This window comes from Streptomyces broussonetiae, assembly GCF_009796285.1.
GTDB classification, from domain to species: Bacteria; Actinomycetota; Actinomycetes; order Streptomycetales; family Streptomycetaceae; genus Streptomyces; species Streptomyces broussonetiae.
Genome location: NZ_CP047020.1, coordinates 6020767 through 6078437, shown reverse-complemented (window position 1 = coordinate 6078437; position 57671 = coordinate 6020767). Strand labels below are relative to the sequence as shown.

General features: G+C 69.8%; 42 protein-coding genes and 1 pseudogene (2 of these 43 only partly in view). 17 read left to right on the top strand and 26 right to left on the bottom strand.

The window, feature by feature from the left end:
- From GQF42_RS28140 to GQF42_RS28125, 4 genes are all read right to left on the bottom strand, one after another.
- Window positions 1-443 carry the 5' portion of an ABC transporter ATP-binding protein gene (locus tag GQF42_RS28140; RefSeq protein WP_158924405.1) on the bottom strand. The gene continues 541 nt to the left of window position 1, outside the view, so the window shows 443 of its 984 coding nt (coding positions 1-443); it begins with the start codon at window positions 441-443; the stop codon falls past the left edge of the window.
- A 215-nt stretch (window positions 444-658) separates the two neighbouring features.
- Entirely contained in the window at window positions 659-1642 is a 984-nt protein-coding gene (locus tag GQF42_RS28135) for an ABC transporter permease (protein ID WP_158924403.1), read from the bottom strand.
- Entirely contained in the window at window positions 1635-2558 is a 924-nt protein-coding gene (locus tag GQF42_RS28130; protein ID WP_158924401.1) for an ABC transporter permease, read from the bottom strand. The genes GQF42_RS28135 and GQF42_RS28130 overlap by 8 nt, the downstream gene beginning before the upstream one ends.
- Before the next feature lie 5 nt (window positions 2559-2563).
- A complete protein-coding gene (locus GQF42_RS28125; RefSeq protein ID WP_158924399.1) occupies window positions 2564-4183 on the bottom strand; it encodes a peptide ABC transporter substrate-binding protein in 1620 nt (539 codons plus the stop codon).
- A 488-nt stretch (window positions 4184-4671) separates the two neighbouring features.
- On the opposite strand from GQF42_RS28125, the gene GQF42_RS28120 reads away from it, so the two are divergent.
- The 9 genes from GQF42_RS28120 to sigJ all read left to right on the top strand — a co-directional run bounded on the left by GQF42_RS28120 (window position 4672) and on the right by sigJ (window position 14074).
- On the top strand, window positions 4672-5700 hold the full coding sequence (locus tag GQF42_RS28120; protein WP_158924397.1) for an ABC transporter permease: 1029 nt from the start codon (window positions 4672-4674) through the stop codon (window positions 5698-5700).
- 76 nt (window positions 5701-5776) lie between these two features.
- On the top strand, window positions 5777-7561 hold the full coding sequence (locus GQF42_RS28115) for an ABC transporter substrate-binding protein (protein WP_158924395.1): 1785 nt from the start codon (window positions 5777-5779) through the stop codon (window positions 7559-7561).
- Between the two features lie 82 nt (window positions 7562-7643).
- A complete protein-coding gene (locus tag GQF42_RS28110) occupies window positions 7644-8624 on the top strand; it encodes an ABC transporter permease (RefSeq protein WP_158924393.1) in 981 nt (326 codons plus the stop codon).
- 11 nt (window positions 8625-8635) lie between these two features.
- The gene (locus tag GQF42_RS28105) at window positions 8636-9661 is read left to right on the top strand and encodes an ABC transporter ATP-binding protein (RefSeq protein WP_158924391.1); all 1026 of its coding nucleotides are present in this window, start codon (window positions 8636-8638) and stop codon (window positions 9659-9661) included.
- A 26-nt stretch (window positions 9662-9687) separates the two neighbouring features.
- Window positions 9688-10746: an ABC transporter ATP-binding protein gene (locus GQF42_RS28100; protein WP_158924389.1), complete on the top strand. Its 1059-nt coding sequence runs from the start codon at window positions 9688-9690 to the stop codon at window positions 10744-10746.
- A gap of 234 nt (window positions 10747-10980) precedes the next feature.
- Window positions 10981-11736, top strand: a complete 756-nt coding sequence (locus tag GQF42_RS28095; RefSeq protein WP_158924387.1) for a class I SAM-dependent methyltransferase — start codon at window positions 10981-10983, stop codon at window positions 11734-11736.
- 136 nt (window positions 11737-11872) lie between these two features.
- Window positions 11873-12277 (top strand): hypothetical protein, encoded by a 405-nt coding sequence (locus GQF42_RS28090; RefSeq protein WP_233273493.1) that lies wholly within the window; start codon window positions 11873-11875, stop codon window positions 12275-12277.
- 12 nt (window positions 12278-12289) lie between these two features.
- Window positions 12290-13036 carry an SDR family oxidoreductase gene (locus GQF42_RS28085; protein ID WP_158924383.1) on the top strand — a complete coding sequence of 249 codons (747 nt, stop codon included), beginning with the start codon at window positions 12290-12292 and terminating at the stop codon, window positions 13034-13036.
- Window positions 13037-13087: 51 nt separating this feature from the next.
- A complete protein-coding gene (sigJ, locus tag GQF42_RS28080) occupies window positions 13088-14074 on the top strand; it encodes an RNA polymerase sigma factor SigJ (protein ID WP_158924381.1) in 987 nt (328 codons plus the stop codon).
- Window positions 14075-14252: 178 nt separating this feature from the next.
- On the opposite strand, the gene GQF42_RS28075 is transcribed toward sigJ, so the two are convergent.
- The 7 genes from GQF42_RS28075 to GQF42_RS28045 form a co-directional block, all read right to left on the bottom strand.
- Window positions 14253-15374, bottom strand: a complete 1122-nt coding sequence (locus GQF42_RS28075; RefSeq protein WP_158924379.1) for an ABC transporter ATP-binding protein — start codon at window positions 15372-15374, stop codon at window positions 14253-14255.
- Between the two features lie 43 nt (window positions 15375-15417).
- On the bottom strand, window positions 15418-16440 hold the full coding sequence (locus GQF42_RS28070) for an ABC transporter ATP-binding protein (protein ID WP_158924377.1): 1023 nt from the start codon (window positions 16438-16440) through the stop codon (window positions 15418-15420).
- A 22-nt stretch (window positions 16441-16462) separates the two neighbouring features.
- The gene (locus GQF42_RS28065; protein WP_158924375.1) at window positions 16463-17443 is read right to left on the bottom strand and encodes an ABC transporter permease; all 981 of its coding nucleotides are present in this window, start codon (window positions 17441-17443) and stop codon (window positions 16463-16465) included.
- 87 nt (window positions 17444-17530) lie between these two features.
- Window positions 17531-19336 (bottom strand): ABC transporter substrate-binding protein, encoded by a 1806-nt coding sequence (locus GQF42_RS28060; protein WP_158924373.1) that lies wholly within the window; start codon window positions 19334-19336, stop codon window positions 17531-17533.
- 70 nt (window positions 19337-19406) lie between these two features.
- Complete coding sequence (locus tag GQF42_RS28055) at window positions 19407-20441, bottom strand: ABC transporter permease (RefSeq protein ID WP_158924371.1); 1035 nt, start codon at window positions 20439-20441, stop codon at window positions 19407-19409.
- A 404-nt stretch (window positions 20442-20845) separates the two neighbouring features.
- Window positions 20846-22753: a translational GTPase TypA gene (gene typA / locus GQF42_RS28050; RefSeq protein ID WP_158924369.1), complete on the bottom strand. Its 1908-nt coding sequence runs from the start codon at window positions 22751-22753 to the stop codon at window positions 20846-20848.
- 163 nt (window positions 22754-22916) lie between these two features.
- Window positions 22917-25109 carry an ABC transporter family substrate-binding protein gene (locus GQF42_RS28045; protein ID WP_158924367.1) on the bottom strand — a complete coding sequence of 731 codons (2193 nt, stop codon included), beginning with the start codon at window positions 25107-25109 and terminating at the stop codon, window positions 22917-22919.
- A gap of 288 nt (window positions 25110-25397) precedes the next feature.
- Between GQF42_RS28045 and GQF42_RS28040 the strand changes: the two genes are divergently transcribed.
- The 4 genes from GQF42_RS28040 to GQF42_RS28025 are packed head-to-tail and all read left to right on the top strand — an operon-like array spanning window position 25398 to window position 29257.
- Window positions 25398-25688 carry a hypothetical protein gene (locus tag GQF42_RS28040; RefSeq protein WP_158924365.1) on the top strand — a complete coding sequence of 97 codons (291 nt, stop codon included), beginning with the start codon at window positions 25398-25400 and terminating at the stop codon, window positions 25686-25688.
- A gap of 24 nt (window positions 25689-25712) precedes the next feature.
- Window positions 25713-26534: a hypothetical protein gene (locus GQF42_RS28035; protein ID WP_158924363.1), complete on the top strand. Its 822-nt coding sequence runs from the start codon at window positions 25713-25715 to the stop codon at window positions 26532-26534.
- Window positions 26535-26552: 18 nt separating this feature from the next.
- The gene (locus tag GQF42_RS28030) at window positions 26553-28490 is read left to right on the top strand and encodes a fumarate reductase/succinate dehydrogenase flavoprotein subunit (protein ID WP_158924361.1); all 1938 of its coding nucleotides are present in this window, start codon (window positions 26553-26555) and stop codon (window positions 28488-28490) included.
- On the top strand, window positions 28487-29257 hold the full coding sequence (locus tag GQF42_RS28025; protein ID WP_158924359.1) for a succinate dehydrogenase/fumarate reductase iron-sulfur subunit: 771 nt from the start codon (window positions 28487-28489) through the stop codon (window positions 29255-29257). Before GQF42_RS28030 ends, GQF42_RS28025 begins: the two co-directional genes overlap by 4 nt.
- Before the next feature lie 245 nt (window positions 29258-29502).
- Here the strand turns inward: GQF42_RS28025 and GQF42_RS28020 are convergent, their stop codons facing one another.
- Window positions 29503-30657, bottom strand: a complete 1155-nt coding sequence (locus GQF42_RS28020) for a glycoside hydrolase family 18 protein (RefSeq protein WP_407699501.1) — start codon at window positions 30655-30657, stop codon at window positions 29503-29505.
- Between the two features lie 419 nt (window positions 30658-31076).
- Here GQF42_RS28020 and GQF42_RS28015 point away from each other — a divergent pair, with 419 nt between their 5' ends.
- Window positions 31077-32648 (top strand): serine/threonine-protein kinase, encoded by a 1572-nt coding sequence (locus GQF42_RS28015; RefSeq protein ID WP_158924357.1) that lies wholly within the window; start codon window positions 31077-31079, stop codon window positions 32646-32648.
- Window positions 32649-32680: 32 nt separating this feature from the next.
- Here the strand turns inward: GQF42_RS28015 and GQF42_RS28010 are convergent, their stop codons facing one another.
- The 5 genes from GQF42_RS28010 to GQF42_RS27990 all read right to left on the bottom strand — a co-directional run bounded on the left by GQF42_RS28010 (window position 32681) and on the right by GQF42_RS27990 (window position 37971).
- A complete protein-coding gene (locus tag GQF42_RS28010; protein WP_158924355.1) occupies window positions 32681-35269 on the bottom strand; it encodes a SpoIIE family protein phosphatase in 2589 nt (862 codons plus the stop codon).
- A 305-nt stretch (window positions 35270-35574) separates the two neighbouring features.
- Window positions 35575-35973, bottom strand: coding sequence for an ATP-binding protein (locus GQF42_RS28005; RefSeq protein ID WP_158924353.1), 399 nt, complete (start codon window positions 35971-35973; stop codon window positions 35575-35577).
- Between the two features lie 182 nt (window positions 35974-36155).
- The gene (locus GQF42_RS28000) at window positions 36156-36590 is read right to left on the bottom strand and encodes a (deoxy)nucleoside triphosphate pyrophosphohydrolase (protein ID WP_325100356.1); all 435 of its coding nucleotides are present in this window, start codon (window positions 36588-36590) and stop codon (window positions 36156-36158) included.
- A 30-nt stretch (window positions 36591-36620) separates the two neighbouring features.
- Window positions 36621-36812 carry an SPOR domain-containing protein gene (locus GQF42_RS27995; protein ID WP_055709733.1) on the bottom strand — a complete coding sequence of 64 codons (192 nt, stop codon included), beginning with the start codon at window positions 36810-36812 and terminating at the stop codon, window positions 36621-36623.
- A gap of 406 nt (window positions 36813-37218) precedes the next feature.
- Window positions 37219-37971 carry a GntR family transcriptional regulator gene (locus GQF42_RS27990; RefSeq protein ID WP_158924351.1) on the bottom strand — a complete coding sequence of 251 codons (753 nt, stop codon included), beginning with the start codon at window positions 37969-37971 and terminating at the stop codon, window positions 37219-37221.
- A 252-nt stretch (window positions 37972-38223) separates the two neighbouring features.
- Here GQF42_RS27990 and GQF42_RS27985 point away from each other — a divergent pair, with 252 nt between their 5' ends.
- Both GQF42_RS27985 and GQF42_RS27980 read left to right on the top strand, forming a co-directional pair.
- Window positions 38224-38631 carry a hypothetical protein gene (locus GQF42_RS27985; protein ID WP_158924349.1) on the top strand — a complete coding sequence of 136 codons (408 nt, stop codon included), beginning with the start codon at window positions 38224-38226 and terminating at the stop codon, window positions 38629-38631.
- Complete coding sequence (locus tag GQF42_RS27980) at window positions 38628-39854, top strand: serpin family protein (RefSeq protein ID WP_233273492.1); 1227 nt, start codon at window positions 38628-38630, stop codon at window positions 39852-39854. The genes GQF42_RS27985 and GQF42_RS27980 overlap by 4 nt, the downstream gene beginning before the upstream one ends.
- Here GQF42_RS27980 and GQF42_RS27975 read toward each other — a convergent pair.
- Window positions 39817-40266: a MarR family winged helix-turn-helix transcriptional regulator gene (locus tag GQF42_RS27975; RefSeq protein ID WP_233273491.1), complete on the bottom strand. Its 450-nt coding sequence runs from the start codon at window positions 40264-40266 to the stop codon at window positions 39817-39819. The two genes, GQF42_RS27980 and GQF42_RS27975, sit on opposite strands and share 38 nt — an antisense overlap.
- A gap of 145 nt (window positions 40267-40411) precedes the next feature.
- Between GQF42_RS27975 and GQF42_RS27970 the strand changes: the two genes are divergently transcribed.
- Window positions 40412-41395, top strand: a complete 984-nt coding sequence (locus tag GQF42_RS27970; protein WP_158924345.1) for an SMP-30/gluconolactonase/LRE family protein — start codon at window positions 40412-40414, stop codon at window positions 41393-41395.
- A 15-nt stretch (window positions 41396-41410) separates the two neighbouring features.
- Here GQF42_RS27970 and GQF42_RS47315 read toward each other — a convergent pair whose 3' ends face one another.
- The 8 genes and pseudogenes from GQF42_RS47315 to GQF42_RS27935 form a co-directional block, all read right to left on the bottom strand.
- Entirely contained in the window at window positions 41411-41884 is a 474-nt protein-coding gene (locus GQF42_RS47315) for a hypothetical protein (RefSeq protein WP_158924343.1), read from the bottom strand.
- Between the two features lie 11 nt (window positions 41885-41895).
- Complete coding sequence (locus GQF42_RS27960; protein ID WP_233273490.1) at window positions 41896-42669, bottom strand: thioesterase II family protein; 774 nt, start codon at window positions 42667-42669, stop codon at window positions 41896-41898.
- A gap of 52 nt (window positions 42670-42721) precedes the next feature.
- Entirely contained in the window at window positions 42722-44371 is a 1650-nt protein-coding gene (serA, locus tag GQF42_RS27955) for a phosphoglycerate dehydrogenase (protein WP_158924341.1), read from the bottom strand.
- 59 nt (window positions 44372-44430) lie between these two features.
- Window positions 44431-44643 (bottom strand): annotated as a pseudogene (locus GQF42_RS46120) (2,3-diaminopropionate biosynthesis protein SbnB); the annotation flags it as partial.
- Window positions 44644-44651: 8 nt separating this feature from the next.
- On the bottom strand, window positions 44652-45656 hold the full coding sequence (locus GQF42_RS27950; protein ID WP_158924338.1) for a TauD/TfdA family dioxygenase: 1005 nt from the start codon (window positions 45654-45656) through the stop codon (window positions 44652-44654).
- Between the two features lie 61 nt (window positions 45657-45717).
- Window positions 45718-48168 (bottom strand): non-ribosomal peptide synthetase, encoded by a 2451-nt coding sequence (locus GQF42_RS27945; protein ID WP_158924336.1) that lies wholly within the window; start codon window positions 48166-48168, stop codon window positions 45718-45720.
- Window positions 48169-48759: 591 nt separating this feature from the next.
- Window positions 48760-50847, bottom strand: coding sequence for an ABC1 kinase family protein (locus GQF42_RS27940; RefSeq protein WP_158924334.1), 2088 nt, complete (start codon window positions 50845-50847; stop codon window positions 48760-48762).
- A gap of 291 nt (window positions 50848-51138) precedes the next feature.
- Window positions 51139-57671, bottom strand: the 3' portion of a protein-coding gene (locus GQF42_RS27935) for a non-ribosomal peptide synthetase (RefSeq protein ID WP_158924332.1). Its footprint extends 5458 nt past the window's final position; only the last 6533 of its 11991 coding nucleotides appear in the window; the start codon falls outside the window, past its right edge; its stop codon occupies window positions 51139-51141.

Here is a 57671-nt window from a genome sequence, read left to right as displayed (position 1 = left end):
TGTACCCGCTGGGCGGCGGCCGGGATCCGGACCCGGTCCATCAGCTCGACGGCCCTGGCCCGGGCGTCCCTCCGCGACATCCCGCGGTGCACGACGAACATCTCGCCCAGCTGGTCCCCCACACAGATCACGGGGTTGAGGGCCGACAGCGCGTCCTGGAAGATCATGGCCATCCCGGCCCCCCTGATCTTCCGCCGCTCCTCTTCTTTCAGCCCCAGCAGATCCTGCCCCTGGAAGAGGATCCGCCCCCCGCTGATCCGCCCCGGCGGCATGTCGAGAATCCCCATGACGGCCTGGGCGGTCACCGACTTCCCCGAGCCCGACTCCCCGAGCACGGCGAGGGTCTGCCCGGCGTCGACCTCGTAACTCACCCCGTTGACGGCCCTGGCGATCCCGTCCCGGGTCCGGAACTCCACCTGCAGGTCACGCACTTCGAGCAGCACGACGCGATCACCTCGGCTTGGGATCGAGGGCGTCGCGGACCGCGTCGCCCAGCTTGACGAAGCCGGGGGCAGTGATCGCCGGAAGGACGGCAGGGCCGCACGAGGGCGCGCCCCCGCCCCGGGCTCTCCCACCCCCTCCACCGCCGCTCGCCACCCGGCCCCGCCCCGGGCACGGACCTCCACGCGCTCCCTGCTCTTCAAGGACCGTCACATCCTCACCTCAGCTTGGGATCGAGGGCGTCGCGGACCGCGTCGCCCAGCATGATGAAGGCCAGGACCGTGACGGCGAGGGCCCCGGAGGGCCACAGGAGGGCGTGGGGGGCGTTGCGGACGTAGGGGGAGGCGGCGGAGATGTCGATGCCCCAGGAGACGCTGGGCGGTTTGAGGCCCACGCCGAGGTACGACAGGGTTGCCTCCAGGGCGATGTAGGTGCCGAGCGCGATCGTCGCCACGACGATGACGGGGGCCACGGCGTTGGGCGCGATGTGGCGCAGCAGGATGCGGCTGTCGGAGGCGCCGAGGGCACGGGCGGCCTGGACGTAGTCGTTCTGCTTGGCGGTGATGACCGAGCCGCGGGCGATCCGGGAGATCTGCGGCCATCCGAGCAGCACCATGAATCCGATCACCGGCCAGACCGTGTTGCTCGTCACCACGGACAGGAGGACGAGACCGCCCAGGACCACCGGGATCGCGAAGAAGATGTCGGTGATCCGGGACAGGATCGCGTCCCACGCCCCGCCGAAATAGCCCGCCAGACCGCCCAGCACCGAGCCCAGGACCGCCACCCCCAGCGTGGCCAGCACGCCGACCGTGACGGACGTACGGGCGCCGTAGACGGTGCGTGTGTAGACGTTGCAGCCCTGGCCGTCGTACCCGAAGGGGGCGCCCGGTCCCGAGCCGTCCTGGGCCCTGGCCAGGTCGCAGGTCAGCGGGGAGCCGGAGGCGATCGCCGAGGGCCACAGGGAGATGACGACCAGGAAGACGATGACCAGCGCGGAGAGCAGGAAGACCGGGTTGCGGCGCAGGTCCCGCCAGGCGTCGGACCACAGGGAGCGCGGCTTGGCCGCGGGCCCGGTGCCCTCGGGACCTCCGGGGGTCTTCTCGAGCGTCGTCGCCTCGCTCGCCGCGAGGTCCATCGCGCCGCCCATGCCGGTACCGGCGATCACGCCCTCGGGTTCGTACGGCGGCTGCTCAGGCATAGCGGATCCTCGGGTCGAGTACGGCGTACAGGAGGTCGACGAGGAGGTTGGCGACCAGGAAGACCAGCACGAGGACCGTCACGAAACCGACGACCGTCTGGGTGTTCTGGCGCAGGATGCCCTGGTAGAGCTGGTAGCCGACGCCGTGGATGTTGAAGATGCGCTCGGTGACGATCGCGCCGCCCATCAGCGCGCCGATGTCGGTGCCGATGAAGGTGACCACGGGGATGAGCGAGTTGCGCAGCAGGTGGCGTACGACGACCCGGTGTCTGGGCAGGCCCTTGGCGATGGCCGTACGGACGTAGTCGGACCGCTTGTTCTCGGCGATCGAGGTGCGGGTGAGCCGGGTGACGTAGGCCAGCGAGACCGAGGCGAGCACCAGCCCCGGCACGATCAGCTCGTCGAACGCCGCGGCCGGCGAGACGGACGGCCTGACCCAGCCCCACTCCACGCCGAGCAGCAGCTGCAGCAGCAGACCGGTGACGAAGGTGGGCACGGAGATGACCACCAGGGTGCCGAGCAGGACACCGGTGTCGACGGGCCGGCCGCGGCGCAGGCCCGTCACCACGCCCAGCGCGATCCCGACGACGATCTCGAAGAGGATGGCCACGACGGTCAGCCGGATCGTGACGGGGAACGCCGACGACATCAGCTCGGTGACCTTCTGCCCGTTGAACGCCGTACCGAAGTCGCCGGTGAAGACGTTGCCCATGTAGGTCGCGTACTGCTGCCAGACCGGCTTGTCCAAGCCGAACTCCCGCTTGAGCTGGGCGGCCGTCGCCGGATCGCACGCCCGCTCGCCGCACAGGCCCGCGATGGGATCGCCCATCACGTTGACCATCAGGAAGATCAGCAGCGTCGAGCCGATGAACACCGGGATCATCTGCAGCAGCCGCCGCACGACATAGCGCCCCATGCGGCTCAGCCGACCTTGATCTCGTTGTAGACCGGCACGCTGAAGGGATTGAGCGCCACATGGGACAGCCGCGAGGCGTAGCCGGCGCTGCCGTTCTGGTACCAGAGCGGGATGGCTGCCATGTGGTCGCGGACGACCTTCTCGGCCTGCTGGAAGAGCGCCACGGCCCGGGACCGGTCGGTCTCGGCGTTGGCCCGGTCCACGAGCCGGTCGAACTCCTGGTTCGACCACTTGCCGTCGTTGGACGAGGCGTTCGTGTAGTACAGCGGCTGCAGGAAGTTCTGGATCAACGGGTAGTCCATCTGCCAGCCGGCCCGGAAGGGACCGGTCATCTTGTGCTGCCCGATCTGGTTGCGGAAGTCGGCGAAGGTGCCGACCGGGTTGCCCACGCAGGCCGTGTCGTTGCCGAGGGCGTTGTTGATGGAGTTGCACACGGCGTCCACCCACTGCTTGTGCGAGCCCGTGTCCGCGTTGTAGGTGATCTTCAGTCGGCCGCCGGGGATGCCGCCGCCCTCCTGGATGAGCTTCTTGGCCTGCACCGGGTCGTAGTCGCAGGCGTGGCCGCACAGTCCGGCCTGGAAGCCGCCGGCCGTACCGAGGACCGGGGAGGTCCAGTCGGTGGCCGGGGTGCGGGTGCGGCGGAAGATGGTCTCGGTGATCTGCTTGCGGTTGATCGCCATGGACAGGCCCGTACGGACCTTCTGTGCCCCGCTCGTGTTCCACCCGGGGTCGTAATAGGGGAAGGCCAGGGTCTGCAGGATGCCGGCCGGGGTGTTGATGTAACGGCCGTTCAGGTCGGTCTCGACGTTCTTGAGCTGGGTGGCGGGTACGTCGTCGACCAGGTCGAGGTTGCCGGCCAGCACATCGGTGTACGCGGTGTTGCTGTCGGTGTACACAAGGAGGGTCACCCCGACGTTGCGGGCCGGGTCGGGCCCGGGATAGCCGTCCCATTTCTTCAGGGTCATGGCCGAGCCCTTGGTGTACGAGTCGATCTCGTAGGGCCCGTTGCCGACCGGCTTGCTCAGCCAGGCCGCGTGGTCGGTGAAGAAGGCGCGCGGGAGCGGGGCGTAGGCGACGTAGCCGAGGGTGTCGGGAAAGCTGGAGAACTTCTGGCCCAGCCGGACGGTGAAGGTCCTCGGGCCGGTGACCCTGAGGCCGGACAGGGTGTCGGCGCGCTGGAGGCCGCTGTCGGGGTGGACCTGGTCGTAGCCCTCGATGTAGCCGAAGAAGTAGGCGTTCTTCTGGTTGTTCTTCAGGCTCGCCCCGTAGTTCCAGGCGTCCACGAAGGACCTGGCGGTCACCGGCTCGCCGTTGCTGAACCTCCAGCCGTTCTTGACGGTGATCGTGAAGTTCCGCGAGTCCGGGGTGTCGATGCGCTCGGCGAGCATGTTCTCGGCCTTGCCGGTCCTCGGGTCGTACTTCTTCAGGCCCCGGAAGATCATGTCGAGGACCTTGCCGCCCTGCACCTCGTTGGTGTTGGTGGGCTCCAGCGGGTTCTGCGGATCGCCCCAGGAGGAGGTCAGCACCCCGGCTCCGCCGTATCCGCCGCCGCCCCCGCAACCGGCGGCCAGCACCCCCGCGGCGATCGCGCAGCCGGCCCACCGGACGCGCGTGACTCCACGCATGGCGTGCCTCCTCCGCGGTCGCTGACGCGATACCGGCCGGATAGCGGTCGGATAACGGCAACTATCGGTCGATGCACCGCATATCGCACGCCCGCCGCCGGATTGAAGGGCCTTTAGAGGGACACGTCATCCGATTGCAGGCAGCCATCCGGGAGCGGTCGGACGATCTTGCGGACGAACGCAACAGATCTCTACGCAACGATGCTGAAACGTTGGATTGCGACGTGTCGATGTACGCATGTCGACACACGACCGTCCGCATATCGAACTTGTTGACCGATTCGCGCAGTTGGTCCGATGTGAAGCACGGATTGGTTACAGCGCACTACCCGCGTAGCTACGGAATGGTCAAGCTGGAGTAAAGAAGGTAAATAGGCAACCAAGGCGACCGAGAATTTATTGACCTTGAATGAATTGCGTTGAAAAAGTCCGGCGTAGCCCGTAGGGAGCGCCCTTGCGGAGCCTTGACCCACAAGGCACGGAGCATCATGACCACCCCCTCCCCTTCCCCGGCCGCCCCACTCGAGGTGACCGACGAAGACAGCGCCGCATCGGCGAAGCCCGGCACCCCCAAGGGCTCCGAGAGCCGCTCCCCGGGGCGCCTGGCCTGGATCCGCTTCAGGCGGGACCGGACGGGCGTCATATCTGCCTTTGTGGTGATCTTCTTCTTTGTCGTGGGCATCGGCGCACCGCTGATCGCCAAGCTGTACGGCAAGGACCCGTACACGACGTACGGCATGAACATCCCGGGACTGCTCAACCAGTTCAACTACCCGGTCAAGCCCAACGGCGGCATCAGCTCCGACTTCTGGTTCGGCATCGAGCCGCAGCTCGGGCGGGACGTCTTCACGTTCCTGCTCTACGGCATCCGCAACTCGCTGATGATCGCGACGGCCGCCGCTCTGCTGACGACCGTCCTCGGCGTCGTCATCGGTATCACCGCCGGCTACCTGGGCGGCAAGACGGACTACTTCGTCGGCCGCGTGATCGACATCCTGCTGGCGTTCCCGCAGACCCTGTTCTTCATCGCCTTCTGGCCGGTGGCCATCGCGATCTTCGTCTCTCCCGACGAGAACACCCCGACGTGGCTGACCGTCGTCAGCCTCATCGTGGTGATGACGGTCTTCGGCTGGGCCTCCATCGCCCGACTTCTGCGCGGTGAGGTACTCGCCCTGCGCGAGCGGGAGTTCGTGGAGGCGGCCAAGGTCACCGGCGCCTCCCCGGCCCGCATCATCTTCAAGGAACTGCTGCCCAACCTGTGGACCCCGATCCTCATCCAGGCAACGCTGCTCCTTCCGACCTACGTCACCACGGAAGCGGCTCTCGCCTTCCTCGGCGTCGGGCTCTCGGACCCGACCCCCGACTGGGGCGTGATGATCCAGAACGGCGCCAAGGTCTACCAGGACGACATCACCTTCATGCTCTTCCCGGGTGTGGCGATGGTGCTCTTCGTCGTCGCGTTCAACCTTCTCGGCGACTCGGTCCGTGACGCACTGGACCCGAAGACCAAGCGCTGAGTTCCACTCCGGCCGGGCGACGGGGCCCGGCCGGGGTCAAGCACCTCTTGTCATCCACTAAGAAAACGGGTCAGCCATGTCTCTCTCCCGCAGAAACTTTGTCATCGCCACCTCTGTCGCGGCCGCGGGCTCGACGCTGCTGTCCGCGTGCAGCAGCGGCGGCGGGGGCGGCACCGGCAACACCCCCACCGACGGGGCCACCTCGTACACCGGTGCCAAGGTCGCCATCGGCACCAAGGCCGACTCGACCGGCCCGGCCCCGGAGATCCCCGGTGCGAAGAAGGGCGGCACGATCTACGGTCTGGCGCCGCAGGACTTCTCCCACCTGGACCCGCAGCGCATCTACTTCGCGTACAACTCCTCGGCCGCGCTGCTCCTGCACCGCTGCCTGACCGGCTACAAGGTCGACGCCTCGGGTCACGAGACCCTCGTCGGCGACCTCGCCACCGACACCGGCACGGTCTCCAAGGACAACAAGACCTGGACCTTCACGCTGAAGGAGGGTCTGAAGTGGGAGGACGGCAGCGAGCTGACCGTCGACGACGTCCGCCACGGCATCGAGCGCCTGTGGGCCCCGTTCATCACGGAGAGCGCCACCTACGTCCAGATGGCGCTGACGGGCAAGGGCGCCAAGTGGCGTGACGCGTACGAGGGCCCGTACAAGGGCAAGCACCTCGACTCGATCGTCACCGACAAGGCGAAGCGGACCATCACCTTCCAGCTCGCCGAGCCCAAGCCGGACTTCAACTTCACGCTGGGGATGCACTCCTACGCCGCCACCTCGGTGAAGCTGGACACCAAGGAGAAGTACGACAAGCAGCCGGCCGCCTGCGGTCCGTACAAGATCAAGGCCCACACGACCGACAAGTCGATGGTCCTGGTCCGCAACAAGTACTGGGACCCGGCGACCGACTCGATCCGCAACGCGTACCCGGACGGCTTCGAGTTCACCTTCGGCATCGAGGCCCTGGACTCCACCGACCGCTTCATCGCGGACCAGGGCAACGACCAGTACGCCGTGTCGATCTACAAGGGCGTCCCGGCCGAGCGCATCCAGAAGGTCCTCACCGACCCGGCGCTGAAGGCCCGCAGCTTCAACGGCCTCACCCCGGGCATCTACTACTACGCGATCAACACCAAGCGCGTCACCGACCTGAAGGTCCGCCAGGCCCTGAACTACGCCTGGCCGCTGCAGCAGATCCGGCAGATCTACGGCGGCCCGTCCGCCGGTGACTTCGCCACCTCGATCCTCAGCCCCGACATCATCGGGTACGAGAAGTACGACCTCTACGGCAAGCTCACCAAGCCGCAGGGCGACCCGGAGAAGTCCAAGGCGCTCCTCAAGGAGGCCGGCAAGCTGGGCATGAAGATCGTCTACGCGTACCCGAAGGACCCGACCTACGACAAGACCAAGGTCGTCATCGAGAACGCGCTGAAGGCGGCCGGCTTCACTCCGGTCATCAAGCCGGTCGACAACACCACGTACTACGACCAGATCCAGCAGATCAACAACAGCTACGACGTGACGTGGTTCGGTTGGTCCTCGGACTGGCCGACCGCCTACACCATGATCCAGCCGCTGTTCGACGGCGCTGCCATCGGCAACGGCCAGAACAACATCTCGCAGACCAACATCAGCTGGATCAACGACGGGATCAAGAAGAACGCGGTGATCGCCGACCAGCAGGAGGCGGGCAAGGCCTGGGCCGCGCTGGACAAGCGGATCATGCAGGAGGTCGCGCCGATCATCCCCGAGACCTTCCAGCGCCGCTACTTCCTGTTCGGCTCGAAGGTCGGCGGCGCCCAGTTCGACCCGCAGTTCTCCGCGACCCTGCTGTACAAGACCTTCGTGAAGGCCTGACGTACGACCCCCGGCGGGGCGGCCACCACACCGCCCCGCCGCCTCACCCCCTACGGCATCCCGTCAGGAAAACCCAACTGCCATGCTCCGCTTCCTCATCCGCCGGACCCTCGGCGCCGCTGTGATCCTGCTGATCATCAGCGCCCTGGTGTTCGTCCTGTTCTACGCCGCTCCGCGTGACCCCGCCCGCATCGCGTGCGGCAAGGTCTGCACCCCCGAGACCCTGGCCCTGGTGAAGAAGAACCTGGGGATCGACCACTCGCTCCCCGTGCAGTACTGGGACTGGCTCAAGGGTGTCTTCGTGGGACGTGACTATGCGTCCTACGGGCATTGCAGCGCGCCGTGCCTCGGCTACTCCTTCCAGAACCGCGAGCCGGTCCTCGGCACCATCGAGGACCGCTTCCCGACCACGCTCTCCCTGGCCATCGGCAGCTCCGTGGTCTTCCTGATCTTCGGCGTCGGCACCGGCATGCTGGCCGCGGTCAAGCAGGGCAAGGCCCTCGACAAGATCGCCAGCTCCGCCTCGCTGGTCGCGTCCTCGATGCAGATCTTCGTCGTCGGCGTCTTCGCCACGTACCTCCTCGTGGACCAGTGGCACCTGCTCGACCGGGCCAACTACACGCCGTTCACCCAGAACCCGGGCCAGTGGTTCACCGGCCTGCTGGTGCCCTGGCTGGTGCTGTCGCTGATCTTCACCGCCAACTACACCCGTATGACGCGCTCCCAGATGGTCGAGTCGCTCAGCGAGGACTACGTGCGCACGGCCCGTGCCAAGGGCCTCTCCCGCCGGACGGTGTTCTTCCGCTTCGCCTGGCGCGGCGCGATGGGCCCGATCATCACCATCTTCGGCCTCGACCTCGGCACCCTGCTCGGCGGCGCGATCATCACCGAGCAGACCTTCAGCCTCCAGGGCATCGGCGCCCTGTCGGTGAAGGCGGTCAGCACCAACGACCTGCCGATACTGCTCGGCGTGGTCCTGGTCGCCGCGGCCGCGATCGTCGTCTTCAACATCATCGTCGACGCCGCGTACGCCCTCATCGACCCGCGCGTACGCGTCGCCTAAGGAGAGAGACCATGAGCACTCCCTTCCTCTCCCTGCGCGACCTGCGGGTCCACTTCTCCACCGAGGACGGCATCGTCAAGGCCGTCGACGGGCTGTCGTTCGACCTGGAGAAGGGCAAGACCCTCGGCATCGTCGGCGAGTCCGGCTCCGGCAAGTCCGTCACCAACATGGCGATCCTGGGCCTGCACGACCCGCGCAACACCACGATGGACGGCGAGATCCTGCTCGACGGCAAGGAGCTGATCAGCGCCACCGAGTCCGAGCTGGAAAAGCTGCGCGGCAACAAGATGTCCATGATCTTCCAGGACGCGCTGGCCTCGCTCTCGCCGTACCACACCATCGGCGCCCAGATCGCCGAGACGTACCGCAAGCACACCGGCTGCTCCAAGAAGCAGGCCCGGGACCGCGCGATCGAGATGCTGCGCCGCGTCGGCATCCCGCAGCCCGACACCCGGGTGGACGACTACCCGCACCAGTTCTCCGGCGGTATGCGCCAGCGCGCGATGATCGCCATGGCGCTGGTGAACGACCCCGAGCTGCTGATCGCCGACGAGCCGACCACGGCCCTCGACGTGACGGTCCAGGCCCAGATCATGGACCTGCTCAAGGACCTCCAGCAGGAGTTCGGCACCGCCATCATCTTCATCACCCACGACCTCGGCGTCATCGCCGACATCGCGGACGACGTGCTGGTGATGTACGGCGGCCGGTGCGTGGAGCGCGGCACCAAGAAGCAGGTGCTGAGCCAGCCGGACCACCCGTACACCCTGGGCCTGCTGAACTCGATGCCGAGCCTGGACGGTCCGGTCGACGTGCCGCTCTCCCCCATCCCCGGCTCCCCGCCCTCGCTGCTCAACCCGCCGTCCGGCTGCCGCTTCCACCCGCGCTGCGCGTTCGCCGAGAAGGTCCCGGGCGGCCTGTGCTCCACCGAGCGCCCGAAGCTCGACGTGGTCGAGGGCCGCGGCGCCGCCTGCCACCTCACCCAGGAGCAGAAGCAGGACCTCTTCGCCGACTTCGCCGCAACCCGGCACAACTGACGGACACCAGACGGGACTTCACGACCATGAGCAACACGAACCCCCTCCTGGACGTCTCCGGGCTCACCAAGCACTTCCCGATCAAGGGCGGCTTCCCGATCCGGCGGACCGTCGGCGCGGTGCAGGCCGTGGACGGGCTGGACTTCCAGGTCGCCGAGGGCGAGAGCCTGGGCCTGGTCGGCGAGTCCGGCTGCGGCAAGTCGACGACGGGCCGGCTGATCACCCGCCTCCTCGAGCCGACCGGCGGCAAGATCACCTACCGTGGTCAGGACATCAGCCACGCGGGCCGCAAGGAGCTGGCGCCGATCCGCTCCGAGATCCAGATGATCTTCCAGGACCCGTACGCCTCGCTGAACCCGCGGCAGACGGTCGGCAAGATCATTTCCGGTCCGATGGAGATCAACGACATCAACCCGGAGGGCGGCCGCGAGAAGCGGGTCCGTGAGCTCCTGGAGATCGTCGGCCTGAACCCGGAGCACTACAACCGCTTCCCGCACGAGTTCTCCGGCGGCCAGCGCCAGCGCATCGGCGTGGCCCGCGCGCTCGCTCTGGAGCCCAAGCTGATCGTCGCCGACGAGCCGGTCTCGGCCCTGGACGTCTCGATCCAGGCGCAGGTCGTCAACCTGCTCCAGAAGGTCCAGAAGGAACTGGGCATCGCCTTCGTCTTCATCGCCCACGACCTCGCGATCGTCCGGCACTTCTCGCAGCGCGTCGCGGTCATGTACCTCGGCAAGATCGTCGAGATCGCCGACCGCGACGACCTGTACGACAACCCGCGCCACCCCTACACCCGGGCCCTGCTCTCCGCCGTGCCCGAGGCGACGGTGGACGCGGAGCAGCGTGAGCGCATCCGCCTGGTCGGCGACGTCCCCTCGCCCATCAACCCGCCCTCCGGCTGCCGGTTCCGCACCCGCTGCTGGAAGGCGACGGAGAAGTGCGCGACGGAGGCACCGACCCTGCTCCAGGTCGACGGCAACAAGCCCGGCCACCTGACCGCCTGCCACTACCCGGAGACGCAGGAGACGATCCCTGCTCCCCGGCTGCCCAAGGACGCCCTCTCCAAGGACCCCGAGGCAGCGGCCTGACACACCCCTTTTCCGTCAGCCGCCCCTCGTCGGAACGGACTTTCACCGGCCCATTGACCCGAGCCCCTGAACGTCCGCTTCCAGGGAACGAAGGCCCGCGCCTCCCCAGGCGCGGGCCTTCGGCACACGGCCGAGCAATCATCAAGTACTCCGATCGGGCTGATAGTTGAGAGACCCTCAAGAAGTCCACGGGAACCTGACACACCGTTCGGCATCGTGTGTCACACTGCCGCGGTGGTAGATCACTCGTTCACCGATCTCTCGCTTGCCGCGCTCTACGACAGCCTCAACCCCTGGGGGCCGGGTGACGACTTCTACCTCGGTCTGGTCCGGGAGGCCCGCTCGGTGCTCGACATCGGATGCGGTACCGGGCGGCTGCTGCGGCGGGCCCGGGACGAGGGGCATCCGGGGCGGCTGACCGGGCTCGATCCGGCCGCCGCCATGCTCGTACAGGCCCGGCGGGCCCGTCGGGACGGCGTCGAGTGGGTGCTCGGGGACGCCCGGGTACGGCGCTGGGACGGGGAGTTCGACCTCGTCGTGATGACCGGGCACGCCTTCCAGGAGCTGGTCGGGGACGAGGAGATCCGCAGCTGCCTCAAGGGCGTCCGCGCGGCCCTCGCCGACGGCGGCCGGTTCGTCTTCGAGACCCGCAACCCGGCCGCCCGGGCGTGGGAGAAGTGGACTCCCGAGCGGGTGTACGAGGTCACCGCCGCCGACGGCACGCCGGTGCGCGTGTGGCACGAGGTCCAGGGCGACGGGCCTCGCGCCGGACGCGTGCGGTTCACCGAGACCTATGACGGCGACGGGTGGCCCGCCCCTCGGGTCGGCCACAGCGTTCTGCGCTTCCTCGACAACGAGTCGTTGCACAGCCTCCTCGCCGACGCCGGGCTCACGATCGCAGAGCAGTACGGCGACTGGGCGCGGGGGCCGCTCACCCCCGCCAGTCCCGAGATCATCACCGTGGCCCGGGCGGGCAGCGGGGCGGGGTGAACCCTCGGACGCGGGCCGGGCGCGGCGGGAGCCGCACCTGCCGGTGGACATGGGCCGGGCCCAGTCGTGGGAAGAAGTCGCCTCGGAGACCTCACATTCCAGGAGGCTGCGTCGTCACAGAGGCATGAACGTGAAAGTGACGAGACAGGCCGTGCTGGGTCTGTTCATCGTGGCCGGTCTCTACGTGGGTGTGTGGGCCTACTTCGCGCCGCAGCACTGGTACGAGACGTTCCCCGGGTTCGGCCGTAACTGGCTTCCTCAACTCGGTCCGTACAACCAGCACTTGGCGAAGGACGCCGGGGCGACGTACATGGCGCTGGCTGTGCTCAGCGCCATCACCCTGCGGTACGTACGCAGCGATCCCATGGTGCGGACGACCGGTGCGGTGTGGCTGACCTTCAACGTGCTGCACCTCGTCTACCACATGCAGCACCTGCACATGTACGGCACGACTGATCAGGTCCTCAACGTCGCGGTGTTGTCCGCACAGGTACTGCTCGCGACCCTCCTGCTGCTTCCCCTCTCCCCCGACACACCCTAGGAGCACAGCCCCATGCGTATTGCCGTAGCGGGTGGCACGGGTCTGGTGGGCCGGTACGTCGTCGAGGCCCTGACCGCTGCCGGAGACCAGGCCGTCCTCATCTCACCGTCGCGTGGCGTGGACCTCCTGACCGGCCGGGGCCTGAGCGAGGCACTCGACGAGGTCGAGGCCGTGGTCGACGTGACCAACTCCCCCAGGACGGCGGCCGGGGCGGCAACCGCCTTCTTCGAGAAGGCGGGCCGCAACCTGCTGGCCGCCGAGGAGCGGGCCGGAGTGCGCCGTCATCTGACGCTGTCCGTCGTGGGCATCGACAGGGCCAGCGGGTTCGGCTACTACCGGGCGAAACTCGCGCAGGAAGAGGTGGTCAGGAAGGGGCCGATCCCGTGGACCATCCTGCGGGCCACCCAGTTCCACGAGTTCGCCGAGCAGACCCTCGCCCAGATCTCCGGCCCCGTCGCGATCGCCCCGCGCCTGCGCTCCCAGCCCGTCGCCGCCCGGGAAGTGGGCCACGCCCTGGCCGAGCTGGTGAAGAATGAGCCCCAGGAGTATGCGCCGGAGCTGGCCGGTCCCAGGGAGGAGCAGGTGGTGGAGATGGCGCGGAGCGTGCTGCGGGCAACGCGCAGACGCCGGCTGCTGGTTCCGCTCAGGCTGCCCGGTGCCGCCGGAGCCGCGATGAGCGGTGGAGCGTTGCTCCCCACCGGCCCCGGACCCCGCGGTGTGCAGACCTTCGAGCAGTGGCTGGCCGAGCACCACCACTGAACCCCCCGGCGACGACACGCCTTCTGCTCGCCGCCCCGACAGGAGCACACCATGAGCGCACCCGCCCCGGGAACCGACCCGTCGCTGCACACGCTGTTCGCCGAGCGCCGCAGGCTGATCAACCTCAGTTACCGCATGCTCGGCTCGGTCCAGGACGCCGAGGACGTCGTACAGGAGACCTACATCCGGTGGTACGCCCTGTCCGAGGACGAACAGCGGGCCATCTCCTCACCCATGGCCTGGCTGACGAAGGCCGCCACCCGCATCTGTCTCGACCACCTCGCCTCGGCCCGGGTGCGCCGGGAGCGCTACATCGGCCAGTGGCTTCCCGAGCCCCTGCGCGACAGCGGCACATGGAGCAGTGCCGGCGGTGAAGCGGGGCGGCTCAGCACGCGTGACCCCGGTGACCAGGTCACCCTGGACGAGTCGGTGAGCATGGGCATGCTCGTCGTGCTGGAGTCGATGACGCCGGCCGAGCGCGTCGCGTTCGTCCTGCACGACGTCTTCGGCATGCCGTTCGCCGAGGTCGCCGACACCGTGGGACGCAGCCCGGCCGCCTGCCGTCAGCTCGCTGCCTCGGCTCGTCGGCAGGTGACCCGCGCGCGCTCTCGTACCAACGACGCCTCCCGGCACAGCAGCGTCATCGCGGCGTTCCGTCTGGCGTGCGAGACCGGTGACCTGGATGCACTCATCGACCTGCTCGCCCTCGACGTACGCTCCCACTCGGATGGCGGCGGCAAGGTCCGCGCCGCCGCACGAGCCGTGGTCGGCCGGGACAAGGTGGCCCGGCTGCTCCTCGGTCTCATGCGCAAGGAGCCCGGCATGGACCTGGTCGAGGAGCACGTCAACGGACGCCTCGGATTCGCCGTCCGCCTCGACGGCAACACGATCGCGGTCATCGCCGTCGACGTCGGCAACGACGACAGGGTCACGGATCTGTGGATGGTGCTCAATCCCGACAAGCTCCAGGCGTGGCAGACCGGCGACGAGGCACAGTCCGCCGGCCCGTCGAGGATCCCGCCGCTCGGCAACCTGTGACCCGCCCGGCCGGCCACCGCTTCTCGCGGTGCCCCCCGGGACGCCGGTCCGCTTCCGTCGACCGCGGTCCTGGTGGGCGACGGCGACCGTCGCCCACCAGTCCTCACGCAGAGCGGTCGTTCCCGGCCCGCCGGCCCTTGCACGGTGTGGACGGGAACCCACCAGCCGCGGAGTACTGCTAGGAGGACTCCGCGTTCCCCTCCAGCGCCGCCAGCGCCGGGTCCAGGACGATGTCCTCCTCGCGCTCGGTGGTCGGGTCCTCCGGGAAGTGGCAGGCCGTCAGGTGGCCTTCGTGGTTCCCGGAGAGCCGGACCAGGGGCGGTTCCTCGGCCGCGCACTTGTCCTGCGCCTTCCAGCAGCGGGTGCGGAAACGGCAACCGGAGGGCGGGGAGATCGGCGAGGGGACGTCACCGGCCAGGCGGATGCGCTCGCGCGCGGTGCTGTCCTCCTCCGTGAGGTTCACCTCGGGTACGGCGGACAGCAGGGCGTGCGTGTAGGGATGACGGGGGCGGGTGTAGATGGAGGCGCGGTCGCCCACCTCGATGATCTTCCCGAGGTACATGACCGCGACGCGCTGCGAGAAGTGCCGGACGATCGCGAGGTCGTGGGCGATGAAGACGAAGGCGATGCCCAGTTCGTCCTGGACCTTCTGCAGGAGGTTCACCACCTGCGCCTGGATCGAGACGTCCAGGGCCGAGACCGGCTCGTCGGCGACGATCAGCTTGGGCTCCATGGCGAGTGCGCGGGCCACGCCGATGCGCTGGCGCTGGCCGCCGGAGAACTCGTGCGGGAAGCGGTTGTAGTGCTCCGGGTTCAGGCCCACGATCTCCAGGAGTTCACGGACCCGCTTCTCGCGGCCGCCCTCCGGCTCGATCCCGTTGATCTCCATCGGACCGGAGATGATCTTGCCCACCGTCTGCCGCGGGTTCAGCGACGAGTACGGGTCCTGGAAGATCATCTGGATCTCGGAGCGGATCGGCGCCAGCTCCTTGCGCTTGGCGTGGCTGATGTCCCGGCCGCGGTAGGTGACCGACCCGGCCGTCGGCTCCAGCAGCCGGGTGATCAGCCGGCCCGTCGTCGACTTCCCGCAGCCGGACTCGCCGACCAGGCCGAAGCTCTCGCCCGTGTGCACGGTCAGGTCGATGCCGTCGACGGCCTGCACCGCGCCGACGGTCCGCCGGATCGGGAAGCCGCCCTTGACCGGGAAGTGTTTGGTCAGCCCCGAGACCTGAAGCAACGGCTCCCCGTCCGCGCCCGCGTTCGTCTCGCGCGGTGCCGGGAGGACCAGGTCCTCTTTCATGCCGGTGTCCTCCTAGGACGACGACTGGTGCGACGGTGGCGACCTAGCCCAGTGCGGGCTTGATCTCCTCGATGAAGATGGTCCGCTTCTGGTCCGCGGTGAGATGGCAGGCCGACGCCCGGTCAGGCGCCAGCAGCGGGCGCTCGTGGACACAGCGGCCCGTGCCCCCCACCCGGTCCTGGAAGGTGCAGCGGGGGTGGAAGCGGCAGCCGGACGGCGGGGTGAGCAGCGAGGGCGGCGTACCGGGGATCGGGGACAGCCGGGCGCCCAGGTCGGAGTCCAGGCGTGGCATCGAGTTCAGCAGGCCCCAGGTGTACGGGTGCTGGGGCGAGCGCAATACCTGGTTCGTCGTGCCCCGTTCCACCGCGCCGCCCGCGTACATCACCATGATGTCGTCGGCCATGTCGGCGATCACCCCCAGATCGTGGGTGATGAAGATGATGCCGGATCCGAACTCCTGTTGCAGGTCCTTGAGCAGATCCAGAATCTGCGCCTGCACGGTCACGTCGAGGGCCGTCGTCGGTTCGTCGGCGATGAGCAGGTCGGGGTCGCAGACCAGCGCCATGGCGATCATCGCGCGCTGGCGCATGCCGCCGGAGAACTGGTGCGGATAGTCCTTCGCCCGCTCCCGGGGGTTGGGGATGCCGACCTTGCCGAGCATCTCCACGGCCCGCTCCCAGGCGGCTTTCTTCGAGGCGCCGTTGTGCTTCATGTACGGCTCGGAGATCTGCCGGCCGACGGTGTAGTACGGGGAGAGGGCGGTGAGCGGGTCCTGGAAGATCATGGCGACCTTGTTGCCGCGCAGCTTCTCCAGCTCGGACTCGCGGGCCGTGGTCAACTCCTTGCCGTCCAGCAGGATTTCCCCCTCGACGGTGGTGAACATGGGGTTGTGCAGGCCGAGGATGGTCAGGTTGGTCACCGACTTGCCCGAGCCGGACTCCCCCACGATGCCGAGCGTCCTGCCGCGCTCCAGGTCGAAGGAGAGCCCGTCCACGGCCCGTACGACGCCGTCCTCGGTCTTGAAGCTGACGTGCAGGTCCCGCACGGAGAGAAGGGGGGCGCTCATGGTGGCTGTTTCTCCTTCGGCCTCAGGACAGCCGCACGCGCGGGTCGATGAAGGCGTAGGTGGCGTCGACGACGATGTTGAACAGCAGGATCATGCTGGCCGAGAAGAGCATCACGCCGAGCAGCAGCGGCAGGTCGCTGAAGTTGACGGCCTGGACGGCGAGGTTGCCGAGGCCCGGCAGGCCGAAGGTGAACTCGGTGATGATGGCGCCGCCGAACAGCGAGCCCAGGTCGATGCCGAAGATGGTGACGATCGGGATCAGCGAGCCGCGCCAGGCGTAGCGGAAGAACACGTACTGCCGGGACATGCCCTTGGCGCGGGCGGTGCGGACGTGTTCCTCCTGGAGCTGTTCGATCATCGAGGACCGGGCCATACGGGTGTACTGCGCGGCGAAGATCGTGGACAGCACCACCCACGGGATGATCAGGCCGCTGAACCAGCTGACGGGGTTCTGGGTGATCGGGGTGTAGCCGGGCTTGTCGAACCAGTGGGTCTGGTAGACGAGCAGCGCGAGGGCCAGCGGTCCGAGGAAGTAGATCTGCAGCGAGCCGATGACCATGGAGCCCGCGGTGGCCGCCTTGTCGACCAGCGTGCCGCGCCGCCAGGCGGCGAGCAGCCCGGTGCCCAGGCCGACGAGCAGGAAGCACACGGCCGCACCCAGGGTGAGCGAGACGGTGGTGGGCAGGCGGTCCTTCAGCGTGCCCCAGACCTGCTCGTTGGTGTGGTACGAGTACCCGAAGCAGGGGGCGGGGCAGGGGCCCTGGGCGAACTGGCTGCTGCCCAGGACGAGGTTGTGCAGGAAGATCCAGTACTGCTCGGTGATGGGCTTGTCGAGGCCGAGCACATGGTGGATGTTCGCGATGCTGTCCGGGTTGCAGGTCTTGCCGCACATCAGCAGTGCCGGGTCCCGGGGCACCCCGAAGAAGAGCAGGAAGGCGACGATGCTCAGCAGGAACAGAATGACGACGGCACCGATGATCCGTCGCACGAGGAAGCGCAGCATGACAGGGCAGCTCTCAGACGTCGGCGGCCGGGTCGGTGCCCGGCGCGCCCCGGGGACGCGGGCGCGCCGGACACCGGACGGGGACGGTTACTTGAGGAAGAGTCGGCGCGGGTCGACGCCGCCGATCACGTCGTCGTAGACGAGGCCGCCGACCTTGGAACCGGCGATCTGGGTCTGCTTGTAGTAGGCGGTCGGGACGACGTTGACCACCTTGGTCAGCATGTACTCGTCGAGCTTCTCCCACTCCGTCGCCGCCTTGACCGGGTCGTTGATCCGGTTGATGCGGTCGATCTCGCTGTTCACGTGCGAGTCGTTGATCTGCGAGTAGTTCTGCGCGCCGTTGGCGATCTGCCGGCCGTCGTACAGCGGCGGGATGACCGTGGAGGCGGACGGCCAGTCGGCGCCCCACGCGGTGTGGAAGATGTCGTAGTTGTTGTTCAGCTTGGAGACCTGGTCGTAGTAGGTCTCGGACGGGATCTCCTGGCGCTGCACGTTGAAGCCGGCCTTGCTCAGGCCCGCCGCCATGGCGGTGGAGTACTGCTGCCCCTCGGGGGTGTTGATGTAGCCGAAGGTCAGCTTCATGTTGAGCTTGCCCGCCTCCTGGAGCAGCTTCTTGGCCTTGGCGGGGTCACCGGCGGGGTTCTTCTTCTTGCCGAACGGGTCGAAGGAGGCGTTGTAGCCGGAGACGGTCGGGGAGAGCACGCCGCCCGCGACCTCCATCGCGTCGGTGCCGCCGTAGGCCCGCACGAACGGGGTGATCGGCAGGGCGTAGGCGATGGCCTCGCGGATCCGGATGTCCTTCATCTCGGGCTTGCTCATGTTGATGTTCATCTGGCCGACGTACGGCTGGTAGCCGGAGACCGTGCGGGACTTCATCTTCGGGTCCCTGAGCACCTGGGAGAGGTTGCCCGCGTCCACCTGGTTGCTGAAGCTGATGCCGCTCTGGTCGGGCCCGCTGTCCGCGAGCAGGGCCTTGGTGGAGGTCTCGAACTGCTGGTTGAACAGGATGTTGAACCTGTCCACGTACTGGTGGCGGATCGGGTCCGTCTTGGGGTCCCAGTTCGTGTTCCTGACCAGCACCATCGACTTGCCGGACTGGAACGACTGGATCTTGTACGGGCCGGTCGTGACCGGACTCTTGTCGTACTTCTGCTGGGTGTCGCCCTTGGCGGAGACGACGGAGTAGCCGGCCATCGCCAGGGTGTACGGCAGGTCCGGGTGCGGCGTCTTGAAGTGGAAGATGACGGTCTTCGCGTCCGGCGTCTCCAGGACGCTGTTCGGCAGGTGCTGTCCCTTGTAGGGGCCGTTCGGCAGCAGTTTGCGGTAGTCGGAGCCCGAGGTGTTCGCGAGCCACTGCTGGAGGTAGGCCGGGCCCTGGGTGATGAAGGGCGCGAAGAGCCGCTCGACGCTCTGGCGGACGTCCGCGGAGGTGATCGGGGTCCCGTCGTCGAACTTGATGCCGCTCTTGAGCGTGTACTTCCAGGTCTTGCCGCCGTCGGTGGTGGTGCCGGAGTCGGTGGCGAGGTCGCCGACGATCTCGTGCTGGTGGCCGTCGTTGCTGGTCGTCTTGTAGCCGGTGAGGCCTCTGTGGATCAGCTGGGCCAGGGCCATCTGGTCGGAGACGTAGATCTGGGCGGGGTCCAGGTGGGCGAAGGTGTCACGCTGGAGCACCTCCATGGTGCCGCCGGACTTGGCTCCGGCCACGGCGGCCGCGGGCCCGGTGGAGTCGGCCGCGCCCCCGAACTTGATGGACGCCTGCTGGCTCTTGGCGTTCTGCTGGTCCTTGTCGCTGGTGCCGGTGTCGCTGCCGCCCTTGCTGCAACCGGTGAGCACGAGAGCTCCGGCCGCGAGCACGCTGAGTGCGCCGAATGCGTGGCGCCCGCCCCTACTCATCACGAGGATTCCCACCCATCTGTGAAACTGACGTTCCGTCGGATTGCGGTACGGGGATTGCGGTACGGGGTCAGCGCGCGGTCTTGGGATCGAAGGCGTCTCTGACCGAGTCCCCGAGCAGGTTGAACGCGACGACGAAGATGATCATCGAGATGCCGGGGAAGAACATGTAGGTGATGTCGTTCTCCATCACCAGCTGGGTGGACGCCTTGGAGAACATCTGCCCCCAGTCCGGCGTCGGTTCGACGATGCCCACGCCGAGGTAGGACAGACCCGCCTCGGCGGTCACGAAGTTGGGCAGCAGATACGTCGCCTGCACCAGCAGCGGGGTCACGATGTTCGGCAGGATCTCCTTGCGGATGATCCGCCATGGCGAGGCCCCGCTGACCTTGGCCGCCTCGATGAACTCCCGTTCACGCAGGGCCAGTGCGGTGCCGCGCAGGATGCGGCCGAGGCCCATCCAGCCCAGGAACCACTGGACCAGGATCAGGGCGAGCACCCGGACGTAGGTGGGGGTCTGGTCACGGGGGCTGACGAACAGGGAGACGACGACCGGCATGCTGGCGATGAAGAACAGCTGGGCCGGGAAGGCGAGCAGGAAATCGATGACGCGGCCGATGAAGTAGTCGGTCCTGCCGCCGAGATAGCCGGCCGCGACGCCGAGCAGGATGCCGGTGACGACGACGGCGAGGGTGACGGCGACCGAGATCATCAGCGAGGTGCGGATGCCGTAGATCAGCTTGGTGAAGACGTCGTAGCCGTTGCCGGGCTCGAGTCCGAACCAGAACTGGCTGCTGATACCGCCGTTGGGCTGCACCGGCACGCCGGCACTGTCGAAGAGGTCCGGGCGCTCGTCCGCGTAGACGGTGTACGGGTTCTTGCCGTACAGCTTGGCGATCAGCGGTGCGAGCAGGCCGACCAGGAAGAAGAAGCCCACGACGTAGGCCGAGATCACGCCCGTGCGGTCGCGCTTGAAGCGCATCCACATCAGCCGGCCGGGAGACCGGCCCACGAGCTTGACGGCTTCGCCCTGTACGTCCGGCCCTGGTGCGCCGTCGAGGACGACAGAGGCTCCGCCGCCCTCAATATCGATAGGACTTGTCACGGTTTGTCCGTTTCAAGATATGAGTGACTCCACGCATTCACCAACAGGAAGGGGATTGCGCCTCGCCTCCGACACCCCTGACGGAGGATCAGGCACCCCTTGGTGCTCGCGAGTCGGCGCACTGTCCCCACAGTGCGCGACCCATTGACCCGAGCGCTACGCGGCTAACTATCTGCCATGGGCCCACTACCGACCACTGCCCGTAGATCTCAATTCAGTCACGGCTCGCGGCCAGACCTTTCAAAATCTGGACAAACTGTTCGCCGGAAGAAGGCGCGAAACGGACTTGTTACATGGGTATCGGGCAGCGATCTCCGCAAGTCGGACAAAGGCCTTCCAAAAACGGGTTGCAAAAAGCCCGGGCACCTCCCCTTCGGAGGTGCCCGGGCTCAACTGCCGGTGGATCAGCCGTGCTTGGCGCGGCTCGCGGCGCGGGCACGCTCGCGGGCGTCCAGGTTCACCTTGCGGATGCGAACGGCCTCCGGGGTCACCTCGACGCACTCGTCGTCACGGCAGAACTCCAGCGACTGCTCGAGCGACAGCTTGCGCGGCGGCACGATCGACTCGGCCACGTCGGCCGTCGAGGACCGCATGTTGGTGAGCTTCTTCTCCTTGGTGATGTTGACGTCCATGTCGTCGGAGCGGGAGTTCTCGCCGACGATCATGCCCTCGTACACCTCGGTGCCCGGCTCGGTGAACAGCACGCCGCGCTCCTGGAGGTTCGTCATCGCGAACGCGGTGACGGCGCCGGCGCGGTCGGCGACCAGCGAGCCGTTGTTACGGGTCTGGAGCGTGCCGAACCAGGGCTCGTGGCCCTCGTGGATCGAGTGGCCGATGCCCGTGCCGCGGGTCTGGGTCAGGAACTCGGTCCGGAAACCGATCAGACCGCGGGACGGCACGACGAACTCCATGCGCACCCAGCCGGAGCCGTGGTTGGACATGTTGTCCATGCGGCCCTTGCGGACGCCCATGAGCTGCGTGACGGCGCCCATGTGCTCCTCGGGCACGTCGATCGTCATGCGCTCGACCGGCTCGTAGACCTTGCCGTCGACTTCCTTGGTGACGACCTGGGGCTTGCCGATGGTCAGCTCGAAGCCCTCGCGGCGCATCTGCTCGACCAGGATGGCGAGCGCCAGCTCACCACGGCCCTGGACCTCCCAGGCGTCCGGCCGCTCGGTCTCCAGGACGCGCAGCGAGACGTTACCGATCAGCTCGCGGTCCAGGCGGTCCTTGACCTGGCGGGCGGTGACCTTGCGGTCCTTGACGGCCGACTTCGCGTCGGCGCCCTTGCCGGTGCCGCCGCGGCCGACCAGCGGCGAGGTGTTCGTACCGATGACCATGGAGATCGCGGGCTCGTCGACCGTGATCAGCGGCAGCGGGATCGGGTTCTCGGTGTCGGCCAGGGTCTCGCCGATCATGATGTCCGGGATACCGGCGACCGCGCAGATGTCACCCGGGCCGGCCATCTCGGCGGGCTTGCGGGTGAGCGCCTCGGTCATCATCAGCTCGGAGATGCGCACGTTGCTGATGGAGCCGTCGCGCTTGATCCAGGCGACCGTCTGGCCCTTGCGCAGCTCGCCCTGCTCGACGCGGAGCAGCGCGATACGGCCGAGGAAGTTGTCGGCGTCGAGGTTGGTGACGTGGGCCTGGAGCGGGGCGGCCTCGTCGTAGGTCGGGGCCGGGATGTGCTCCAGGATCGTGGAGAAGAACGGCTCCAGGCTGTCGCTGTCGGCGGGGACCGTGCCGTCGGCCGGCTTGGTCAGCGAGGCGACGCCGTCACGGCCGCAGGCGTAGACGATCGGGAACTCGATCTGGTCCTCGTCCGCGTCCAGGTCCAGGAACAGGTCGTAGGTCTCGTTGACGACCTCGTCGATCCGGGAGTCCGGGCGGTCCGTCTTGTTGATGCACAGGATGACGGGCAGGCGCTGCTGGAGCGCCTTGCGCAGCACGAAGCGGGTCTGCGGCAGCGGACCCTCGGAGGCGTCCACGAGCAGCACGACGCCGTCGACCATCGACAGACCGCGCTCGACCTCGCCGCCGAAGTCGGCGTGGCCGGGGGTGTCGATGATGTTGATGGTGATGGGCTCCCCGCCGTCCTTGGGGTGGTACTTCACCGCCGTGTTCTTGGCGAGGATCGTGATGCCCTTCTCACGCTCCAGGTCGTTCGAGTCCATGACCCGGTCGTCGACCTGGTCGAGCTGGTGGGCGGCGAACGCGCCGGCCTGCTTCAGCATGCCGTCGACGATGGTGGTCTTGCCGTGGTCGACGTGGGCGACGATGGCGACGTTGCGGATGTCGTGGCGCGTGGCCATAAGTTGCCGTACTCCCGGATGGTGAGGAAAGCCTGCGCGTACGTCTGCGTTACGCGGGCCTTGCCGGGCTTGACACGCCACGGCCTCACCCCATGGTACGTGGCCCCGAGGGAGTCGGCCTCCTCAGGGCCATGTGATCATCTCCTCGCGGGCCGCAGCGGGGTCACGCCTTGGGGCTGGCCGCGACCTTCGCCCCCTGCTTCAGAAAGCCCATGTCCTCGTAGACCGGCGTCTGGAACCCGAAGGCGCCGGCGTTGACGAGGTTCCGCTTCACCCCCACCAGCTGGGGCCGCTGGTACAGCGGAATGGATCCGGCCGCCGCCCAGATCCGCGAGTCCGCCTTGCGGATCAGCGAGCGCGCCTCGCCCTCGTCCAGGGTCGCCGCGGCCTCGTCGAACAGCTGGTCCACCTGGTCCGTGCCGACCCGCGTGTAGTTCTGCTCGACGTTCACCGAGCCGTCGGCGGACGGCACCGGCTTCGCGTAGATCGGCCGGGCGTCGGTGGCCGGGAACGCGGACGACGGCCACGAGTACAGCGCCAGGTCGTAGTCGCCGGAGGCGATGTGGTCCTTGAAGTAGCTCTCGTCCGAGACCTTGGTGATCGTGGTCCGGATGCCGACCCGGTCCAGCATGGCCGAGATCCGCTCGGCGACCGCGCTCAGGGTCTCGGAGCCGGGGCCGGAGGGAAGCACGAAGCGCAGCAGCAGCGGCTTGCCGTCCTTGGCGAGCGGTCCGGCCGGCGCGGCGGCCGGGGCGGCCGTGCCCCTGGGGGCGTAGGCCCCGGGGGCTCCCCCGTGCCTGCCCTCCTGTGCCAGGTGCCGGTCACCGCCGTCACCGGGGCTCCCGTTCTTGTTGCCCCCGTCCTTGTTGTCGTCGGTCTTGTTGTCGTCGGTCTTGTTGTCCTCGCCGACGATGTACTGCCCGTCCTTGCCGCCGTCGGACGGCTGCTGTTTGTCGCCCTTGTCCTTCTTACCGCTCTCCGGGCCGGCCGCCTTCCCGGTCTTCTTGTGCTCCTTGACCGGGCCCCCGGCCACCCAGCCGGCGTCCCCGAGCAACGCCGACGCCTCCTTGGTGTCCTCCTCGCCCAGAGCGCCACTGCTGTCGGCGTAGTCGGCCTGCCCGGCCAGGGCGAGGTGGCTGCCGACCGGGACCGCGGGCAGGCCCAGCGGCGTGAGCACCAGCCTGGCCAGTTCCTTGCGGTTCAGGGCGCGGGCGACGGCCCGGCGGACCCGCTCGTCGGAGAGGGGGCCCTCGGAGCCGTTGAGGGCGAGCTGGGTGTAGGCGGGCTCCAGCGACTTGCGGACGTCGAAGTCGCGCAGCGCCTGCTGCTCGTCCAGGTACTTGGCGACGGCCTTGCGCAGCTTCTTCTGGCCGTCCTCGGACTCGTCGGAGTCGATGCCGTGCGCGAGCGCCCAGGAGCGCAGCTTCTTCACCGAGGTCTTGCCGGAGCCCTGCAGCGGGCTCGCGGCGCCCTGGGCGGCGAGCCCGATCCGCTGGGCCTCGGAGGGGTCGAGATCGGCGAGGTCCACACTGCCGTCGGCGAGCGCGGCGGCCCGCTGGTCGCGGGGCACGGCGTGCAGCTCGATCTGGGACAGCTTGGCCGGCTGGCCCCACCAGCGGGGGTTGCGGGTGAGGACGACGTCCTTCGCGGCGGTGTCGACCTTGCCGAGCGCGAAGGGACCGGCGGTCACCTTCAGCTTGCGGCGGGCGCCGTCGTTGAAGGCCTCCGGGGAGCCCATGACGTCCTTCGGGTACAGCGGCGAGAACAGCGATTTCCAGTCGGCGTAAGGGCGGGAGAAGGTGACCCGGACCTGGAGGTCGTTGGCGCCGCGCTCGATCTTCTCGATGCGGTCGTAACCGGCGTTGCGGGCGGTCCAGAAGGCGCTGTTCTTGCCGGACAGGGCGCGCCACTGGGCGAGGAAGTCGGCGGCCCCGATCTCCCGGCCGTCGCTCCACACTGCCTGCTGGTTCAGCTTGTACTGCACGACCTGGCGCGGCTCGGTCTCGATGACCTTGGCCGACTCCAGGTAGGCGGGGTTGGGCACGGGCCGGCCATCGGCGTCGAGACGGAACATCGACGGCAGGACTGCCTGGGCGATCCGGGTGGTGCCGGTGTCGGCGTCGGCCTGGAAGGTGTTCAGGGTCTCGGGGACGGCGTCGACGGCCCACTTGAGCGTGCCCCCGTCGGCGACCAGGGCCCGGCCGACGGGGGCGACGTCCTGCCCGACGAGCGGCTTGTTGACCTCGCCGTCGGAGCTGCAGCCGGCCAGGAACGGCACCACGAGCGCGCCCGCGGTGAGGAAGAACGCCCCACGCATGACCGCGCTGGGCCTGGATCCGACTCCGTCGTGGGACATCTCTGCTACCTCCGGAAAGCCGCGAGCGTTATGATCACTTTTGGCGGTATATGGAGCTGATCAGATCTATGCGGCCCACTGAAGAGGAAAGGATCCGGCAACAGAGGGCGACACGGCGACAACGGGTGGTGACCCCACCCGTGTGGCGCAACACCACCCCTGGTACATCCGTACGCCTCCGCCAATCGCTGCACATGCCTTCACACCGGCAGGTGCGGCGCGCAACACTCCAAGGCGCATGACGTTGCCGCCCAAGGCCCGCCGGACCCGCGGAAGTGAGGGCAGATCATGTCCGTGCACGACGACATCACCTCGGTCCAGCGCTCCCTGGACGAACTGAACCGCTCGCTGGGGCGCCTGGAGCACCAGCTCGGCACCAACGGCCTGGAGATGCGCCGCGTCCGGCTGGACGCCGACCATCTGCGTGAGAGCGTCGGGCTGCTGAGGGAGACGGCCGACACCTCCGGCACGCCCCGGCCGCCCGACCTCGTCACCATCTCCGACACGCCGTACGACCGCTCTCTTTGGATCGACACGGACGACGAGGGCCTGGGTGCCCGCGACCGCCGCGCCCCCTGATCCCCGACCTACCGGAGTCCTGCCTTGGCCACTGGTACGGAACCCCAACAGAACAGCGGTGGCGTACGAACCGCTACGCGCGCCGCGATCACAGCACCGCATCTGCGGACCGACCGCTGGTGGCTGGCGCCCGCCGCCACCGCGGCCGGTCTGTTCGCCTTCGTCGTCTACTCCACCTGGCGGGCCTTCGCGAACGAGCACTACTACTCCGCGCCGTACGTCTCGCCGTTCTACTCACCCTGCCTGGCGCAGAACTGCCGGACCATGCACGCCGGCCCCAACGCGGACCTGTTCGGAAGCTGGTGGGGCATCTCCCCCGCCATCATCATCCTGATCTTCCCGCTCGGCTTCCGGCTGACCTGCTACTACTACCGCAAGGCGTACTACCGCGCGTTCTGGGCGTCGCCGCCCGCCTGCGCGGTCGCCGAGCCGCACCGGAAGTACACCGGCGAGACGCGCTTCCCGCTGATCCTGCAGAACGTCCACCGGTACTTCTTCTACGCCGCCCTGCTGGTCGCCGCCGTGCTGACCTACGACACCGTGCTGTCCTTCCGGGACACCCACTACCGCTGGGGCCACATGGGCCTGGGCACCCTGGTCTTCCTGGTCAACATCGTGCTGATCTGGGCGTACACCCTCTCCTGCCACTCGTGCCGGCACATCGTCGGCGGCAAGCTCAAGCACTTCTCCAAACATCCCGTGCGCTACAAGGCGTGGCAGTTCGTCGGCCGGCTCAACGACCGGCACATGCAGCTGGCGTGGGCGTCGCTGTTCAGCGTGTGGCTCGCCGACTTCTACGTCTATCTGGTCGCGTCCGGGGTCTTCGCCGACCCGCGCTTCTTCTAGGAACAGGTGAACCGTCTGATGTCCGTGGTGGACCGGCAGGAGTGGGACGTCGTCGTGGTCGGTGCCGGCGGCGCCGGGCTGCGGGCCGCGATCGAGGCGCGCGAGCGGGGCGCCCGTACGGCGGTGATCTGCAAGTCGCTGTTCGGCAAGGCGCACACGGTGATGGCCGAGGGCGGTATCGCGGCGGCCATGGCCAACGCCAACGAGCACGACAACTGGCAGGTCCACTTCCGCGACACGATGCGCGGCGGAAAGTTCCTCAACCAGTGGCGGATGGCCGAACTGCACGCGCAGGAGGCCCCGGACCGGGTGTGGGAGCTGGAGACCTGGGGCGCGCTGTTCGACCGTACGAAGGACGGCCGGATCTCGCAGCGCAACTTCGGCGGCCACGAGTACCCACGCCTCGCCCACGTCGGCGACCGCACCGGCCTGGAGCTGATCCGCACGCTCCAGCAGAAGATCGTCGCCCTGCAGCAGGAGGACTTCAAGGAGACCGGGGACTACGAGTCCCGGCTGAAGGTCTTCCAGGAGTGCACGGTCACGAGGATCCTCAAGGACGGCTCACGCGTCTGCGGGGTCTTCGCGTACGAGCGCGAGAGCGGCCGGTTCTTCGTCCTGGACGCCCCCGCGGTGGTCGTCGCGACCGGCGGGATCGGCAAGTCCTTCAAGGTGACGTCGAACTCGTGGGAGTACACGGGCGACGGGCACGCGCTGGCGCTGCTGGCCGGGGCGCCCCTGCTCAACATGGAGTTCGTGCAGTTCCATCCGACGGGCATGGTCTGGCCGCCGTCGGTGAAGGGCATCCTGGTCACCGAGTCGGTGCGCGGTGACGGCGGGGTGCTCAGGAACTCCGACGGCAAGCGGTTCATGTTCGACTACATCCCGGACGTGTTCAAGGAGAAGTACGCCGAGTCGGAGGAGGAGGCCGACCGGTGGTACGAGGACCCGGACCACAACCGGCGGCCACCGGAACTCCTCCCCCGCGACGAGGTGGCCCGCGCCATCAACTCCGAGGTGAAGGCGGGCCGCGGCTCGCCGCACGGCGGGGTCTTTCTGGACGTCTCCACGCGCATGCCCGCCGAGGTGATCCGGCGCCGGCTGCCCTCCATGTACCACCAGTTCAAGGAGCTGGCGGACGTCGACATCACGGCGGAGGCGATGGAGGTCGGCCCGACCTGCCACTACGTGATGGGTGGCATCGCGGTCGACTCCGACACCGCGGCGGCGCGCGGGGTGCCGGGGCTGTTCGCCGCCGGTGAGGTGGCGGGCGGTATGCACGGCTCCAACCGGCTCGGCGGCAACTCCCTGTCCGACCTCCTGGTGTTCGGGCGCCGGGCGGGCTGGCACGCGGCCGAGCACGCGGCCCGGCTCGCCGACAGCCGCCCGGCCGTCGACGACGCCCAGGTCGACTCGGCGTCCGCCGAGGCTCTGCGGCCCTTCTCGGCCGAGGCGGACCGGGTGGGCGAGGCGGGGCCGCCCGAGAACCCGTACACCCTGCACCAGGAACTCCAGCAGACCATGAACGACCTGGTCGGCATCATCCGCCGCGAGGGCGAGATGGAGCAGGCCCTGCACAAGCTCGGCGAGCTGCGCGCCCGGGCCCGCAGGGCCGGCGTGGAGGGCCACCGCCAGTTCAACCCGGGCTGGCATCTCGCCCTGGACCTCAGGAACATGCTGCTGGTCAGCGAGTGCGTGGCCCGCGCGGCCCTGGAGCGCACCGAGTCGCGCGGCGGACACACCCGCGAGGACCATCCGGCGATGGAGCGCTCCTGGCGCAACGTGAACCTGCTGTGCGCCCTCGCCGACCCCACCGGCGGGCTAGCGGCGAGCGACCACGCCCGCGGCCAGATCCGCCTGACCCGCGAGACCACCGATCCCATCCGCCCGGACCTGCTCGCCCTCTTCGAGAAGGAGGAGCTGGTCAAGTACCTCGCCGAAGAGGAGCTGTACGAGTGAGCAGCTACGAGGCCCGCTTCAAGGTGTGGCGGGGTGATGACGAGGGCGGAGGCCTCAGGGACTTCACCGTCGAGGTGAACGACGGCGAGGTGGTCCTGGACATCATCCACCGCCTCCAGGCCACCCAGGCCCCCGACCTGGCCGTGCGCTGGAACTGCAAGGCGGGCAAGTGCGGTTCGTGCTCGGCGGAGATCAACGGCCACCCCCGGCTGATGTGCATGACCCGTATGTCGGTCTTCGACCGTGCCGAGACGATCACCGTGACGCCTCTGCGCGCCTTCCCGGTGATCCGCGACCTGGTGACGGACGTCGGCTTCAACTACCAGAAGGCCCGGGAGGTCCCGGCCTTCGTGCCACCCGCCGGTCTGGGTCCTGGCGAGTACCGGATGATGCAGGAGGACGTGGACCGCTCGCAGGAGTTCCGCAAGTGCATCGAGTGCTTCCTGTGCCAGAACACCTGCCATGTGGTGCGCGACCACGAGGAGAACAAGGCCCCGTTCGCGGGCCCACGCTTCCTGATGCGGATCGCCGAACTCGACATGCACCCGCTGGACGCGGCCGCCGAGACGGGCCTCGACCGCGGGCGCACGGCCCAGGACGAACACGGCCTCGGCTACTGCAACATCACCAAGTGCTGCACGGAGGTCTGCCCCGAGGGCATCCACATCACCGACAACGCCCTGATCCCCATGAAGGAGCGCGCGGTCGACCGCAAGTACGACCCTCTGGTGTGGCTCGGCTCGAAGATCAGGAGGAGGTCGTCGTAGCCGCGCGGCCGGGACGCCGGGCCGGCCCCTACAGGCCCGGCCCGGCCATGCGGCAGCACCAGCCGAGCCAGGGCAGGAGGCCGTGGCCACGGGCGAGCGGACCCAGGTAGCGTAGGACCGCACCGCCGGGCCCGCCGAGCAGCGCACACCACCAGGAACATGTGCGTGCCGGCCATGCCCTCACCAACGCCCGGGCCGCCGCCGGATTCCGCTCGGCAGCACGCTCCTGGGCCGGCGCTTCCCGGTCACCGGACCCAGTCGTCCCGGTAGGCGCGCCAGTCGGCCTCCGTCGCCGCGAAGTCGACGTACAGCGCGACGCCGAAGCGGACCCGGTCGGCGTCGGTGCGGGACAGGCCGAGCCGGACACCCCGGACGGCGGCCGGGACGGTCTCCGCGTGGGCCCAGTGGCCGAAACGGTTCTCGTGGTAGAAGGGCAGGCCCATGAGGAGGTCGGTGGTGTCGGGGGTGACCTCCAGGGCGAGGCTCGTCTGCTGGGCCACATAGCCGCCGTACAGGCTCGGCAGCGGCTGCATCGTGTCGTACGACATCACGGCGATCTGGTCCACGCGGCGCGCCACCTGTCCGAAGTAGGCCTGCGACCACCACTTGGGGTGACCGGTGGTCGCGCCCCAGAGGGAGTGGAACGCGGGCAGCGGGTCGATCTGGTGCGCGGCGACGGACAGCAGGGCATGCCGGGCGCGGGTGAGGGCCCGCAGGCCGTCGAGGAGCGAGAGGTAGTGGCGGTCGCCGGAGTGCAGCGGCTCCAGGTCGAAGTGCACACCGTCGTAGCCGGTGGCGAGGACGCGGCGGGCGGAGGCGAGGATCGCGGTGCGGGTGGCGGCGCGCTCCAGGTGCAGCCCGTCGGGGCTCTCGGTGGCCAGCACGTCACCGAGCCAGGCCTGGACGCGTACGCCGGGCAGCTCCCGGTGCACGGCCGCGATCAGCCAACGGGCCCTGGGATACGCCGAGTCGGGCAGGGTGCCGTCGTGTTCCAGCGGGCCGGAGTGGACGTAGAGGTCACGGATGCCGGTGCCCTTCAGGCGCTGGGCGAGTTCGCGCACGTCTTCGTCGGTCTTCCGGCCGTCGACCCAGGCGTGGCCCAGCCAGAGGCCGTCCTGGTGGCGGGTGCTCGCGCCTGCGCCGGGGGTGCCGGCGTAGTTGATGCGCAGGGCCGTCTCGGCGGTGAGGAGAGGGAGGACCAGGAGGGCGAGAACGAGAGCGGTGCAGCGCAGGACACGACGACGCAGCCTTTTCCGCCCCCCGGGACCGCTTGCGTCCCCACCACCCGGACCATCCGGGTCCCCGCCGCCCGGACCATCCGGGTTCCCGCCCTCCGGGTCCGGGTCCGCACCGTCCGGACCAGCCCCAGCCAGATCCCTACCGCCCCCACCATCCCGCACCCCGCCCACCGGACCATCCGGGGCCGCACCGCCCGGACCGCTCGGGTTCCGGCCACCCGGACCGCTCGGGTCCCCGCCGCCCGGACCATCCGGGTTCCCGCCCTCCGGGTCCGGGTCCGCACCGTCCGGACCAGCCCCAGCCAGATCCCTACCGCCCCCACCATCCCGCACCCCGCCCACCGGACCATCCGGCACCCCGCCCCCCGAACCGTCCAGGCTCCCGTCGCCCGCCGCCTTCGCGGGGCTCTCTCCCGTGGGTGCGGGCGGTGTCTGCCGGGTGTCCTCGTTGTCGGCTCCTTCCGGCGGTCGGTCCGTCCGGCGGTCGCTGTCACTGTCCATTTTCTGCCCCCTGTCCCCTCGTCCCCCGCCCGTATCCGCCCCGCTCGCGGAGGGGCCTACCTGCCCATACGCTCCGAAATGTGACGTCCTCCCTGATCCGGGGCCGGCCCCGGCGCGCCAAGGCGCACATACGGATACGGGTGGCGCATGCCGTGCTGGGTGCCGTGGCCGGATTCGGGTGGCTGGTGTTGCCGGTGATGACGGTCGGCGCGCAAGATCCGGTTCCCCTGGCGGACACCGGGACGGTCGCGGGCGCCGCCGCGCCGCAGCAGGGGGGTACGTCCGCCGTGGACCTCGTGCTGCCCCTCGTCGTGGGAGTCGCAGCCGTGGTACTGGCCGGTTACGGCTATCTGCGCCGCACCCGGCGCGCCCGTACCCGTACGACCCCGGGCATCGTCTCGGCCGTTCCGCCCGCCCCCGCCCCGGCCGCCCTGGAACGCCAGGCCCGCAAGGCGCTGGTCCTGGCCGACGACTGCGTCCGCACCAGCCGGGAGGAACTCTCCTTCGTCCAGGAGCGGTTCGCGTGGCAGGACACCGAGGAGTTCACGCACGCCCTGCGGTCCGCGCAGACCGAGCTGGCGGCCGCGTGCGCGATCTGGCGGCGCTACGAGCAGGGGGTGCCGGAGGAGGCCGCGGCTCGGCGGCAGGCGCTGGTGGGGGTGATCGGCCGGTGCGCGGAGGCCGGGCGCCGGCTGGACACCGGGGCGGCGGCGCTGGATCTGCTGCGGGGGCTGGAGGGGCCGGGGCTGGACCGGGCGCTGGAGGTCGCCGAGGGACGGTTCCGGCAGCTGGCGGGGCGGACGGTGACCGCGCAGGAAACCTTTGCGGCGCTGCACGAGCGGTACGCCCCCTCGGCCCTCGACCCTGTCACCGGGTATGTCGAACAGGCCAAGGACCGGCTGGTGTTCGCCACCGCCCGGCTCAACGACGCCCGCCAGGCCGCGGACCGGGGCGACGGCGACCGGGCCGCCGGGCTCCTGCGCGCGGCCGAGGGCGCGGTGGCCCAGGCCGGCGTCCTGATATCCGGGGTGGAACGCCTGGCGACGGAACTGGCCGAGGCGGCGGGGTTGCTGCCGGCCACGCTGACCGGCGCGGAGGCGGAGCTTGCGGCAGCCCGCCAGGAGCGTGGACGCAAGCCGTTGACCAGCGGCGAACTGCATGCCCGGCTGACCCACGCCGACACCGTGCTGGCCGTCGTACGCGACGAGCTGATATCGGGCCCCTACGACCCGCTGGACGCGCTGCACCGGATCGTGCGGGCGGTCCAGCGGCTGGAGGACGGCCGCGCGGGTGTCGTGGCCGCGGCGGCGCTGCTCGTGGCGCGCGGCTCCGTCGCCGGGGCGGACGGGTTCATCACGGTGCACCGCGGCGTGGTGGGCCCGCAGGCCCGGGTCCGCCTGGCCCAGGCGGTGGGCGAACTGGCCGCCGGGCACACCGACCGCGCCGACACCGCGGCCCGCGAGGCCCGGGATCTGTCCGAACGCGACGTACGCACCCACGGCACCCCGTACCCGGCCGCCACCCAGGTCGTCCCGGGCCTGGCCGGTGCGGTCCAGGGCGGCGTACTGCTGGCGGAGGACGACAACGGCGACCCACCGGCAAGCTACGGCGGCCCGGAGACAAGGGGCCGCCGCCGGACGGGGCCCGCCTAGGGTGTGTCGTCCCCTCGCTGCCCGGCGTCGTCTCAGAAGAGGCTCAGCAACGCCTCCGCCGGATCCGTCAGGCCCGCTTCCCCGCCGGGGAGCGGCAGCTCGAACCACACCGTCTTGCCGCGAGGCGTCCGGCGCGAGCCCCACGCCGCGCTGAGCAACCCGACCAGCTGCAGCCCCCGGCCGCCCTCGTCGGTGTCCCGGGCCCGTCGGCGACGCGGCTGGACCAGGCCGGAGTCCCACACCTCGCAGACCAGCGTCCGGTCCAGCAGCAGCCGTAGCCGGATGTCCCCCTCGCCGTAGCGCAGCGCATTGGTGACCAGCTCGCTGACGAGCAGTTCCGTCGTGTCGACGAGCCCCTCCAGGTCCCAGCCGACCAGCTGCGTCCTGGCGTACTCCCGCGCCCGCCCCACGCTCTTGGGCTCGCGCGGCAGCGTCCAGTCGCCGACGGACTCGGCCGGCAGCCCCTGCACCCGCGCCATGAGCAGCGCGATGTCGTCCTCGCCGTGATGGGTGTCGAGGGTGTTGAGGACGTGGTCGCAGACGTCCTCGAGCTGTGGCGCCGGATCGCTGAGCGCACCGACGAAGGCCTGCAGCCCCTCGTCCAGCGGATGGTCACGGGACTCGACCAGGCCGTCCGTGTAGAGGGCGAGCAGGGCTCCCTCCGGCAGATCGACCTCGACCTCCTCGAAGGGTTCGCCGCCCACGCCGAGCGGCATGCCGGGCGGCACGTCCAGCATCAGCGCCGGCTCGCCGGGTTCGACCAGGACCGGTGGCAGATGCCCGGCGTTGGCGAAGGTACAGCGTCTGGTGACCGAGTCGTACACCGCGTACACGCAGGTCGCGAGGTAGACCTCGGACAGGTCGGCGTCGCGCGGCTGGCGGGCCGTGCGGCCGGCCTGCTGGACACCTCCCGGGGTGCCGAGCCCCCGGGCGATCTCGTCCAGCGCCGAGAGCACCTCGGCCGGTTCGAGATCCAGCAGGGCCAACGTCCGTACCGCGGTGCGCAGTTCACCCATGGCCACGGCCGCCCGCAGGCCCCGGCCCATCACGTCGCCGACGACCAGCGCCGTTCGGTGACCGGGCAGTTCGATCACGTCGAACCAGTCGCCGCCCACCTCGGTGGCCGCGTTGCCGGGCAGATAACGGCAGGCGATGTCCAGTCCGGAGGCCTCGGGGTCGCCGGGCGGGAGCAGGGACCGTTGCAGTATCAGCGCCCGCTCGTGCTCGCGCCGGTACAGGCGCGCGTTGTCGATGCAGACGGCCGCACGCGCGGCCAGCTCCATCGCCAGGTCCCGGTCGCGGTCGCCGAACGGCTCGCTGCCCTTGGTGCGGGCGAACTGCGCGAGGCCCACGACGGTGTCGTGCGCGACCATCGGCACGGCCAGCGTGGACTGCACGAGGCCGCCGTCCTCGGCGGGCACGTGCTGCAACCGGGCGGTGCGCAGGGCGTCGGAGCACGGCGAGTTGAAGGGGAAGTGGTGGACCGCGCCGAGCGCGACCGGTTCGCCGCCGCCCTGGAAGGGGGCGCCGGAGACGGCGCTGGCGAAGGCGACACGGCGCAGCTCGGCGCTGCCGTCGGCGAGACCGGGCGGGGTCTCGTCGCCGGTCAGCAGGCCCTGGTAGAGGTCGACGGTGGCGAGGTCGCAGAAGCCGGGGACGACGACGTCGAGGAGTTCACGGGCGGTCGTCTCCAGGTCGAGGGAGTTCCCTATCCGGGCCCCGGCCTCGTTGAGCAGGGCGAGGTTGCGCCGGGCGGCGGCGGCCTCGCGGGCGGCGGCCCGGCGGGCGGTGATGTCGGTGCCGAGCCAGGCGATGCCGATGGGCCGGCCGCTGCCGCCGTGCACCCGGTAGAGGTTGACCGACCAGTGCCGGCGCTCCGCGGAGTCCGGGACATGGCCCGTGACATGCATGTCGGTGATGGACTGGCCGGTTTCCAGCACCCGCCGCAGGGTGGCCGAAACCCGCTCTGCCTCACCGCGCGGCAGATAGTCGTGCACGCCCTTGCCCCGGTGCTCGTCCGGGGTGCCGCCGAAGATGGAGGCGAACCGCTCGTTGGCCCGACGGACCTTCAGATCGGTGTCGATCAGCAGGAACCCGAAGGGGGACTGCCCGAAAATCGCCTGGGACGCGGCGAGGTCGGTCTCGATGCTGCGCAGGGTGCGCACGTCGACGACGATGCAGACGGCGGCCTTCTCACCCTCGGCGGTCCGGGTGGGCATGACATAGACCTCGGCCAGCCCCTCCTCACCGCGTGTGCCGTCGGCCTGGTCCGGCATCCGGAAGGGCACGGCCCCGGTCCACTCCCGCCCGTCGAGGATCTCGGCCATCTTGCGCTGGCCGCGCTCGCGCAGGTCGGGGTCGATGAAGGCCTCTATGGGGTCCATGCCGACGGCGTGTTCGGCGGGGATGCCGAAGAGCTGCTCGGCGCGCAGGCTCCACTGGTCGACCTGGCCGCCGGGGCTGATGGAGAAGGACGCGACCCGGATGTAGTCGTAGATCGAGCCGGGCGGGCTGCTCTGCCACATGGCGTCGCCGGGCGTCGCGGCAGCCTCCTCGGCCTGGTTCCTCGCGCCGTCCGACGGGTCCTCGGACTCCGTGGCCTTCGCTGGTATCTCGCTCACGCGAACCGTCCCCTCCAGCTCACCGCGCCCGGCACCGGTCACCGGGGGCGGCTGCCCGCAGTATCCAGCACTACGGCGCCGCACGACACGGTGTTCACGATCACAGCATGGTCCAGGTGTTTTTCGGACCGCTTCGTGACAACACTTCCACTCTTCTAACCAGGGAACACGCCGTCGAATCACGTACGCCGGGACGGGTCTGGGGTCCGAGGCGCACAAGGGACGACACCTCGCCGGCCGTACACCCCCGTGCCCCCCGAGTGCTCCCGCGTCACTCCCGCTCCCCCGTCACCCGTTCCCATGCGTCACCCGGGCACCGCCAGTTCGAACCAGACGGTCTTTCCGCCGGCGCCGGGCCGGGTGCCCCAGCGGCGTGAGGAGCCGGCGACCAGTTGCAGGCCGCGCCCGCCCTCGTCCTCGGGATGGGCGACCCGCTCGCGCGGCGGGTCCGGAAGCGGGTCGGAGACCTCCACCAGCAGCGTCCCGCCCAGCCCATCAGGGCGTACCAGCCGTACGCCGATGGGTCCGGTGGCATACCGCAGCGAGTTGGTGACCAGCTCGCTGACCAGCAACACGGCCAGATCGGCGAGGCAGTCGAGATCCCAGCCGTGCAACTGACCGCGTACCGCGGCGCGCGCTGTGTGCACGGCGCCCGGTTCCGCGGGAAAGGTCCACTCGGCGCCGTCGCCAACGGTGTCGATCACGCCCGATCACTTCCCAGGACAGTGAGCCCACCCATGTCCGGTTTCGTGGGGTTAATGGGCACATACCCGATATTCAGAGGGCAGTACCGTGCGACGGGGCGCACCGTGGCACGAACGGCGTACGCCCGCTCGGCGGATAGCAGTGACCGGCGCACGCGCGGCTCGGGGGATGCACGCGATGCTCAACGGGTGGCGGCGAGATACGGGGTGACCGCGTGGACGGCGGGGACGTCCTGATCCAGCCAGGGGACGTCCCAGATCTCGGCCGGGGTCAACCAGCGCAGCTCGTCATGGTCCTCCAGGGGCCGGGCCACGGCCGAGCCGGGGCGCAGGCGGGCGGTCCACACCCACAGGACGTACGGCGCACGCAGCGGCCACTGGCCGGGCACCCGCTCGACCGGCTCGGCGTCGACGCCCAGTTCCTCGCGCAGTTCGCGCACCAGGGCGTCCTCGGGGCGCTCGCCCGGCTCGACCTTGCCTCCGGGCAGCTCCCAGCGCCCGGCCAGATCCGCGGGCGCGCTGCGGCGGGCGGCGAGCAGTCTGCCACCGTCGAGCAGGGCGGCCCCCACCACCACGATCCGGTCCGTCCTCGGTGTCATGGGCGTGCTCGGCGTCATGAGGCGGAGCCTACGGGAGGCCGCCGGGGGTCAGTTGCGTGCGCCGTCCCCGTTCTGGCCTATGCGCTCGACCCAGTAGAGCTGCTTGTGCCCCCGGTCGTCGAGGCTGTCGGCGATCTTCTGGGCCTCGGCCCGGGTCGCGTACCGCCCGACGCGGTAGCGATTGCCGTTGTCGTCCTGCCGTATCACGATCCAGGGCAGGGAGACCGTCCCCTCACTCATGGCTCCCACCGCCCCCGAAGCTCCTTCTTGCACCGCCCCACCCGCTTCCTGCCTCGGGCCCCCACCGAGCCCCGCCTAAGGAAACCGCAATCCGCATATGCCCGAGCGTACGCCCAACCTTTACGCAGCGAATACGCCTTTTCACAAAGAGGTACGCAACCAGCCAGAACGCCAGGGGCGCACGCACGCGAACGCGCCGTCGTCGACGCCGTCGGCGCGCGTCGCAGGCATGCCCGAGTGACCCCTGACCACCTGGGAAAACGGCCGGATCGCGGCGGCATGCCGGGGGCCTGCCGCAGGCGCGCGGCCGGACATCCGTCCGTGTACGGCTTCAGGGGTGTGCGCTACCTCACTCAAAGGGGCGCGCGCCACGGGACAGTCGCCCACGAGGACGCCGTACGCCGCCTCACCGCACCGGCAAGTGGTACGCCACCCGGTACCGGTCCGCCGGGATCACCACGTCGGCGGTCTCCACCGCGCGGCCGGAGGCGTAGTACGTGCGCTGAATGACGAGGACCACATGGCCGGGGACCCCGCCGAGCACGTGCAACTCCTCGGCGAGACCGGGACGGGCGCCGACCTCCTCGGTGACGTTGTCCACGATGACGTCGATGGCCCGCATGCGCTCGGCCACACCCATGCCGCCGAGCGGCCCCTCCTCGGGCAGCATCACCGGAGTGCGGCCCGTGACGGCGAGGGGCTCCCAGGAGGTGGAGAGCATCATCGGCTCACCGGCCTCCCGGAACAGGTACCTGGTGCGCATGACCCGGTCGCCGGCCTGGATGGCGAGCCGCTCGGCGATGGCGGCCCCGGCCTCGGCCTGCTCGCTGCTGGACTCCCAGGTGCCGCGCACCGCGGCGTCGGCCTGCTCCTGCCGGAAGGGCGTGGCCCCGCCGGCCGGGCGGTATCCGGACCTGGCCACGCTCCGGGGCACGGGCCGCTCGCGCACGTACGTCCCCGACCCGGAGCGGCCCTCGACCAGCCCCTCGGCCATCAGCACCTTGCGGGCCTCCAGCGCGACCGTGTCCGAGACGCCGTACTCCTCGCGGATGCGCGCCTGGGAGGGGAGGCGGGTGTGGGGCGGCAGCGAACCGTCGGCGATCTTCTTGCGGAGATCACCCGCGACGCGCAGATACGCCGGCTGCTCACCGAAAGTCACTGGCCGCTCCCATCAGGTTGTACAGACAGCAACAGCGTGGCAACCGTGGGTTGTGCCATGCAAGTAAAGGCCAGAGAATCACTCGATGTGATGACAAGTGGCGGGGGAGGGCTTTACCCAGGCACTTTCTCCCCCGTATGGGCGCGCTCACACCTGGCGGCGGCGCGGTCACGGCGCACGGGGGCGCGGCGGGCCGGGGCGTGGGCCCCGGTACGGTGCTCCTGAGCCGGGCATCGGCGGAACGGGGGCGGAATGCGGGCGGGGATCCTGCCGGGAAGCCGGGTGGGCGGCGAGGTCGTACGGGCGGTGAACGGGCTCACCGGGCGCTGGGCGGCGACCGCGCGGGACGGCACGGTCTTCTCGGCGGCCGGTGTGTGGCCCCTGTCGGCCTTCCTCGCCGACGGCGCGACAGGCCCGGCGCGTGCGGAGCCGAGCGAGGCCCTCGGCCTGCCGGCGGATCAGGCGGCGGGCGCGGCACGGCAGTTGCTCGGCGCGCCGGCCGCCCTCCCCGACGTGGACACCACCGTGGGCCTGTGGACCAGGCGGGCGCTCGAGCTGTGTCCGCAGTGGGCGGCGGGACTGCCCGCCGCGGCGCACGGCGTGCCGACCGGGGACCCGAACGACGAACCTGTGAACAACGCGTGGGAGAGCAACGAGTGAGCAAGGTCAGCGCCGAGACGGTCCACCGGGTGAACGGGCTGACCGCCCGCTGGGCGCAGGCCCTGCCCGCGGGCACGGTCTACTCCGCGCCCGGGGTCTGGCCCCTGCTGGGCTTCCTGGCCGACGGCGCGACGGGCCCGGCGCGCGCGGAGCTGGCCGGGGCGCTGGGCGTGCCCGCCGGTCAAGCGGCGGGTGCCGCACGGGAGTTGCTGGCCGCGCTCGCGTCGGTGTCCGGCCTGGACGCGGCGCTCGGCCTGTGGACGCACCAGGGGCTGGCCCTGCACGACGAGTGGCGGGCCGGGCTGCCGGCCGGAACGTACGGGGTGTTCGGCGACGACCTCGTCACGGCGCAGGAGCGGCTGGACGCCTGGGCGGCGGAGCGGACCGGTGGGCTGGTCGAGCGCATGCCGGTGACGCTGACCCGGGACGCCCGGATGGTGCTGGCCGGCGCGCTCGCGCTGCGCACGACCTGGCGGCAGCCCTTCGGCGAACTGCCGCTCAGGCCGGACAACGGCCCCTGGCAGGGCCGGACGCTGCGCGGGCTGCACCGGCGCGGCCCACGGCCCGACCGGGTGGGTGTGACGGGCACGTCCGACGGTTTCGTCACGGCGCTGACGGTCCCCGGCGACAACGGCGTCGACGTCCATCTCGTGCTCGGCGAGGAGCACATGGCGCCGGGTCAGGTGCTCGCGGCCGGGGTCGGGATCGTGGAGCGCGCGCTGCCCCTCACCGGGGGCGGTCTGCTGCCGCACGGGCATGTGGGGCCGGGCCTGTACGTGGAGCAGCAGCCGTCGGTCGCGCCGGAGCCGCCGACGCTGGACGTGCGGACGGTGGCGTACGAGGTGCGCGCGGACCACGATCTGCTCGCCCTGGCCCCCCTGTTCGGTCTGGCGGCGACGACGGACGCCCGCCAGGCCCACTTCCCCGGCATCAGCACCTACCCGCTCGCCGTCGGCGCGGCCCAGCAGTCGGCGCTGGCGCAGTTCGGCCCGCTGGGTTTCCGGGCGGCGGCGGTGACGGCGGTGCTGGCGGCGCCGGGCAGTGCGCCGCCGCAGTACCGCCACGACTACGAGTCGACGGTCGTCCGGGCCGTCTTCGACCGCCCCTTCGGCTTCCTCGCCGTCGACCGTGAGTCCCGGCTGGTGCTGGTTGCGGGCTGGGTGACGGAGCCCGCGCCGGAGCCCGTCATCGGCTTTCCGGGCGCTGTTCCTCCAGGACTCTGACGCAGCGGGCCAGCAGCCCGGTCAGGGTGTCGCGCTCGGCCGCGGTGAACTCCGCGCCGAGGGCCCGCTCGACGCGTACCGCGGCCGCGTCGGCCTCGGCCATGACGGCGCGGCCCGCGTCCGTGAGGCGGGTCTCCAGGACGTTCCTGTGCCACTCGTGCGGGCTGCGGACGATCAGGTCGCGGTCCTGGAGGTTCTTCAGGACCGTGTTCATGGTCGGCGGGGTGACCCCGCACAGCCGGGCCAGGGCCGCCGCGGAGATGCCGGGGTGCTCGTCGAGGTGGAGCAGCGCGGCGTACTGCGCGACGGTGAGGCCCGCCGGTTTCAGGACCGCCGTCTTGGTCGCGTTGAGGGCCTGCTCGGCCCGCTTCAGGTGGGAGCCAAGGCGCTCGGACGCGGGCAGGGAGGTCACCCGGCCCAGGTTAATGCCTGCCCGATGATGCGTACGCCGACGGAGATGTCTGCGCGATCGATAATTAATGCACTGGCGATGATTAGAGTTCTAACCTAGGTTTGCATTCGTCATACCGTGAGCAAGCGAATCGAGAGGCGCTGCCGTGTCCCGTTCGATCCACCGCCGTACCTTCCTGACCGGCACGGCCGCCGCGGCCGTGGCCGTGGCCGCGCCGAGGGCGACCGCGGCCACCGGTCCCCGCATCTCCACCGCCTTCACCCTCCCCGACGACCGGGCCTACCCCGAGGGCATCACACTCGACCCGCGCACGGGCGACGCGTACGTCGGCTCGTTCACCAACGGTGCGGTCTACCGCGCCGCCGCCGGCAGCCGCGCCGCCGAGGTCTTCCTGCCGGCGGGCGCGGACGGCCGTACGACGGCGAACGGCCTGAAGGCCGACCGGGCGGGCCGCCTGTGGGTCATCGACCACACCACCGGCATCGACGTCCACGACCTGCGCACCCGCTCCCTGCTGGCCCGCTTCGAGGTGCCGCAGGGCGACGCGCGCTTCCTGAACGACCTCGTGGTCACCGCGGACGGCACGGTGTACGCCACCGACAGCGTACGGCCGGTGATCTACCGGATCACCCCGGCCGACCTGGCCCGCGCCCGCGGCGGACGAGCGCCGCTGACCGCACACTTCGACCTGAGCGGGGTGGTGCCGCCGCACGGCCCGGACGGCTACGCCCTGAACGGCATCGCCGCCGACCCCACCGGACGCCTGCTGTTCGCCGTCGACATGACCGGCGGCGGCCTGTACCGGGTCGACGTGCGCGACGGCTCGGTCCGCCAAGTCACCCTGCACGGCGGCGACTTGAAGCACGGCGACGGTCTGGAGCTGTCCCACCGCACCCTGTGGGCCGCCCACAACCTGACCAATACCCTCACCCGCTGGCGCCTGTCCGCCGACGGCACGAAGGCCCGCCTGACCCGCACCCTGACCGACCCCGTCCTGCAGATACCCACCACCCTGGCCCACACCCCCCACGGCCTCCTCGTCGTCCGCTCCCAGTTCGACAAGGGCGGCCCCATGGGCCCGGGGACGCCGACCCCGCCGTTCACGGTGGCACGGGTGACGGGGATGTGATCCGGAGGTCCGGCCCTACCCGGCCGGCGTACGTGGGCGGCGCTCGCGCCACCGGGTCACCGCCCACAGCACGCTGACGCCGCCCAGGGCGACCGGCACGGCCGCCGGGTCGGCGTTGCCCGCGAGGCCGTGCTCCGGTCCCACTCCCCGCGCCGCGCGGACCAGCAGGGTGATGGCGATGCCCGCCAGCCAGGCCGTCAGGCGGTGGCGGCGGAGGCGGAGGCGGAGACGAGTTGATCGGACTCGGACGACGGAGCGCACCCCACGGTCGCGGAGGTCACCGATCCGCGCCTCGACCCGGGTGGCGCCGCACTGAGCGAGGCCGGAGCCGAGGGGGAGACGGCTACGGCCGAGCACGCCCTGGCGAGCCACTACCGCACCGCCTACCGCCCCGTCGCGGCCGAGCAGCCGGAAGGGGCACCGACCGCCGCGCAGCCGCTCCCGGAGTCCCGGACGCTGTTCCACGTGCAGCGCCGATGTGGGGGGCACTCACCGTTGTCTCAGGGAATGGCCGACAGCTGTTCGGTGACTGCGCGTACCAGGGCTTCGTGCTCGTCGACCAGGTAGAAGTGGCCGCCGGGCAGCACCTGCAGCTGGAATCCCCGGGGGGCCACATCGGCCCAGGACTCCATGTCGTGGGCCGACATGGACGGGTCCGCGTCGCCCACGTACGCGTGGACGGGGCAGTCGACCGGAGCGGCGTCACGTGGTCCGTAGGTACCGACGACGGTGAAGTCCGCCCGGAGCGCGGGCAGAACGAGTTCGCGCAGGTCCGGGTCGTCGAGCAGTTCGGTGTCGGTTCCACCGAGCCGGCGCAGTTCGGCGATCAGCGCCTCGTCCCCCTGTTCGTCGAGGCGTCGCGGAGTCAGCCGATGCGGAGCCTTGCGGCTGGAGACGTGGAGGGCGGCGGGCCGCACGGAGTGCTCGCTCTGCAGCCGCAGCGTCACCTCGTAGGCGAGCGAGGCTCCCATGCTGTGGCCGAAGAGCGTCACCGGTACGTCCAGGCACGGCAGCAGTGCGCCGGTGACGTGGTCGGCGAGCGCGTCCATGCTGTGGACGCACGGGTCGGTCAGCCGGTCGTGGCGCCCCGGGTACCGTGCCACCAGCACCTCCGTACCCTCGTCGAAGGCGGCGCCCCAGCCGTGGTAGAAGCTCGCGGAGCCGCCCGCGTGCGGAAGGACGACCAGACGGCGGCGCGGCGGTGCCTGCCTGAACTCCCCGTACCTGCGAAACCAGCGAGCGCTGTCGACGCTCGCCTTCACGCTGTCACCCACGTCGTCCCCACCTCGTCGGTACCTGTCTCATCGTATGCCTCGGGCACACCGTTCACGCGGTCTCGTCCAGCGACCAGCTGTGGGTCGCGTCGATGCTGAGGGCCGCCTCGTCCAGGAGTTCCCGTGTGACGGGGCGGCCCACGTTCAGCGCGAGCAGGACCTCGTTCCCGGTGTTCGCCACCGGGGCGCCGTGCGCGATCTGCAGGGCGTCGATGGGCGTCCCGCCGAGCGCCGCGCCTACTGCGCCGACCAGGCTCCGACCGCCCGGGGCACGGAAGAACGCCATGCTCCCGGCGAGCGCCAGGTCCACCTCGAAGCCGCACACCTCCACCAGGCGCCCGCCCGCGCCCCGCCCGGCCAGCGTCCCCGACACGGAGACCACCTCACCGGAGGGCAGCGCGCCGGACACCGTGACAAGGCTGTGGTGCGGCGCGGCACCGGCGTGAGCGCTGAGCAGCTCCGAGCCGACGCCGCGCTCCTGGGCGAGCAGCGGAGCGTTCACATAGGAGACGTCCCCCTGCACCACACCGCTGAGTGCGCCCTTGAGCGCGGCCAGCTCCAGCGCGGTGGTGTCCTGCCCGGTGATCTCCCCCGCCACCTTCACCAGGAGCTTTCCGCGCAGGCCCGCGGCGGCCGCGGTGAGCAACCGCCCCAACTGCTCGGTCAGCGCCAGCCACGGGGCCAGTTCACCGTCGACCGTACCCATGTGCACGTTGACCGCCTCGGGCACGCACCGCCCCGCCAGCACCTGCCGTACGGACTCGGCCACGGCCACGCCGGCGCGTGCCTGTGCCTCGATGGTCCCCGCCCCGAGGTGCGGGGTGGCAACCACGTTGTCCAGCTCGAAGAGCGGGGAATCGGTGCACGGTTCGGTGGCGAACACGTCGAGGGCCGCGCCCGCGACCCGCCCCTCCTTGAGCGCGGCGTACAGCTCGGTCTCGTCCACGATTCCGCCCCTGGCCGCGTTGACCAGGCGGACTCCTGGCTTGACCCGCTGCAGGGCGTCGAAACCGATCAGGCCCGTCGTCTCGGCCGTCCTGGGCAGATGGACCGTCAGGAAGTCGGACTCGGCGAGCAGTTCGTCGAGCCCGGTCATGCGCACACCGGCCTGGGAGGCGTTTCCCGCCCGGACGTACGGATCGTACGCAAGCAGCCGCATGTCGAAGCCCCTCATTCGCTGGGCCACCAGGGACCCGATGCGGCCCAGGCCGATGATGCCCAGGGTCTTGCCGGACAGCTCGACGCCGGTGAACCGGCTGCGCTGCCAGTGACCCTCCCTGAGTGCGGCTCCGGCCTGCGGGATGTTCCGCGCCACCGCGAGCAGCAGGCCGACGGTCAGTTCGGCGGCGCTGACGACGTTGGCCGTGGGCGCGTTGACCACCATGACGCCCGCCCGGGTGGCGGCGGGCACGTCCACGTTGTCGACGCCCACCCCGGCCCGTCCGACGACCTTGAGCCGGGATCCGGCCGCGATCGCCTCTGCGTCGATCCGTGTGGCGCTGCGTACGAGTACCGCGTCGGCCCCGGGTAGCGCCTCGAGCAGCGCGGCCCGGTCGGTGCCCGCGCAGCGCCGGACCTCGACGTCGGGTCCCAGGGCGATGACGGCGGCCGGGGAGAGTTCCTCGGTGATCAGGACGACCGGTTTGTCCGTCGGCTCCGCGGACTGCGTCGACTCCGTTGATGTCTGCGTCGGCTTGTCCATCGCGGTGACTCCTGTCTCGCGTCTCGTGTCTCGCCTCTCGCGGGTGGGGCTGCCCGTCCTCACGGGCGCGCCCGCACGCCCCGGTTCCCGTAGCGGTCGAGCTCGTGGAAGGAGCCGTCGACGATGCGGAGCCGGCCCTCATCCCGCAGTTGGTCGTGCACGTACCTGCCAAGAGCCGTGTCCAGCACGCCGAGGCCTAAGGGGGAGAAGATCACGGGCCGGTCGGCGGGCGGCTCGAGACGGCCTTCCAGGACGTCGAAGAGCGTCCCGTCGAACGGGGTCAGTGGCCCTTGGGCAGCGGCAGGCCGGTGACCGGGTCGCCGAGGACGACCGCGATCTCGCGGTCCCCTTCGTACGGCTCCCTGCTGTGGGCCATCCGCAGGTTGTCCACGACCATCAGGTCGCCGTTGCGCCAGGGCTCGCGGAGGGTGTGCTTCTCGTAGACGTCGTTGATGGTGACCACCGTCTCCTCGTCGAGCCGCGTGCCGTCGCCGTGCAGGCTGTTGAACGGCAGCCCGTCCACCCCGAACTCGAACGTCAGGTACTCCCTGATCGCCGGGTCCAGGGTCCACTCGTTGAGGAAGGCGATCTGGTTGAACCAGCCCCGGCGCCCGTTGCCGGGGTGACGGAGCACGGCGGCGGCCCGCTGCCGCGTGCGCAGCTCGCTGTCACTCTGCCACTCGTACGTGATGCCGCCCGCATCGCAGTAGGCCTCGACGGCTGCCCGGGCCGCGGTGCCGAACGAGTCGGCGAGGCCCACCCCGACGGTGTCCGTATAGGCGCGGGTGAGCTGCCAGCCTTCCTCCTCGAAGCGGGCGACCAGGCCGGCGGGGAGCGCCTCCAACACGGCCTGGGAATCCGCGACGCCGGTCACCCCGCCGGACTCCGGCGCAGTCAGGCAGGCGAAGAGCAGGGTGCCGGGAACTTCGTGGGCGTAGCTCAGCTCGTGGTGCATGCACATCGGCTGGTGCGCGGGCCACTCGGAAGAGGAGTGGACTCCGTCCGCCAGGAGCCGGCGCGGCGCGAAGCCCTCGCGCTCGGTGACGACCCGGTCCAGGTAGGCCCGGCCCACCCGGGCGACGGTGTCCGCGTCGCGCAGGCCCAGACCCCGCACCAGGACGGCCCCGTGCTCGGCCACCGTGGCGCGCAGGCGCGAGCGGTGCTCGGTGACCCAGACAGCGGGGTCGGCGGGTGCCGGGCCGTCGAGGTGGTGTACGGCCGGGCTGCCCTCGGTCCTGATCACTTCGAGCGGCGCGGTCTGCGCCGCCTGCGACGTCACGTCCATCGTCCGGTCATTTCCTTGTCGTCGTTTCGGGGGCTGGCGCACTGCGGGAACGCACTCGCGATCACTTGACGGGCCCAGGGCCCTCGGCGGCCGGTGCCAGAAGTCCGGCGAGGTCGGCGAGCCGGGGGTTGCGGTGTACGTCGCGCAGGGTGAAGGCCCGCTCCATCCGCACGACGAGCTGCACCGCCGAGAGCGAAGTGCCGCCCTGGTCGAAGAAGTTGTCGGTGCGTCCGATCCGGCCCGCGGGCAGCCGCAGGACCTCTTCCCAGGCCGCGGCGAGGCGTCGCTCCGCGCCCGTACTCGGCTCCTCGTACCGCTTCTCCCCGTGCCGCGTGGCCAGTTCCGCCGCCAGGGCGACCAGCGCGCGCTTGTCGGTCTTCCCGTTGGGGGTCAGCGGCAGCGTCGTCAGGCGCTCGAGCCTGCGCGGCACCATGTAGGCGGGCAGTGCCCTCACGAGCCGTTCGCGCAGCGCCTCGGCGGGTTCGGCGGAGCCGGTCTGGAAGCCGACCAGGTGGCGGCCCTCGTCGGGGCTCTCCACGACCACGACGGCGCCATCGCGGACCCCGGGCAGCCGCAGCAGCTGGTTCTCTATCTCGCCGATCTCGATCCGGAAGCCGCGGATCTTGACCTGCGCGTCACGGCGTCCGAGGTACTCGAGCGAACCTCCGGGCAGCCAGCGGCCGAAGTCGCCCGATCTGTAAAGTCGTTGACCGGGTCGGTGCGGGTCCTCGCCGAACGCCTGGGCGGTGCGCTCCGGGTCGTTGACGTAGCCGCGGCCCACGCACACACCCGAGAAGACGATCTCTCCGGGCGCGCCGAGCGGCACCGGGCGCAGTTCCTCGTCGACGACGTACACCGAGACGTTGCCGACGGCCGGGCCCAGCGGGACCGAGTCCCAGACCGGTACCGAGGTCATCACCTCGTGGTTGGTGTCGTCGGAGGTCTCGGTCAGGCCGTAGGCGTTCATCAGGGCGATGTGCGGGAACCGCGCGAACCAGCGCACGGTCAGTTCCTTCTTCAGCGCCTCACCGGTGACCGAGACGCAGCGCAGCGCGGGCAGTTCCCTCGGCCGGGCCTCCAGGCGGGCGAGCACGACCTCCAGGTACGAGGGCACGGCCTGCAGGATCGCGACCTCGCCCTGTTCGACGACGTCGAGGTAGCGGTCGACGTCGAGAATCGACTCCTGCTCGATGATCAGCGTCCGGCCGCCGACGACCAGGGCGGCGACGAGCTGCCACAGCGAGATGTCGAAGGACTGCGGGGCGGTCTGGGCCACCACCTGTCCCGCGCCGATCCCCTGGTCGTCGATCTTGGCGTAGAGATGGTTGACGAAGCCCGCGTGCTCGCACATCGCGCCCTTGGGCTCGCCGGTCGAGCCCGAGGTGAAGTACAGATAGGCGAGTTGGTCGGCCGCGACGGGCACGGCGGGGTTGCTCTCGGCGTGGCCCTCCGTGTACGCATCGGCGACGGTGAGGAGTTCGAGGCCGGCCGGGGCCGCCTGCTCCAGGTGCCCCGGGCCGCCGCCCTCGGTGAGGGCGGCGCTCTCGGTGAGGACGAGCGCGCAGCCGCTGCGCTCCAGCGTCCTGGCCATCCGGTCGACCGGCGCCTGTGGCTCGATGGGCAGATACGCCGTCCCCGCCTTGAGGACGCCGATGACCGCGGCAAGCCAGTCCAGGTTGCGCTCGGTGACCACCGCGACCACCGACTCGGCGGCCAGGCCCCGGCCGAGCAGGGCGTGGGCGACCCGGTTGGCGCGCGCGTTCAGCTCCGCGTACGTCAGACTCACGCCGCCCTGCACGGCGGCGGTCTCCGCGGGCCTGAGCGCGACCTGCTCCTCGAACAGTTCGTGGAAGCGGCGGTCCGGTATCTCCCGCGCCGGCCCGGACAGTTCGTGGATCTGGTGGTGGTACTCGGCTTCGGAGAGCAGGACCCGGCCACGGCTCGGGGCGTCGGGTGTGGCCGCCATCTGCTCCAGCGCTGTCAGGTAGTACCCCGCAATGCGGTCGGCCGCCTCGGCGTCCAGGACATCCGTCCGGTAGCTCAGCAGGAGCGCCGGTCCGTCGGGCCCGTACCGCAGGCTCGTGGTCAGGACGGTGTCCGGCGCGGGCCGCGCCGGGGGGCCGTCGAGGTGACCCAGGTCGAGGACGGTCTCGAAGGCGCCGTCGGCGGGCGTCCCGGCCGCGCGCTCGGACGTGGCGAGCAGCTCGCGCCACGTTGCGTCCTGGAGGGTGAGGGCGCGGGGCTGGGGCGCGCACTCCAGGGCGGAGGCCGGCGGGAGGTAGCCGGTCACCAGGGCGGACTCGCCGCTGAGCGCGGAGAGGACCACTGTGTGGGCGGCGACGAGGGCCGCCTCCCAGCCGGCCGCGGAACGCCTGGCCAGCAGCCGGGTCCGGGCCGCGAGGCGGACGGGGACCTGCCGCGTCAGCTCGGCCCGCTCCGATGCTCCCTCGGGGACACCACCCGGCGGAACCCACCGCGGAATCAGCCGCTGAGGTGCTCCAGTGATCGTCATCGCTCTCTCCTGTGAGGCCGGTCGGCAGGGATCCGGGGAATCGGGGAATCGGAGGTACAGGGGTGTCGGCGGACATCGGCGGACGACGTGGAGCATCAGGGAGGTCAGGGACGCCGGGTCCGAGGGACGGTGGGCGTCGCCGACCCGGGACAGTCCTGTACGACGGGTCCTCAGCGTGTCGCACTCGAAGGACTCGCCGTCCGTAGTGCCGGCGGACGCCGTCGGGCTCCACCGGCCGGCGAGTCCTTCGAGTGCGAGCCTCGCGTTCTTCCCACTCTGGATTCCGGGCGATACCGAAGTCGACCATAAGCACTGGGGTTCACTTCGACAAGGGATTCCGGGCCGGAATATCGGACCACACTTCGAATAATTGAAAGAGGAGAATGGAAGGGCACGTCGCACGGTTTGCAACTCTCGTACACGCCGGGCAACACATGTCAAACCAGAGAGAGTTGGCCACACCCGTCGGCATTCACCTGCCATCCGTCCCACCCGCGCCGCACCTTCACCGGCGCGCACACCGGAGTGATCCCGGCGACGACGCCCTCCAATGGCAGTTAGTGGACATCAGAGAATTCCGGGTCCGGAAATTCACGGTATCCGGCGCATCGCCGTGTACAGGGCCCGCAGCATGAGGATCGCGCTCACCGCAAGCAGGTGGTAGCCGAGGAGCGGGTAGAGCTCCAGTTGCGCGGTGACATGTGGTCCCCGCCGGGTGCCGAACACCACGAGCATCACCCCCATCAGGCCGGTGCAGGCGGCCAGCAGGGTGACGGTCAGCTGGTGCAGCAGGCCCGTGACGAAGCGCCGTTCGCGATCGTCCGCGAAGACGCGCACCCGCACGCCGAGGCGCCCCTCCTCCAGGGCGGAACTGATGCGTTCGACCCGCCGGGGCAGCCGACGCAGCATCGGCAGCATGGAGAGGAACTCGTGAGCCGCGCTCTGCGCGAAGGACGGGAAGCCCGGCAGCGCGAAGCCGTCCTCGCCGACGCCACGGCTGTCGGTTCGGGTCCCGCGCCTACGGAACCGCAGTTCCTCGGTGAGCATCTCCACGGCGAAGCCGCGTGCCTCCGTGAACAGGTCGAAGCCGGGGGCAAGCTGGGCCAGGGTGCCCTCCATGGTGGCCAGGGCCCGGAAGACCGCGGCGACCTCCGGTGGCACGGCGAGCCCGAACCGGGACAGCATCCGGAACAGGGCGGTGTACGCCTCGGAGTCCGGCGGGGTGCCGGCCCCCAGATGCCGGGCCATGAACCTGCCCAGCTCCCGTTCCAGGACCAGAGGGTCGGGATGGAACTCCTCGTTCGTCGTAGCCCGCGTGCCCAGCAGGGCGACCAGGGCGTCGTGCAGCCTGGCCGGGTCGCCACGGTCGACGGCGACGAGGAGTTCCTGGATGGCGACTCTCGTCGGGGGGCCGATCCTGCCCACCGAGCCGAAGTCGATCATTCCGATCCGGCCGTCGTCGAGCAGCAGGGTGTTGCCCGGGTGCGGATCGGCGTGGAAGACGCCCGCCCGCAGGATCTGCCGGAGCACCGCCGCCAGTACGGTCCTGGCCAGGACTTCCCGGTCGAGGCCCTTTCTGCCGGCGACGACCGGGGCTCGGTCGAGGGTGACCCCCTCCAGCCACTCCTGCACCAGAACCCGGGGCGAGGTGTACGCGTCGTACACCCGCGGAATGCGCACGGCCGCGTCGGCCTCGAATCCGCCGCAGGCCCGCGCCACCGCCTGCGAGTTGCGGGCCTCGATACGGAAGTCCAGCTCCTCACGGATGGACTGGGCGAAGCCATCGCCCAGCTCGCGCAGGCCCAGGGCTCGCGCGGAGCGGGCTCTGGCCTGGATGCCCTCGCTGACGGCGATCACGATGTCGAGGTCACGCTCGACGGTCTCCCGAATCCCGGGACGCTGCACCTTGACGGCGACGGTGGGGCCGCCGTGCAACCGCGCGCGGTGCACCTGGGCGATGGAGGCGGCGGCCAGCGGCACGTGCTCGATCCACTCGAAGACGTCGGCCACCGGTTTGCCCAGCTCCTCACGGAGCAGCGCTTCCACCTCCGACCAGGACGCCGGGGGCGCGCTGCTCTGCAGGCGGCTCAGTTCCTCGGTGAAATGGGGCGGCAGGAGGTCCCGACGGGTGGACAGCACCTGGCCGAGTTTGATGAAGACGCCACCGCATTCCTCAAGTGCGGTGCGCAGCGCACGCGCGGACTGCTCGCCGTACTCCCCCGGGCTCATGGCCTGTTCGAGACGGGAGCGGCTGCGCACGAGCCGAGCCAGGCCGTTGCGCATGAAGATCCGGCTGATCTGCGAGTAGCGGCGGGCACGGCCGATCCGCGCGCCCGCACCGCGCAGCAGCCGGAGGGGCAGCGCCCAGCTGCCGCGCGGCAGGAAGACGTCGGCGAGTGCGATCGCGATCATCGCGGCGAACAGGGACAGCGCGATCCGGACCGCTACGAGCATCCCGCGGTTCTCCTGCTCCGGCACCATCTGTCCGAAGAAGGCCAGCGTGCCCAGAGCCACCAGGCAGGCGAAGAGCGCGCGCAGCGGGCCGATCGTGATGCCGAGCAGTTTCCTGGACACCACCCGGACACAGAGGTAGACCCCGCCGAGGGTGGCCACGGTCGTCAGCACGATGACCAACGGCAAAGCCGGACCGGCTATGTCCAGGGCGGCCTGTACGGTCATGAGACGACTCCCTCGGTATGTCGCGGGCCACCCTAGGCAGGGCACCCGCACGTTCCGAGGGATGTGTCAGCTACATGCAACGGCGGACCGTGCGGGGGTGGTCCGGACGGGGGCAGCCGATACGAGGCGGCGCTCTTCCCACCGGAACGGCCACCTTCCTGTCAAGGTCTCCGAAACGACCGGCACCGAACCGACCGGCGCCGAGCTGTCAGCGGTCACGGTCGCGAGGGGCCCGCGGAGAGGGGGCGTACGGCCGTTGCCGGCCCACGGCCCGCCTCTCCGCGGGCTCGCTCACTCGTCGAAGGCGCGACCCGTCAGCTTCTCGCCGACTGCCTCCCCGATCAGCCTGAGGGCTTCGGGGCCCATCAGCTCGTCATGCGTGCAGTCCACCTCGCGGATGTCCATCTTCTCGGTGAGGTACGGCGTCCATCGCTCGGCTTCCGGCGCCGACTGCGGGCGCCCGCGTACCGCCCTGAAGAACAGCACCTCTCCGTCGAAGCCGCCGGGAACGTGCTCGTTGTCGATCACCATGTTGTTACGGGTCACCCGGCCCACCCGCGCCAGTGTCTCGGCGTCGAAGTTCCCGAACAGCCCGCCCTGCTCACCGAGGAGTTCGACGGTGCTGCTCGCGGTCAGCGGACCGGCGGCCGGGTCGGACTCGGCTCCGGCGTACTTCAGCAGTTCACCGAACAGCTGCTCGTCCGACGGCGCCGTGGACGTCTCGCCGCGCTCAGCCGGGTAGGAGTCGAGCATGGCGAGCAGCTCCACCTCCTCACCCTCCTTCCGCAGCCGTACGGCCATGGCGTGTGCGACGACTCCGCCGAACGACCAGCCGAGCAGGTGGTAGGGCCCCGACGGCTGGACCTCGCGGATACGGGCCACGTAGTCGGCCGCCATGTCCTGCAGCGTCCGCGGCAGTTCCTCGTCGCCGCCCATCCCGCGTGCCTGCAGCGCGTAGACCGGGTACTCGGCCGAGATCTCACGCAGCAGCCCGGCGTAGGACCAGCCGAAGCCGGTGACCGGGTGCACACAGAACAACGGTGCCTCGCTGCCCGCCGTGCGCAGCGGCAGGAGTACGTCGAAGGCGCCGCCCTCATCGCCGTCATCCAGCTTCAGGGCCAGCTCCGCCACTGTGGGCGCCTCGAACAGCGCCCGGATCGGCAGCCGTACGCCGAAGACCGACCGCACCTTCGCCAGCATCCTGACGATCATCAGTGAGTGGCCGCCGAGATCGAAGAAGTTCTCGTGCACTCCCACGTCCGGCACGCCCAGTGCCTCCGCGAACAGAGCGCAGAGCAGCTCTTCCTTCGTGTTGCGGACCGGCCTGTCCGCCACCGGGGCGGCGGCGTCCGGTGCGGCGGGGACCCCGGCTTCCGGCGAGGCGAGGCGCGCGGGCCGTCCTTCGATCTCCGGTACGTCGATGCTGCTCATGCGGGCCGTCGGGTCGGTGACCATCGCCTTGAGCACGAGCAGCAGCCGCTGGGTGAGCGCCTCGACCGTGGCCCGGTCGAACAGGTCCAGGCTGTACTCCACCGCGCCGGCCAGCGTCGTGGCCGTCCGGTCGTCGCCGTTGCCCTCGGCCTGGCGCTCGTCGAACACGAAGGACAGGTCGAACTTGGCGGCTTCCAGTGGCACTTCGTACGGCCCTGCCGTGATTCCCGGCAGGTCGATGGTCGGCTCCGAGACGTTCTGGAACTCCATCGTGACCTGGAAGAGGGGGTGGCGGGACAGGGAACGGTCCGGGTTGAGGACCTCCACCAGCCGCTCGAAGGGCACGTCCTGGTTGGCGTAGGCCGCCAGGTCGCTCTCCCGGACCCGGCCGATCAGCTCGGCCACCTCAGGATCACCCGACAGATCGGCGCGCAGCACCAGAGTGTTGATGAAGAAACCGATCAGCCGGTCCAGCGCCTCATCGGTGCGTCCGGCGACCGACGTGCCCAGCACGATGTCCTCACCCGCACCCAGACGGCTGAGCAGCATCGACAGACCGGCCTGGACCACCATGAACACACTGGCCTGCGACCGACGTGCCAGCTCACCCAGACCCCGGTACAACTCGGCATCCACGGTGAAGAGGACTGCGTCACCACGGTACGTGGAGATCTCTGGACGTGAGCGGTCGACCGGAAGTGCCAGTTCCTGCGGCGCACCGGTCAGCTGCTCACGCCAGTACGCAAGCTGAGCGGCGATCGGGCTCTGCGGATCCTCCTCCCGGCCAAGGACCTCACGCTGCCACAACGTGTAGTCGGCGTACTGCACCGGCAACGGCTCCCAGCCCGGAGCCCGCCCCTCGGCCCGCGCCCGATACGCCTGCGAGAAATCAGCAGCCAACGGCGCCACCGACCACCCGTCCCCGGCAATGTGATGCAGCACGAACAACAACACGAACTCATCACCCGGCAGATCGAACAACACCGCACGCAACGGCGCCTCCACCGACAGATCAAAACCACGACCCGCCTCGACCGCCACAGCCGCCCTCAACGCACCCTCGTCCCCGACACGGACGACCGGCACCACAACCTGGACATCACCCACCACCTGGCACGGTTCACCGTCGCCGGCCTCGGCGAAGACCGTCCGCAGGCTCTCATGACGACCCACCACATCCGCCAGCGCAGCCCGAACGACCCCCACATCCACCACACCCGACAAACGCAGCGCACCAGGAATGTTGTACGCCGCCGACTCCGGCTCCATCCGGTTCAAGAACCACAACCTGCGCTGAGCAAAGGACAACGGCACCACACCCGGCCGCTCCACCACCCCCAACGCCCGACGCGCACCCGGCGAACCCGACAACCGCACCGCCAGCTCCGCCACCGTAGGCGCCTCGAACAACGCCCGAATCGCCAACTCCGCCCCGAACGAAGACCGCACCCGCGACACCAAACGCGTCGCCAGCAACGAATGCCCACCCAGATCGAAGAAGTTGTCCTCCACCCCCACCGAATCCAGACCCAACACCTCAGCAAACAAACCACACAGGATCTCCTCCTGCGGACTACGCACCCCACGCCCACCACCCGACAACCCACCAGCCGAGAAATCCGGCACCGGAAGCGCACGCCGGTCCAACTTCCCATTCGGCGTCAACGGCAACCCGTCAAGCACCACCACAGCCGACGGCACCATGTAACCCGGCAGCGAACGACCCACAAACGCACGCACCCCACCACCATCAACACCACCGGCGGAACCAACCACATAACCCACCAGCCGCTTGTCCCCCGGCCGGTCCTCACGCACCACCACCACCGCCTGCCCCACACCAGGAGCAGCCAGCAACGCCGACTCGACCTCACCCAACTCGATCCGGAAACCACGCACCTTCACCTGATCATCAACCCGGCCCACAAACACCAGATTCCCATCAGGCAACCACCGCACCAGATCACCCGTGCGATACATACGCTCACCCGGACCACCGAACGGACACGCCACAAACCGCTCAGCCGTCAGACCAGCCCGACCCCAATACCCCCGAGCCAGACCAGCACCAGCCACATACAACTCACCCACCACACCCACAGCCACCGGCCGCAAACCACCATCCAACACAAACACCCGCGTCCCCACCACCGGACGACCGATCGGCACCACACCACCACCAGCCAACGGACCACTCATCGACACACACACCGTCGACTCCGTCGGCCCATACGCATTCACCATCCGACGACCCACCGACCAACGCTCCACGGCGTCTTCGCCGATCGCCTCGCCGGCGACGGTGAGAGTGGTGGAAGCCGGTATGCCGTCGGAGGGCAGGGCGGCGAGCGCCGCCGGGGTGAGAGTCACATGCGTGACCCTCTGGTCCGCGAGTACGCGGACGAGGCTGGGGCCGGGCAGGAGTTCGTCGGCCGAGGCCAGGACGAGGGCCGCGCCGCTGACGAACGCGGCGCCGATCTCCGAGATCGCGGCGTCGAAGCTGGGCGAGGCCATCTGCAGCACACGGCTGTCCCCCTTGATCGCGAACCCGTCGCTCAAGGCGGTGGCCATGTGGGCGATGCCGTGGTGGGTGACGACGACACCCTTGGGACGACCCGTCGAACCGGACGTGTAGATGACGTACGCCGGGTGCTCCACCCTGAGAGCCCCACCCCGCTCACCATCCACGACATCCGCCGCCGACAGCCCCGCCACCTGCCCCACCACCGCGGGATCATCCACGACCACCACGTCGACACCACCGACGTCACCCACGTCCACACCGTCCAACGTCAGCACCACCACCGGCGCCGCATCAGCCACCATGAACGCCATCCGCTCAGCCGGATACCCCGGATCAACCGGCACGTACGCACCACCGGCCTTCACCACCGCCAACAGAGCCACCACCAGCTCCACCGACCGCGGCATCACCACAGCAACAAACCGCTCCGCACCCACACCACGCCCGACCAGCAACCGCGCCAGACGATTCGCCCGCTCATTCACCTCCGCATACGACAACTCCACACCACCGCACACCAACGCCACAGCATCCGGAGTCAGACCCACCTGACGCTCGAACAACCCGGGCAGCGTGGCCGGCTCGACCACCGCCCCCGTCTCGTTCCACTCCACCAGGACGCGGTGACGCTCCGCCTCACCCAGTACCTCGATGCTGCTCATGCGGGCCGTCGGGTCGGTGACCATCGCCTTGAGCACGAGCAGCAGCCGCTGGGCGAGCGCCTCGACCGTGGCCCGGTCGAACAGGTCCAGGCTGTACTCGATCGTGCCGAACAGCGTGCTGCCGGTCTCTCCGTTGCCTTCCTCCTGGCGCTCGTCGAACACGAAGGACAGGTCGAACTTCGAGGAGTCGGCCGGGACTTCGAAGTTGGTCGCCTCGATGCCGGGCAGGTCGATGCCGGCCTCGGGGACGTTCTGGAAGACCAGCATGGTCTGGAAGAGGGGGTGGCGGGCCAAGGAGCGGTCCGGGTTGAGGACCTCCACCAGCCGCTCGAAGGGCACGTCCTGGTTGGCATAGGCCGCCAGGTCGCTCTCCCGGACCCGGCCGATCAGCTCGGCCACCTCAGGATCACCCGACAGATCGGCACGCAGCACCAGAGTGTTGATGAAGAAACCGATCAGCCGGTCCAGCGCCTCATCCGTACGACCGGCCACAGCCGTGCCCAGCACGATGTCCTCACCCGCACCCAGACGGCTGAGCAGCATCGACAGACCGGCCTGGACCACCATGAACACACTGGCCTGCGACCGACGCGCCAGCTCACCCAGACCCCGGTACAACTCGGCATCCACCGTGAACGTCACCGCGTCACCACGGTAACTCGACACCACCGGACGCGAACGATCCACCGGCAACGCCAACTCCTGCGGCACGCCCGCCAGCTGCTCACGCCAGTACGCAAGCTGAGCGGCGATCGGGCTCTGCGGATCCTCCTCCCAGCCAAGGACCTCACGCTGCCACAACGTGTAGTCGGCGTACTGCACCGGCAACGGCTCCCAGCCCGGAACCCGCCCCTCGGCCCGCGCCCGATACGCCTGCGAGAAATCAGCAGCCAACGGCGCCACCGACCACCCGTCCCCGGCAATGTGATGCAGCACGAACAACAACACGAACTCATCACCCGGCAGATCGAACAACACCGCACGCAACGGCGCCTCCACCGACAGATCAAAACCACGACCCGCCTCGACCGCCATCGAGGCGTACAGGGCCTCCATGTCGGCCACGGGCACGACCGGTACGACCGGCGCCGCGGCGTCCACGTCGATCAGGATCTGGCAGGGTTCACCGTCGCCGGCCTCGGCGAAAACCGTCCGCAGGCTCTCATGACGACCCACCACATCCGCCAGCGCAGCCCGAACAACCCCCACATCCACCACACCCGACAAACGCAGCGCACCAGGAATGTTGTACGCCGCCGACTCCGGCTCCATCCGGTTCAAGAACCACAACCTGCGCTGAGCAAAGGACAACGGCACCACACCCGGCCGCTCCACCACCCCCAACGCCCGACGCGCACCCGGCGAACCCGACAACCGCACCGCCAGCTCCGCCACCGTAGGCGCCTCGAACAACGCCCGAATCGCCAACTCCGCCCCGAACGAAGACCGCACCCGCGACACCAAACGCGTCGCCAGCAACGAATGCCCACCCAGATCGAAGAAGTTGTCCTCCACCCCCACCGAATCCAGACCCAACACCTCAGCAAACAAACCACACAGGATCTCCTCCTGCGGACTACGCACCCCACGCCCACCACCCGACAACCCACCAGCCGAGAAATCCGGCACCGGAAGCGCACGCCGGTCCAACTTCCCATTCGGCGTCAACGGCAACCCGTCAAGCACCACCACAGCCGACGGCACCATGTAACCCGGCAGCGAACGACCCACAAACGCACGCACCCCACCACCATCAACACCACCGGCGGAACCAACCACATAACCCACCAGCCGCTTGTCCCCCGGCCGGTCCTCACGCACCACCACCACCGCCTGCCCCACACCAGGAGCAGCCAGCAACGCCGACTCGACCTCACCCAACTCGATCCGGAAACCACGCACCTTCACCTGATCATCAACCCGGCCCACAAACACCAGATTCCCATCAGGCAACCACCGCACCAGATCACCCGTGCGATACATACGCTCACCCGGACCACCGAACGGACACGCCACAAACCGCTCAGCCGTCAGACCAGCCCGACCCCAATACCCCCGAGCCAAACCAGCACCAGCCACATACAACTCACCCACCACACCCACAGCCACCGGCCGCAAACCACCATCCAACACAAACACCCGCGCATTGGACTGGGGACGGCCGATCGGCACGATGCCGTCGGGGAGTTTCCGGCCGGGTTCGATGC

Excerpts from the sequence above, each read along its gene's own strand:
- GQF42_RS28135 (WP_158924403.1), bottom strand. The coding sequence starts at position 1,642 with ATGCCTGAGCAGCCGCCGTACGAACCCGAGGGCGTGATCGCCGGTACC.
- GQF42_RS28130 (WP_158924401.1), bottom strand. The coding sequence starts at position 2,558 with ATGGGGCGCTATGTCGTGCGGCGGCTGCTGCAGATGATCCCGGTGTTC.
- GQF42_RS28125 (WP_158924399.1), bottom strand. The coding sequence starts at position 4,183 with ATGCGTGGAGTCACGCGCGTCCGGTGGGCCGGCTGCGCGATCGCCGCG.
- GQF42_RS28120 (WP_158924397.1), top strand. The coding sequence starts at position 4,672 with ATGACCACCCCCTCCCCTTCCCCGGCCGCCCCACTCGAGGTGACCGAC.
- GQF42_RS28115 (WP_158924395.1), top strand. The coding sequence starts at position 5,777 with ATGTCTCTCTCCCGCAGAAACTTTGTCATCGCCACCTCTGTCGCGGCC.
- GQF42_RS28110 (WP_158924393.1), top strand. The coding sequence starts at position 7,644 with ATGCTCCGCTTCCTCATCCGCCGGACCCTCGGCGCCGCTGTGATCCTG.
- GQF42_RS28105 (WP_158924391.1), top strand. The coding sequence starts at position 8,636 with ATGAGCACTCCCTTCCTCTCCCTGCGCGACCTGCGGGTCCACTTCTCC.
- GQF42_RS28100 (WP_158924389.1), top strand. The coding sequence starts at position 9,688 with ATGAGCAACACGAACCCCCTCCTGGACGTCTCCGGGCTCACCAAGCAC.
- GQF42_RS28085 (WP_158924383.1), top strand. The coding sequence starts at position 12,290 with ATGCGTATTGCCGTAGCGGGTGGCACGGGTCTGGTGGGCCGGTACGTC.
- sigJ (WP_158924381.1), top strand. The coding sequence starts at position 13,088 with ATGAGCGCACCCGCCCCGGGAACCGACCCGTCGCTGCACACGCTGTTC.
- GQF42_RS28075 (WP_158924379.1), bottom strand. The coding sequence starts at position 15,374 with ATGAAAGAGGACCTGGTCCTCCCGGCACCGCGCGAGACGAACGCGGGC.
- GQF42_RS28070 (WP_158924377.1), bottom strand. The coding sequence starts at position 16,440 with ATGAGCGCCCCCCTTCTCTCCGTGCGGGACCTGCACGTCAGCTTCAAG.
- GQF42_RS28065 (WP_158924375.1), bottom strand. The coding sequence starts at position 17,443 with ATGCTGCGCTTCCTCGTGCGACGGATCATCGGTGCCGTCGTCATTCTG.
- GQF42_RS28060 (WP_158924373.1), bottom strand. The coding sequence starts at position 19,336 with ATGAGTAGGGGCGGGCGCCACGCATTCGGCGCACTCAGCGTGCTCGCG.
- typA (WP_158924369.1), bottom strand. The coding sequence starts at position 22,753 with ATGGCCACGCGCCACGACATCCGCAACGTCGCCATCGTCGCCCACGTC.
- GQF42_RS28045 (WP_158924367.1), bottom strand. The coding sequence starts at position 25,109 with ATGTCCCACGACGGAGTCGGATCCAGGCCCAGCGCGGTCATGCGTGGG.
- GQF42_RS28040 (WP_158924365.1), top strand. The coding sequence starts at position 25,398 with ATGTCCGTGCACGACGACATCACCTCGGTCCAGCGCTCCCTGGACGAA.
- GQF42_RS28030 (WP_158924361.1), top strand. The coding sequence starts at position 26,553 with ATGTCCGTGGTGGACCGGCAGGAGTGGGACGTCGTCGTGGTCGGTGCC.
- GQF42_RS28000 (WP_325100356.1), bottom strand. The coding sequence starts at position 36,590 with ATGACGCCGAGCACGCCCATGACACCGAGGACGGACCGGATCGTGGTG.
- GQF42_RS27995 (WP_055709733.1), bottom strand. The coding sequence starts at position 36,812 with ATGAGTGAGGGGACGGTCTCCCTGCCCTGGATCGTGATACGGCAGGAC.
- GQF42_RS27985 (WP_158924349.1), top strand. The coding sequence starts at position 38,224 with ATGCGGGCGGGGATCCTGCCGGGAAGCCGGGTGGGCGGCGAGGTCGTA.
- serA (WP_158924341.1), bottom strand. The coding sequence starts at position 44,371 with ATGGACAAGCCGACGCAGACATCAACGGAGTCGACGCAGTCCGCGGAG.
- GQF42_RS27950 (WP_158924338.1), bottom strand. The coding sequence starts at position 45,656 with ATGGACGTGACGTCGCAGGCGGCGCAGACCGCGCCGCTCGAAGTGATC.
- GQF42_RS27945 (WP_158924336.1), bottom strand. The coding sequence starts at position 48,168 with ATGACGATCACTGGAGCACCTCAGCGGCTGATTCCGCGGTGGGTTCCG.
- GQF42_RS27940 (WP_158924334.1), bottom strand. The coding sequence starts at position 50,847 with ATGACCGTACAGGCCGCCCTGGACATAGCCGGTCCGGCTTTGCCGTTG.